This is a genomic window from Streptomyces sp. NPDC086835 (assembly GCF_044745705.1).
Taxonomy (GTDB): Bacteria; Actinomycetota; Actinomycetes; order Streptomycetales; family Streptomycetaceae; genus Streptomyces.
In genome coordinates this window covers 622,242-678,681 of sequence record NZ_JBIVAU010000003.1, presented here as the reverse complement: position 1 = coordinate 678,681, position 56,440 = coordinate 622,242, and the positions used below count along the sequence as shown (strand labels likewise).

Below are 56,440 nucleotides of genomic sequence, written 5' to 3'. Positions count from 1 at the left end.
AACTCGTCGCCGAAGGCGATGCCGTAGGGCTGGATGTGCCGGCTGCCGCGGACGCGGAAGTAGTAGAAGGAGAGGTAGGTGGGGTGGCCGTCGGCGCTGCGGGCGGCGTACACGTTGGTGCCGCTGGCGGCTTTGACGGCCTCCCACGTCCAGTCCCCCAGCTGCCCGAAGAACAGGGAGCCGGCGCCGCACATGCCCGGGGCCACCGTGACGCGGCGGGTCAGCAGGGACGTGTCGGCGGGCGCCGGCCGGCCGATCAGGTCGGTCGGGCTCACTTGGCGGTCGCCTCCAGGGCTGCGACCTGGCTGCTCACATAGGTGCTGAGCTGGTTGACCGTGGGGTGGGCGTACACCGTGTCGAGCATCTCCTCGAGGCCGTACTTGGTGTTGAGGAGGGAGACCAGCTCCACGCCCAGGACGGAGTCGAGTCCCAGCTCGGCGAAGGTGGCGTCGTCGTCGATCTCCTCGATCTCGCAGTAGAGGATCGCGGCCAGGTGTGTCCGCAGTTCGTCGCGGATCGAGTCGGCACTCACCAGGGTGGTCATTCGCTTCTCTCCTCAGCCTGTTCGACTCGCTCAACTCGCTCGACTCGCCGTGCGAGCAATCGGTGTGACGCTAGGAAGGGCGTCTCGGGGGCCGCTGGAGCGGGCCTGGAGACGCGGGGGCCGGCGGCGTGGGCCGGGTTTCAGGCGACGGCGTGCGGTTCACGGACGGCTGCCGGCAGGAACCCGAGCAGGGTGAGCAGGCTGCGTGCCTCGACGTTGAGGTGGCTGCCGTAGCGCACGAACCCGATGAGCTGACGGACCGTCATCCAGGTGAATCCGGCGGGCGCCTCCAGGGGGAAGTCGTCGTCGACCTCGACCAGCAGGTAGCGGCTCTGGGCGTGGTAGAAGCGGCCGCCCTCCTCCGACTGCACGGCGTCGAACCGGATCTGGTCCCGTCCGGCGGCGAGCACGGTGTCCAGGTACGGGGGGCGGCCGGCCGGGTCGGGGCCGCCGGTGTGGTCGGCGAGGTAGTCGGCGGGCTGGCACTGGACGGTGGGCGCCATCTCGATGCGGTCCAGCGCCCCGGTCTCGATGCGGGCCTGCACCAGCAGGTGCAGCACCCCTTCGACGCGTTTGGCCAGGAAGGCGATGACTCCCTGGCTGCGGGGCGCGAACATGGGCTGCGACCAGCCGGTCACCTCACGGTTGGAGGCCTCGACGCCCACGCCGAGGACGGTGAAGTGCCGGCCCTCTGTGTGGGCGACGATGCCGTCGCGCCGTGACCAGCCCGCGAGGCCGGCCAGCGGGACGAGGCGGCGGCTCAGGGTGCAGCGTCCCTTGGCCTCGGTGAACCAGCTCAGCAGTTCGACGGTGTTGTGCAGCGAGCGGCCGTCCTGCTGCCACGACCGCAGCAGGGCGCCGTCGAAGGTGTCGTCGCCGGGGTGGGTGGCGCGGCCCGCGGCGGGGCGGCGCAGGGCGACGGCGCCGGACAGGACGGTGCGGGTGTCCATGTTCACCAGGTCGTCGGTCTGCAGGAGTTCGGCGATCTGGTCGAAGCTGAGCCAGCAGAAGTCGTCCAGGACGGGGATGTCCGCGTCGGTGCGCACGATCATGTTGCGGTTGCGTTTGGCGAGGAACCAGGACGCCTGCTCCGACTGGAGGGCGTCGAAGAGGACCTCGCCGCCACGCGGGGCGACGAAGTGCTCGAGATACGGCACGGGCCTCCCGCCGTGCACCCGCATGTAGTTGCTCTTCGTGGCCTGGACGGTCGGCGACAGCTGGACGAGATTCACATTTCCCGGTTCCATCTTCGCCTGGAGAAGGCAGTGCGGAACTCCGTCGAACTCCTTCACCAGAATTCCGAGAATTCCATGTTCGGGCTGCACGATGATCGGCTGCTGCCAGGCTTCCACGGCCCGCCCCGAGTCGGTGACCTCCAAGCCCTGGACGGAGAAGAACCGCCCGCTGCGGTGCACCAGGTTCCCGGAGTCCGCCTCCATCGACCAGCCGTCGAGGCGGTCGAGGGGAACCTGGGCGACCTTGTAGGCGTTCGCGGCGCACCGCTGCTCGAACCAGCGGTGGAATTCTGTTGTGTCGGAAAACATTTGGGGGCCTCCCGTGGGGTCTCTTCCGGAAATGCGCCGGAGGGTCGGCGAGCGCGGCCGATTCGCAAGAGAAGTTCGAGCCGGGTGCGAGTCGGTGAATTGAGAATGTCGAGTCTCGAAGTGAATACGTGGCACAAGGAGTTGATCCGGTGACAACCGAAGCCGAAGAGACCGTGACCGTGCGCGGGGAATGCGCGCCCGGTTTCGAGGAAGTGGCGCGTGCTTTCGCGCACAACTTCCGCGACGGCACACAGACCGGGGCGGGGGTGAGCGTGTATCTGCGCGGCCGTGAAGTGGTGAGCCTGTGGGGCGGGTTCGCCGACGCGGCCACCGGCCGGCCCTGGGAGCGTGACACCCTGGCCGTGCTCGCCTCCCCCACCAAGTCCGTGGCGGCCGGCGCGCTGTTCGTGCTGATCGAGCGCGGCGTCCTTCAGCTGGACGCCCCGATCGCCCGCTACTGGCCCGAGTTCGCGGCGGCCGGCAAGGAGGCGGTCACCCTGCGGATGCTGCTGTCCCAGCGCACCGGTGTGGTGGCCCTGGACGGTGACCCGATCACGTACGAGAAGCTGCGCACCGGCCGGCCGGTCGTCGAGGCGCTCGCCGCGGCCCGGCCCGAGTGGGCGCCGGGCACCGCGCACGGCTATCACGCCATGACCTTCGGCCACATGGTCAGCGAAGTGGTGCGGCGGGTCACCGGCTCGACGGTGGGCCGGTTCTTCGCCGAGGAGATCGCCGGGCCGCTGGGGCTCGAGTGCTTCATCGGCCTGCCCGAGGACCGGCTGCCGCGGCTGGCGGTGATGGTGCCGTCCAAGGCCGAGGTCCTGATGGACGGCGGCGCGGCCGGCCAGGTGACCGAGCTGCTCGCGGCGCTCGGCGACCCGTCGTCGCTGACGTTCCGGGCGACGATCGGCAGCATGTCCTTCGACGCCGACACCGCCGACGACGCCAAGCGGGTACGGCTGGAGAACGCCTCCTACGACGGGGTGGCCGACGCCGGGTCGCTGGCCCGCTACTTCGCCGCGCTGATCGGCGAGGTGGACGGGGTGCGCCTGGCCGGGCCGGCGCTGGTCGACCAGATCCGCCGGGTGCACTCCACCGGCCGGTGCCGCACCATGCTGATGGACACCAGCTGGGGCCTGGGCATGATGCTGCCCGACGGGCCGCTCTACCCGGCGTCGGCCGGACCGCTGGGCTCCTTCGGACTGGCCGGCGCGACCGGCTCGTTCGCCTGCGCCGTCCCCGGGCAGCAGCTCGCCTTCGCCTATGTGCCAGGCGGCGGGTCGCACGTCGTCGACCGGCTCGACCCGCGGGCCAGGCGCATCGCGGAGGCCGTGCACCGCAGCGCCGCCGCCGCGGGCTGAGCGGGGGTCAGCGGGCCGGGGCCCGGTCCACGGCGTGGGCACCGGCGCTCTCCAGGATCTGAAGGCTGCTGCGGCGCAGCTGCTCTTCGGCGGTGGCGCGGGCCCGCGCCGGGCCCCCGCCCAGGGCGGCGGCGTCCGGGTCGAGGGCCGCGTCGTGACGGACCAGGACGCGGGTGCGGGCGCCGTCGGCGGTGACGCTCCAGGTGGCGGTGTGCGCGCGCAGCGGCGCGGGCGGCGCCGGGTCGCCGAGGACCAGGCGCCGCCCGGGCAGGCGGACACGCGGGCCCGCACCGCGCTCCAGCAGGTCGTGGACGGTGTCGGCGGGCAGGTCGAGGAGGATCTCCTGGGACAGGGAGAACAGCAGGTCGTCGAGGCCTTCCGGCCGTTCTGCCCAGTAGCGCACGGCGGCGACCTCGTCCGCGTTGTGGCGTTCGAGGGCCTGGGCGAGGAACGTCGCGGTCGTCTCGTCGTCGGTGGTGAGGGTGTAGGCGTTGGTGAGCGTGATGCGGGTGCCGCCGGCGTCCGGTTCGAAGTGCCAGGTGCCTTCGGCGGCGGACAGCGGGGCGCTCGGCTGCTCCTGGCGGAAGGTGACCCGCAGCGCCTGCTCGTCGGCGTGGCGCGAGGAGGTCCAGGAGCGCACGTCGTCACCGGAGGCCACCCACATCCGGAAGCGGTCGCCGCCGTCGGGGCCGGGGCCCAGCTGTTCGACGTGCAGGCAGGGCGCGAACAGCAGGGGCCAGCGGTCGGTGCCGGCGATCAGCCGGTAGGCCCGCAGGGCGGGGGCCGGGGTCGTGGCGACGTACTCGGCCGAGCGGCCGGCGGCGGTCATCCAGGTCTCCAGACGGTGGGCGGGCTCGTGTCACCGGCAATCTCGCCGAGCCGTCTCGATCCCTCCTCGACCCGGGATCGAGCCGCCGTGCGGAGGGTGAACTCCTCATAGGACGACTGGAGTCGCTGTCATGCGTGTTCTGTTCACCGTGTTCCCGGCCACGGCCCATGTGCATCCGATCGTTCCGCTCGCCTGGGCGCTGCAGAACGCGGGCCACGAGGTGCGGGTGGCCATCCACCCCGACACCGTGCATCTGGTCACCGAGGCCGGGCTGCCCGCGGTGCCGCTCGGCTCGCGGGAGGTCCTCGCCGACGCGGTGAAGTGGAACGACAACTTCGAGATGCTCGACAGCCTCAGCGACGCGCTGTCCCTGGACACGGGCGACGCCCCGCAGTGGGAGCGTCAGTGGCAGGGGCTGACGGGCATGCTGCGGATGTTCACGCCGATGGTGGACGACCTGGTGGCCTTCTGCCGCGGCTGGCGGCCCGACCTGGTGGTGTGGGACCCGTTCTGTGTGGCGGCCGGTGTCGCGGCGAGGGTGACGGGCGCGGCGCACGCGCGTTTCCTGTGGGGCCAGGACAACATCGGCTGGCTGCGCGGCAGGTCCCTCGAGCGGCAGGACGGCGCGTCCGGCGATCCGGTGGACGCGCTGATGGCGCCGATGCTCGAACGCTACGGGCTCCCGTACTCGGAGGACCTGCTGCTCGGCCAGTGGACCATCGACCCGATGCCGCAGGCGCTGCGCCTGCCGCTCCCCCAGCGCTACGAACCGATCCGGCGGGTCCCCTACAACGGCAGCGCGGTGGCGCCGGCATGGGTGCACGAGCGGCCGGAGCGGCCGCGGGTGCTGCTGACGCTGGGCATCGGCGGCCGCGGCCGCCAGCTGTTCAAGGCGGCCGGTGTCTCCTTCCCCGAGGTGGTCGACGCGCTGGCCGGCCTCGACGTCGAGGTGGTCGCCACGCTGCACCGGGCGATGCTGGAGACGGTGACCCGGGTGCCGGACAACGTCCGGCTGACGGAGTACGTGCCGCTGGCGCAGATCCTGCCGAGCTGCTCGGCGATCATCCACCACGGTGGCGGGGGGACGTTCGCGGCGGCCACGGCGGCCGCCGTGCCGCAGCTGATCGTGCCGATGCCGTGCTGGAGCGAGGCGACCACGGCCCGCTTCATGGCCGACCGGGGCGCCGGACTGGTCGTCACCACCGGGGAGTTCGACACGGAGCTGCTGCGCAAGCAGATCACGCGGCTGCTGGACGAGCCGTCGTTCGGTGAGGGCGCGCGGGCGCTGCGCGCGGAGATCAACCAGGCGCCCGGCCCGGCCGAGTTCGTGTCCGTGCTGGAGGCGCTGACCGCAGAGCACCGCCCGTGACGGCGCCGGTGGCGGGTGCGCTGCGGTTCGGGGTCCTCGGGTGCGCGGACATCGCGCGCCGCCGGGTGCTGCCCGCGATGGCGGCCGCGCCGGACATCGAACTCGCCGCGGTCGCCAGCCGCTCGCCCGCGCGGGCCGCCGAGACGGCCCGCGCACACGGGGCGCGTGCGGTGACCGGGTACGAGCGGCTGCTCGCCGATCCGGACGTGGACGCGCTCTACGTCGCGCTGCCGGCGGCGCTGCACGCCCCCTGGGTCGAGGCGGCGCTCGACGCGGGCAAGCATGTCCTGGCCGAGAAGCCGCTGACGACGGACCCGGCCCGCACCCGCGCGCTGCTGGCCGAGGCACGGCGGCGGCGTCTGGTGCTGCGCGAGAACGTGATGTTCGTGCATCACGGGCAGCACCGGGCGGTCCGCAAAATGGTCGCCGACGGTGTGATCGGCGAACTGCGGGCGCTGCACGCCGCGTTCACGATCCCCTCCCCCGCCGACGGGGACATCCGCTTCGACGCGGAGCTGGGCGGCGGCGCGCTGTCGGACGTGGGCCTGTATCCGGTGCGGGCCGCGGTGCACCTGCTCGGCCCCGGTCTGCGGGTGGCGGGCGCGGTGCTGTCGGACGCCGCGGGCCGCGGTGTGGAGACCTCGGGCGCCGCGCTGCTGCGCCGCGCCGACGGGGTGAGCGCGCAGCTGACGTTCGGGATGGACCACGCCTACCGCTCGCGCTACGAACTGTGGGGCGGTGAGGGCCGCATCACGGTGGACCGCGCGTTCACCCCACCGGCCGGTCACCGCCCCCGCATCGAGGTGGAGGACGCGTCCGGGGCCCGTACGGTCGAGCTTCCGGCCGAGGACCAGGTGGCGGCCACGCTGGCCGCGTTCACCGCGGCGGTCCGCGGCACCGACGCCGCGCCCGTCGGCGAGGAACTGCGGGACCTGCTGGCGCAGGCGGACCTGCTGGCCGCGATCCGCCGCGCGGCGGCGGCCTGACACCCTGCCATCCCTGCGGGCGGCGGTGCGGGGTTGGGCGGACATGCAGTTCAACGCGGCCTGCCCACGCTGTCGCCCCCGGTGTGAGGGGCCTGCTCACGTTCGCCCGTGGCGGCTTCGGCCAGCAGACGGGCGGTCGCCGCGCCGGCCCGCAGGGCGTGAGCGTGCGTGGCGGGCACGCAGTGGCCCGCTGCGGCGTCGTAGGCGCACATGATCACGCCGGCGTGGTCGGTGGCGGGCTCAGTCAGCCGGACCGGCCGGTTGCGCCGCCGCGACGCGGCCCGCGCACCCGGTCGGCCGGGGTGGGCAGCAGGCCGCGGTCAGGCGCGGGTGAGGGTCTCCAGCGCGGTGAGGGTCTCGGCCGGGCCGGGCAGGGCGGCGAGTTCGGCGGCGAGGGTTTCGGCGCGCCGGGCGTAGGTGGGGGTGGACAGCATGTCGCGGCAGGCGGCGGCGACGGTCTCGGGGCCGTCCTCGCCCGGTGGCAGGACGCGGGCCGTGCCGTAGGCGGCCAGGCGCTGGTTGGGGGCGAGGACCTTCGGCATGGTGGGGACGACGAGCTGCGGCACGGCGGCGTGCACGGCCGTCAACGCGCTCTGGCCGCCGCCGGAGTGCACGAGCAGGTCGCAGGTGTGCAGGACCGTGTCCAGCGGCAGCCAGCCGGCCCGCAGGCCGGGGTGCCGCTCGCGCAGGGCGGCCGCGACGTCCTCGGGGGCGGCGGCCACGACTTCCACGTCCGGTCCGGCGACGTGGGAGACGAGGGCGTCGAGGTGGTCGAACTCGTAGTCCTTGCTGACCCGGCTGCCCGCCGTCACGCACACCCTGCGCCGCTTCGAAGGGGTGTACATCCAGCGTTCCAGCGGCTGCTGGCGGCCGCAGGGCACGAACCGCATGGTCCGGCCGGCGGGTGCGCCGGGGTCCGCGACGCTGGGCGGGCAGATGTCGATCCACAGGTCGGGCGCGGGCAGGCACTCAAGGCCCAGGGCCCGTAGTTCGGGGGCCAGTTCGTCCTCGGCGCCCCGGTCCATCGCGGCGGGCTCGCCCATGTCCCAGGCGTGCCGCACGTACGGGATCTTCAGCTCGGCGGCCAGCAGCGCGGCGCCGAAGGCGAGGGTGCCGCCGACGACGACGTCCGGGCGCCAGTCGCGGCCCGTCTCCCGCAGCGCGGGCATGGCGGCGGCGGCCAGCCGGCCGAAGCCCCGGCCGCCGAAGTGCATCCTCTCCCCCGCGTCCTCGGGCAGCGTCAGTGCGGTGCCGTCGCGGTCGGCCAGCATGAAGTCGCGCATCGTCCGTTCGGTGACGGGCGCGGCGGGCAGTCCGGCTGAGGTGATGACGCCGCTCATGTCGGCGGTGGCCGCCATGAGGACCTGGTGGCCGGCGTTCCGGGCGGCGGTGGCCAGCGGCACGAGGGCGAACACGGTGGCCGGGCTGCCGCCGGCGAGGAAGAGGATCCGCATCGCTCAGGCCGGGGGTGCGCCGCGGTGGGCGGGGGCGAAGGCCAGTGCGTCGAGCGCGGCGACGACGGCGGCCTCCTCGTGGTCGAAGTGGTGCTCCAGCTCGCCCGTCAGGCGTTCCAGTTCGTGTCGCAGGCCCTGCGGGTCGCCCGGTTCGAGGCGGGTGACGAGGTCGGCGATGTCGCCGCGCAGCTGGGAGACGACCTTGTGCTCCTCACGGAGCTTGGCCAGGGTCGGCGCGAGGCCGGGGAACTTCGACTCCAGGACGGGGAAGGCGCCTTGGTCCTCGCCGCCGTGGTGGACCTCCAGGGCCTTGCAGAAGCTCAGGCAGTTGTCGCGCAGCTGCTGGAGCAGGGTGCTGTCGCCGACGTCGACGGTGTCGGTGCGTCCGGCGGCGAAGTCGGCGACCTGGCGGCGCAGTTCGGCGATCTCGCCGCGCAGCCAGCCGTGTATCTCGGTCAGCTCCTGGCCCAGGCCACGGGCGCGCCGCCCGTCGTCGTAGGTCTCGGTCTCGAGGACGACGACGGGGATGATCCGTTCGGTGTTCTTCTGGTAGTCGGCGTAGCCGGGGGCGATCTCGCAGGCCTTCGCGAAGACCTGTTCCCGTTCCTCGCCCTCCAGCACGGTGGCCCTGGCCTGGTACTTCTCGGTGCCGACCTCGACGGTCAGGAGGGGGTTGGCGCGCAGGTTGTGGTACCAGGCGGGGTTCTTGGGGCCGCCGCCCGCGGAGGCGATGACGACGCCTTTGCCGTCGATCTCCATGTAGCCGACGGGGCTGGTGGTCGCGCGGCCGCTCTTGGCGCCGGCGGTGGTCAGCAGCGCCAGGGTGCCGCCGGCGAACGGCCCGCCGACCTTGCCGCCGTTCGCCCGGAACTCCTCGACGACCGGCCGGTTCCAGTCCGCGACAAAGGGCTGCAGCTCGTCTGCCATGGAAACGCGTTCTCCTCGGTTGTTGCGTCAGTGTTCGAACCGGCGGGGCACCGGTTCGACGATCACCGGCCGGTCACCGGCCGGTCAAGGATGGCCGCCGGTTCCTCGACCGGTGCTCGAGCGCTGCTCGAGCGGCTGCCACCAGGCACGGTTGTCGCGGTACCACTGCACGGTTTCGGCGAGCCCGGCGGCGAAGTCGGTGCGCGGCTCGTAGCCGAGTTCGCGGGTGATCTTGCGGCAGTCGACCGAGTAGCGCCGGTCGTGGCCCTTGCGGTCGGTGACGTGGTCGACGCTGGACCAGTCGGCGCCGCACGCGTCCAGGAGCAGTGCGGTGAGTTCCTTGTTGGACAGTTCGGTGCCGCCGCCGATGTTGTAGACCTCGCCGGGCCGGCCCTTGGTGCGGACGAGTTCGATGCCCTGGACATGGTCGTCGACGTGCAGCCAGTCGCGGACGTTGCCACCGTCGCCGTACAGCGGCACGCGGCGGCCGGTGAGGAGGCGGGTGATGAACAGCGGGACGACCTTCTCCGGGTACTGGTGGGGCCCGTAGTTGTTGGAGCAGCGGGTGATGCGCACGTCCAGGCCGTGGGTGCGGTGGTGGGCCAGGGCGATGAGGTCGCTCGCGGCCTTGGCCGCGGAGTAGGGCGAGTTGGGGGCGAGGGGGTCGGTCTCCGGCCAGGATCCGATGTCGATCGAGCCGTACACCTCGTCGGTGGAGATGTGCACGAAGGTGGTGGGGCCGTGGCGCAGGGCCGCGTCGAGCAGGGTCTGGGTGCCGGCGACGTTGGTGCGGACGAAGTCGGCCGCGCCGGCGATGGAGCGGTCGACGTGGGACTCGGCGGCGAAGTGGACGACCTGGTCGTGGCGGGACATCAGTCGGTCGACGAGGCCGGCGTCGCAGATGTCGCCGTGGACGAAGGTGAACCGGGGGTTGTCGCGGACGGCGTCGAGGTTGGCCGGGTTGCCCGCGTAGGTGAGCGCGTCGAGGACGGTGACCGTCACGTCCTGGTCGCCGTGGGGGCCCAGGAGGGTGCGTACGTAGTGGGAGCCGATGAAGCCCGCTCCGCCGGTCACCAGGATTCTGGTCGTCATGAGGAGATCTGCACCTTGCTGTGGTCGCCGAGGATGAGCCGGTTGGTGGCCGGGATCCGCGGGGCGGGGGTGACGGTCACGCTGCGTCCGATGAGGGAGGCCTGCACGCGGGGCACGCCTTCGAGGCGGGAGTCGCGCAGCACGATGGAGAATTCGATCTCGCTGTCCTCGATGCGGCAGTTCTCCGCGATCGAGGTGTAGGGGCCGACGTAGGAGCCGCTGATGACGGTGCCGGTGCCGATGACGGCGGGGCCGACGATGCGTGAGCCGTGGACCTCGGCGCCGGCCTCGATACGGACCCGGCCGATGAGTTCGCTGGCGGCGTCGACGGTGCCGGCGGTGTGCGGTTCGATGCCCTCCAGGACGGACCGGTTCACCTCGAGCATGTCGGCGACGTTGCCGGTGTCCTTCCAGTAGCCGCTGATCGTCGTGGAACGCACGTCGCGGCCGTCGTCGATGAGCCGCTGGATGGCGTGGGTGATCTCCAGTTCGCCGCGCTCGGACGGTTCGATGGCGCGGACCGCCTCGTGCACGGCGGGGGTGAACAGGTAGATGCCGACGAGCGCGAGGTCGCTCTTGGGTTTGGCGGGTTTCTCCTCCAGGCCCACGACCCGTCCCTGGTCGTCGAGTTCGGCGACGCCGAACGCGGACGGGTCGGGCACCCGGGTCAGCAGGATCTGCGCGTCGGGGCGTTCGGCGCGAAAGCCGGTGACGAGGTCGGCGATGCCGCCGACGACGAAGTTGTCGCCGAGGTACATGACGAAGTCGTCCTCGCCGAGGAACTCGCGGGCGATCAGGACCGCGTGGGCCAGCCCGAGGGGTGCTTCCTGCCGCAGGTAGGTCACCTCCAGGCCGAATCGCGCACCGTCGCCGACGGCCTCGCGGATCTCGTCGGCGGTGTCGCCGACGACGATGCCGACCTCGGTGATGCCCGCTTCCGCGACGGCTTCCAGGACGTAGTAGAGGACGGGCTTGTTGGCCACCGGGACCAGTTGCTTGGGCGCGGTGTGGGTGAAGGGCCGCAGGCGCGTGCCTGAACCTCCGGACAGGACGAGAGCCTTCATGGCCCGGACGCTATGGGGCCGCGCTCAAATCCGGCTGGGGACCGGATCGGGCGCAGGCGGACCTGCCGTCCAGCACGTGTCCATGATCGGGCCTCGTCCGCCGTGTCGGTGGCACAGTCGCACCCCGACGGATGACCGAAAACCAGGGTCGGCCGGAACGGCCGGACGACCGGAATCGGACGGGAGACATTCGCCATGCACACCACACTGTCCCGGCGTCGCCTGCTGGGGCTGGGCGCCGCCCTGGGCGCCGGCGCCGCGCTCGCCGGCCCGGCCTCCGCGAGCGCGTGGGCCGCAGCACCGCCCGGGGCGGGGACCGGGCCGCGGGGCACGCGGGCCTGGCCGGTCAGGATCGAGCTGCCGACCGGGTTCCACCCGGGCGGTGTCGCCGCCGGCCGGCTGCCCTACGCGTACTACGGGTCCCTGTTCGGCGGGGAGATCTACCGGGCCGATCTGGCCACCGGCCGGGGCGAGGTGATCTCCCCCGACCTGGGCGAGGGCAACAGTGCGGCGGGCATCGCGTTCGACTGCCGCGGGCGGCTGTTCATCAGCGGCGCCTACAGCGGCCTGGCGCGGGTGATGGACGTGGCCACCGGCCAGGACCTCGCCACGTACCGGCTGGGTGGTGAGGGCACGGTCGTCGCCGATGTGGCGGTGCTGGCGGACGCCGCCTATGTCACCGACGCCTTCCGCCCGGTGCTGTACCGGATCCCTCTCGGGCCGCGCGGTGAACTGCCGCCGGCGCGGCAGGTGGAGAGTGTGCCGCTGTCGGGTGACTGGGTGCAGGGCGGTGCGGGCGAGGTGACGGCGCTGGGGATCTCGCCGACGCCGGACGGCCGGGCGCTGATCGTGGTGCACCTGCTCGCCGGGGGCTCTTTGATGCGGGTGGATCCGGCCACCGGCATCGCCCGGCGGATCCCGCTCGGCGGCGCCGCGCTGCCGTCCGGCAACGGCATCCGGCTCGACGGCACCACCGCGTACGTCGCCCAGCGCGACGCGGTCGATGTCCTGCGGCTGGACGCGGCCGGCACCCGTGCCGTGCCGGTCACCCGGATCACCGACCCCGACTTCGACGGGCCGTCGGCCGTCGCCGTCCACGGCGAGAGGCTCTACGTGTCGAACTTCGGCCCGACGACGCCGACCCATCAGACCCCGTACCACTCGACCGCCGTGCCCCTGGTACGGCGCACCCACCGCAGCGCACACACACAGGAGGAGACGGCATGAGCGAGACCACCAAGGGCCAGGGCGGGACACAGGAGCAGCGGGTCGCGCTGGTGACGGGCGGCACCAGCGGCATCGGCCTGGAGATCGTGCGGCGGCTGGCGTCGGCCGGGACGCCGGTGCATCTGTGCGGCCGTTCGCCGGAGACGGTGAGCAGCACGGTCAAGGAGCTCGTGGAGGAAGGGCTCGCGGTCACCGGGTCGGTGTGCGACGTGCGGGAGCAGGAGCAGATCACCGAGCTGGTGCGCACGGTCGTCGAGCAGCACGGTCCGATACGGATCCTGGTCAACAACGCCGGCCGCAGCGGCGGCGGTCCGACCGCGACGATCACCGACGAGCTGTGGACCGACGTCATCGCCACCAATCTGACCAGCGTCTTCCGGGTCACCAAGGAGGTGCTGACGGCGGGCGGTATGCAGGAGGCGGGCCGCGGCCGGATCATCAACATCGCCTCGACGGGCGGCAAGCAGGGCGTGGTCCTGGCCGCCCCGTACTCGGCCTCCAAGCACGGGGTGGTGGGCTTCAGCAAGGCGCTCGGCCTGGAGCTGGCCCGTACCGGTATCACGGTCAACGCGGTCTGCCCCGGTTTCGTCGAGACGCCGATGGCGGAAAAGGTCCGCGCCGGTTACGCGGGCGCATGGGGGGTCACCGAGCAGGAGGCGTACGAGCGCATCACCACCCGGGTGCCCAACGGCCGTTACGTGCAGGTGCGGGAGGTCGCGGCGATGGTCGAGTACCTGGTCGGCGAGGACGCGGCGGCCGTGACCGCGCAGGCGCTCAATGTCTGCGGCGGCCTGGGCAACTACTGACCGGCCCGTCCTCGAGAGCAGGGAGCACCTGATATGAGCACTCAGCGACGCGTCGCCCTGGTGACGGGTTCGTCGACGGGCATCGGCGAGACGGTGGCCCGCAGGCTGGCCGCCGAGAACATCAGCGTCGTCGTCAACTCGGCGCGTTCGGTGGAGGCGGGCGAGAAGGTGGCCGCGTCGCTGCCCGACGCCCTGTACGTCCAGGCGGACGTCTCCGACGAGGATCAGGCCCGCCGGCTGGTGGCCCGTGCCGTCGAGCACTACGGGCGCCTGGACATCCTGGTCAACAACGCCGGTGTGACGCGGGCGGTTCCGCACGCGGACCTGGAGGCGGCGGGCCCGGCGGTGTGGCGGGAGATCTTCGACCTGAACGTCTTCGGCACCTGGCAGACGACGGTGGCCGCGATGCCGGCGCTGCGTGAGAGCGGCGAGGGCGTCGTCGTCAACGTCTCCTCGGTGGCCGGCAGCCGGCCGACGGGCAGTTCGATCCCGTACGCGGTGAGCAAGGCGGCCGTGGAGCACATGACCCGTCTCCTCGCGGTGGCGATGGGCCCCCAGGTGCGGGTCAACGCGGTCGCGCCGGGTCTGGTGGAGACGGGCTGGACCGAGGGCAGCGACTTCTTCGCGGCCATCGCCGAGCAGGTCGCCGCGGTCGCCCCGCTGCGGCGGGTCGGCAGGCCGGAGGACGTCTCGGAAGCGGTCCTGTCGCTGATCCGCGCCACGTACACGACGGGCCAGGTCCTGATGGTCGACGGCGGCGGCACCCTGGTCCGCTGACCCGCCCGGCCCGGCCCCGGCCCCTGCCCCGGTTCCCGTGGGGGCGGGGGCCGGGGCTTAGTCGGCGCGCTGCCGTGGCCGGGAACGGGGCACCCCGTCCCTGGCCGGGCTCCGGCCGGTGGGCGGCCGGCGAGCGTTCCCGGGCCGGCCTGGTGCGATTGCCGCCGGGCGGTCGGGCGGGGCTTCAGGTGCGCAGGCCGGCCTTCTCCAAGGCCTCGGCCGCGGCCGCCAGGGTGTGCTTGCGTGCTTCGAGGGGCGTGTCGTTCGCGGAGACGAGGACGCTCAGGGTGGTGACGCCGGCCTGGGCCCAGGCGTGCATGCGGTCCGCGATGCGGCCGACGGGGCCGAGCAGGGCGGTCGCGTCGATGAAGTCCAGCGGGATCGCGGCGGCGGCGCCGGGGCGGTCGCCGGCGGCCAGGCGGTCCTGGAAGGCGTCGATGCCGGCGTCGAAGCCCATGCCGCGGGCGAGGCGGCAGTAGAAGTTGTCGGCGCCGCCGATGGCGAGCAGCCCGGTGTAGTGCATGCGCAGGGGCGCTGCGGCCTGTGCGAGGTCGTCGGCGACGGACACGGCCGTGTAGGGGATGACCTCGAAGCCGTCGAGGGTCCGTCCGGCGCGTTCGCGGCCGGCGGCGAGCCGGGTGACGGAGTCGGCGACGAGCTGCGGGGTGGTGAAGCCGCTGACCCAGCCGTCGGCGATCTCCCCCGCCAGGCGCAGGCTCTGCGGGCCGACCGCGCCGAGGTAGACGGGGATGGGGGTGTCGGGTCGTTCGGTGAGGATGGTCAGCGGCGCTCCGCCGAGGCCGTGGGCGGGCAGTTTGAAGTGGGTGCCGTCGTAGCGGACGGGGCCGCCGGCCAGGGCGCGGCGGACGATGTCGACGTATTCGCGGGTGCGGCCCAGGGGGTGGGCGAAGTCGACTCCGTACCAGCCGTCGGAGACGTGCGGGTTGGACACGCCGAGGCCGAGGCGGAAGCGGCCGCCGCTCAGGGCGTGGAGGGTGGCGGCGGACAGGGCCGCGGCGCCCGGCGGGCGGGCGGGGATCTGCATGATGCCGGAGGCGAGCGCGATGCGGCTGGTCAGGCCGGCGGCCAGGCCCAGGACGCTGACGGCATCGGATCTGAGGCCTTCGGAGGCGAACGCGATGTCGTAGTCGAGGCGTTCGGCCTCGCGGGCCAGTTCGCCGGCCCCCTGGTAGGGGAGGTTCACTGCCAGGCGCATGAGCGGTGTCCTTCTGGTGGGCGGGGGGGGCGGTCAGGCCGGCTGGGGGGCCAGGGCCGTGGTGGTGTGGAGCAGTTCGCGGGCGCGGTCGGTGTGGAGCCGGTCGTCGTCCAGGGCGCGGGGCCGGGTGGGCAGCAGCGCGGCGGCGGCATGGCGGCCGATTTTCACGGAGCGGTGGCGGCAGGCGATCGTGGTGAGGCCCTTGCCCGGTCCGGTCTCCAGCAGCAGGTGGCGGCCGGTGGACAGGAGTTTGTCGAGGGTGGGCCAGAAGTGCACGGGGGCGACCGGGTGGCTCGCCCACAGGGCCGGGTCGGCGACGGTGTCCGCCTCCAGCCGGGTGCGGGTGAACGCCGACCACAGCGGGAAGAGCGGCGGGTGGGCGGTGATCTTCCGGTACAGCGTCAGGTCGCTGAACAGCGGTGCGAGGACCGGGCTGTGGAAGGGGTGGTGGGCGGCGACCGGCAGGGTGGTGATGCCCGCGGTGCGCAGGTCGGCCGCGATGGCCCGCAGGGGGGCGGTCAGGCCGGCGAGGACGGTCTGCCGGGGGGCGTTGCGTGCGCCGATCGCGATGTGCGGGTGGCGGGCGAGGAAGGGGCGCAGGTCGTCGGGGGTGCCGGCGACGGTCAGCATGCCGCCCGGTTCGGTGGGGGCGATGCGGGTGACCCGGTCGTGCATGACGGCCACCGCGTCCTCGATGGTGAACACGCCGGCCAGGGTGGCCGCGGCGAGTTCGCCGACGCTGTGGCCGAGCAGCGCGGCCGGGCGTACGCCCCAGGAGAGCACCATGTGGCCCAGCGCGTAGTCGAGGGTGAACAGCAGCGGCTGGGCGCGGCGTACGTCGTCGATGCCGATGGCGGGGTGCTCGGCGAGCCAGTCGTCGCGCAGTGTGTCGCCGTCGGGGAACAGGGCCAGGCACCGGTCGACGGCGTCGGTGAACACCGGGTCGCTGTCGTAGAGTCCGGCGGCCATGCGCGGGTACTGCGCGCCCTGGCCGGGCAGCAGCAGCACCACGTCGCGGGGCGCCTCGAGGAAGGTGTCCATGCGCGGCCCTTCTGCGGTGTCCGGGTGGTCGGCGTCAACCTGCCGTGCGCGCGTGGAGGTTCGCTCGAGGACCGGTCCAATCCCGGCCGGGCCGGGGCCCTGTCCCAGTGCGGCTCGAGGGGGGGTCCATCGTGCGGGGCGAGGCTCGGCCGGTGCCGGGTGCCCGGCGAGGTGCCCGAGAAGGGATGCGACGGTGCGGTGGGACGACGTCTATCTGCGCGCCTGCGCCACACGGCTGCCGGCGGTGATGCCCGCCGAGGAGGCGGTCGCCCGCGGCCTGGTCGACGCGGTGTCCGTGCGGCGGATGCAGAGCACGGGTGTGACGGTGGGCGAGCAGAGCCCGCCGGACATGGCGGTCGCCGCGGCCCGTACGGCTCTGGGGCGTTCGGGTGTGGTGCCCGACGACATCGGGCTGCTGTTGCACGCGTCGCTCTATCACCAGGGCTACGACATGTGGGCGCCGGCGTCGTACGTCCAGCAGCTGGGGGTGGGCAACCGCTGCCCGGCGATGGAGGTGCGCCAGACGTCGAACGGCGGCATGGCGGCGCTGGAGCTGGCGGCCGCGCATCTGACGGCCACGGGGGCGCCCGCCGCGATGATCACGACGGCGGACCGGTTCTGCGCGCCGGGCATCGACCGCTGGCGCACCGATCCGGGCACGGTCCTGGCGGACGGGGCGACGGCGACGGTCGTGGCCCGCGGGCGGGGTTTCGCGCGTCTGGTGTCGCTGGTGCTGGTGTCGGAGCCGTCTCTCGAGGAGATGCACCGGGGCGAGGACCCGCCGGGCGACGCGCCGCTGGCGGTGCGCTCTCCTGTCGACTTCGAGGCGACCACGCGGGTGTATCTGCGCACCGCGGAGGGTCAGCGGTCGGTCGCGCGGATGGCGAACGCGCAGACGGAGACGATCGAGCGGGCCCTTGAGGAGGCCAAGTCGCAGCAGGCGGACATCGACTGGTTCGTGCTGCCGCACCTGGGCCGGCGCCGGCTGGATGTGAACTTCTTCCGCCGCTACGGCATCGACCCCGACCGCACGCTGTGGTCCTGGAGCCGCGGGATCGGGCACCTGGGTGCCGGTGACCAGTTCGCCGGTCTGACGCATCTGGTGGAGAGCGGGCTGGCGCGGGCGGGGACACGGGCCCTGCTGCTGGGTGTGGGCGGCGGCTTCACCTGGTCGGCGGCGGTCGTGGAGTTCACCGATGTGCCCGTCTGGCCGGCGTCCGCCGCCGCTCAAGCAGACCTGTAGCGCCTCGCCGCACAGTCCGGAAGGTATGCCGCCGCCCCGCCAACCGGGGCCGGCTCACGAGAGGGAGAAGATTTTCATGACCATCGATGATCTCCGCAGGATCCTCGTCGAGTGCGCCGGTGAGGACGAGACCGGGAGCCTGGACGGGGACATCCTGGACACCCCGTTCGCCGACCTCGGTTACGACTCGCTGGCGCTGATGGAGACCGCGGGCCGGATCAAGCAGGAGTTCGGTGTGGTGATCGCCGACGAGGACATCGCGACCGTGGAGACGCCGCGGGTCCTGCTCGACACCGTGGCGGAGCTTTCGCGTTCCGTCGCCGCCGCATGAGCGGGCGGCGCCGGACGGTCATCACGGGGATCGGGGTCCTGGCCCCCGGCGGCGACGGCACCAAGGCGTTCTGGGACCTGATGACGTCGGGACGCACCGCGACCCGCCGCATCGCCGCCTTCGACCCGTCCGAGTTCCGTTCCCAGGTCGCCGGCGAGGTCGACTTCGACGCGGCGGCGCACGGGCTGAGCCACCGTGAGACCCGCCGTCTCGACCGTGCCTCGCAGTTCGCGCTGGTGACCGCGCGCGAAGCGCTCGCCGACAGCGGCCTGGACCTCGATGCCGTCGACCCGGCGCGGACCGGGGTGAGCGTCGGTACGGCGATCGGCGCGGCCACCAGCCTGGAGCGGGAGTATCTGGTGCTCTCCGACACCGGCAGGAACTGGCTGGTCGACCACGCGTACGCGTCCCCTCATCTGTTCGACTACTTCACGCCGGCGACGATCGCCACCGAGGTCGGCTGGGACGTGCGCGCGGAAGGGCCGGTCAACACCGTGTCCACGGGCTGCACGTCGGGCATCGACGCCGTGGGCAACGCCCACCAGCTGATCAGCGAGGGCAGCGCGGACGTCGTGTTCGCGGGGGCGACGGAGGCGGCGATCACGCCGCTGGCGGTCGCCTGCTTCGACGCGATCAAGGCGACGACGCCCCGCAACGACGACGCGGCCACCGCGGCACGCCCGTTCGACGCGACCCGTAACGGGTTCGTCATCGCCGAGGGGGCGGCCATGTTCGTCCTCGAGGAGTTCGAGCACGCCCGGCGGCGCGGAGCGAGGATCTACGGCGAGATCGCCGGCTACGCCAACCGCTGCAACGGCTACCACATGACGGGGCTGAGCCCCAAGGGCCGGGAGATGGCCGAGGCGATCGGTGCGGCGATGGACGAGGGCCGCGTCGAGCGGGACGGCCTGGACTACATCAACGCGCACGGCTCGGGCACCCGGCAGAACGACCTGCACGAGACGGGCGCGTTCAAGCGGGCGCTGGGCGAGCACGCGTACACGACGCCGGTCAGCTCGATCAAGTCGATGATCGGGCACTCGCTCGGTGCCATCGGCTCGATCGAGATCGCCGCCTGTGCGCTGGCCATCGAGCACGGTGTCATCCCGCCGACGGCCAATCTGCACGAGAAGGACCCCGCGTGCGACCTCGACTACGTGCCGCTGACGGCGCGGGAGGCCAGGGTCGACACGGCGCTGACCGTCGGCAGCGGCTTCGGCGGGTTCCAGAGCGCGATGGTTGTCCGCAGGCTGCAAGGAGCGACGCGATGACAGTGGTGTTCACCGGGGTCGGCGTCATGGCCCCCAACGGGCAGTCCACCGAGGAGTTCTGGACCGCGACGCTGGAGCAGCGCAGCGGTATCGGCCCGCTCGAGCGGTTCGACGCCCGCGGCTACCCGTCCCGGCTCGCCGGGCAGATCCGCGACTTCAAGGCCGCGCAGGCGCTGCCGGGCCGGCTGCTGCCGCAGACCGACCGGGTGACCCGGCTGGCTCTGGTGGCGGCGCAGGCGGCGATCGAGGACTCGGGCATCGACCTGGAGTCCGTCCCGGACCTGGACATGGGGGTGATCTCCTCCAACGCCCACGGCGGTTTCGAGTTCACCCACCGTGAGATCCAGAAGCTGTGGACCAAGGGGCCGGAGAGCGTCAGCGTGTACGAGTCGTTCGCCTGGTTCTGCGCGGCGAACACCGGCCAGATCTCGATCCGCCACGGCATGCGCGGCTCCGGCAGTGTGCTGGTGGCCGACCAGTCGGGCGGCCTCGACGCGCTCGCGCTGGCGCGGCGCACCATACGCCGCGGCACGCCGCTGACGATCGCGGGCGGGGTGGAGTCCTCCTACGACCCGTGGGGCTGGGTGTCGCACCTGGCCACCGGGCGGATCAGCGAGGTCGACGACCCGCAGCGTGCCTTCTTGCCCTTCGACACGGCGGCCAGCGGCTACGTGCCGGGCGAGGGCGGCGCGTACCTGATCCTTCAGGACGCGCAGGCGGCCCGGGAACGGGAGGGCGCCACCGTCTACGGCGAACTCGCCGGCCACGCGGCCACGTTCGACCCGCGGCCCGGCTCCGGCAGGCCGCCGGCGCTGGCCGCCGCGATCCGCGGCGCCCTGAAGGACGCGCGGATCACGCCCGAAGAGGTGGACGTGGTGTTCGCGGACGCGAGCGGCGTGCCGGAGCTGGACCGTATCGAGGCCGACGCGCTGGCCGGCGTCTTCGGCCCGCGGGGGGTGCCGGTGAGCGTGCCCAAGGCGCTGACGGGGCGGCTGTACGCGGGCGGTGCGCCGCTGGACGTGGTCGCCGCGCTGCTGTCGCTTCGCGACCAGATCATCCCGGCCACCGCGCATGTCGCCGATGTGCCGGACGACTACCGGCTGGACCTGGTGACGGGCCGGCCGCGGCGGGCCGAGCTGCGCACCGCGCTCGTCGTCGCCCGGGGCAACGGCGGCTACAACTCGGCGATGGTGGTGCGCTCATGAGGATCCTGTTCGCCGCGGCGCCCGGCTACGGGCTGATGCTGCCGCTGGTGCCGCTGGTGTGGGCGGCGCGGGCCGCCGGGCACGAGATCCTGGTGGCCACCACCGCCTACATGACGAAGGTGGGCGCGGAGTCGGGCCTGCCGATCGCGAACGTGTTCCCGCAGCGGGACGTGGGCGCGGACCTGATGCTCGCCGCCGCCGGCAAGGCCCCCGGGCCCGGCTCCGCCGACTTCGAGGACCCGGACCTGCCCGTGGGCTACTGGGAACTGGCCGGGCAGCTCAAGCCGTTCGAGCTGTTCACGCTCGCCTCCACCGGCGGCACGATCACCGCGGGCCGCGACTTCGGCGCAGAGCTGATCGTCTACACCTCCGACCACCAGGCCGGCCGGATGGCGGCCGTGGCGCTGGGCATCCCGGCGCTGGAGGTCGGCAACCGGGTCTCGTGGTCGATGCGCGATCCGGAGGTGACCGGCACCTCCGGTCACAACGACCGCAGCGGCATCGTCGCCGACGACTCCCCCGTGGTGGCCGCGCTGCGCGCCGAGCTCGGCATCGGAGACCGTGAGCCGCAGCTGATCGCCCGGATCGACCCGCGGGCGCCGAGCATGGGCGGTCTGGCGAAGGACGAGCCGGACGCCCGCGACGGCACCCCGTGGTGGCCGATGCGCTACGTGCCGTTCAACGGCGGTGTGGAGCTGCCGGCGTGGGCGCTGGTCCGCCCCGAGCGGCCGCGGATCTGTCTGACGCTGGGCACGGTCACCCCGCTCCTGTCGGACGGCGGCGCGCTGGCGTCGCTGCTGCACGGGCTGGGCGAGCTGGACGTGGAGGTGATCCTCGCCGACCACTCGACGGACCTGTCCAAGCTCGGCGAGCTGCCCGGCAACGTGCGGGTGGCGGGCTTCCTGCCGCTGTCGACGTTCCTTTCCACCTGCTCGCTGGTGGTGCACCACGGCGGCTCGGGCACGATGGCGACCGCTCTGCACTACGCGGTGCCGCAGCTGGTCCTGCCGGGCGGCTCCGACAATCCGCTGGTGGCCCGCCGGGTGGTGGACCGCAAGGTCGGTCTGATGCTCGATCCGGCAGAGGCGGACGGGCCGCGGCTGCGCGCCCTGGTCCAGCAGCTGCTCACCGAACCGGCGTTCGCCGGCGCGGCCGCCGAAGTGAGCGCGGAGATGGCCGCCCAGCCCAGTCCCGCGCAGGTACTGGACCGCGCCGTGCGGTCCGTGACGACGCGCAACCCATGACGTCTTGACCCCAGGAGATTCCCGTGACCAGCTCCACCGTGGCGACCGCCCCGTCCACCGACCGCGACATCAGCGCCCTCTACGCACAGGTGCAGCAGTTCTACGCCGGCCAGGTGCGCCACCTGGACACCATGCGGGCCGAGGAGTTCGCCGCGTCGTTCACCGGCGACGGTGTCTTCGACCACCGGCCCGGCGCCGACCCGCTGGTGGGCCGTACCGCGATCGCCGCGGCGATCCGCGAGTACCAGAACACCCGGCACGCCGCCGACCCGGTGCAGCGCCGCCACTGGTTCAACATGCTCCAGGTCTTCCCCCAGGACGACGGCACGCTGCGCACCGAGTACTACGCGGTGGTGCTGCAGACCCGGCCCGGCGTCTTTGAGCCGATGGTCGGCCCGAGCTGCTTCGTCACCGATGTCCTCGCCTACGAGGACGGTGAGCTGCGCACCAAGTTCCGCAAGGTCAGCCCGGACTACGTGGTCTGACACCGCCGGGCACACGCAGACACGTCAAGGGGGCGGCCCGCCGGCGGGCCGCCCCTTTGACGTGTCGTTGGTGCTCAGGCCAGGCAGCAGGGCAGCCGGCCGTGGTACTCGATCATCTCTCCGAGCGCCGTCTGCATGACGGGCATGGGCAGCCGGTCCGCTGCGGGGGTGCCGTCCAGTTCGGCGTAGGCGCGGTGCAGGTTGGGCACCAGGCGCTCGCTGTCCAGGAGTTGTCCGTAGGGGCCGAGGGCGGCGCCGCGGGCGGTCTCGACGGGGGTCCTGCCCGCCCGGTGGCCCTCGCGGGCCAGCTGCTGCACCAGCTGCAGATAGCCCTCCGTCTGCTCGAACACCTCGGGCCCGGCCACCGGTCCGTGGCCGGGGACGATCGTGGTGGCGCCGAAGGCCCGCAGCCGCTCCAGGGCCGCCAGTGAGCCGGCGATCGAGCCCATCAGGCAGAACGGTGTCACCCCGTTCATGATCAGGTCGCCGGTGAACAGCACCTTCTGCTCGGGCAGCCACACGACGGTGTCGTTGGAGGTGTGCGCGGGACCGATGTGCTCCAGTTCGGCGCGCACGGAGCCGATGTGCAGGGTGAGGCGGTCGGTGAAGGTGAGGGTGGGCGGCGCGAGTTCGATGTGCCCCCAGTCGACGTCGGGCCACAGGCCGGTCAGGTGCAGCCCGGCGGCGATCATCTCGCTGCGGGTGCGTTCGTGGCCGATGACGAGCGCCTCGGGGAACAGGTGGTTGCCGAAGGCGTGGTCGCCGTGGAAGTGGGTGTTGACGACCGTGCGCGGGGCGCTCGCCCCGTTCAGGGCGAGGGCGGTGGTGCGCAGGTGCCGGGCGCGGGAGTCGGTCGCGGCGGTGTCGACGAGGGCGCTCTCGCCGCCGGAGACGATGATGCCCGCGTTGTTCAGGCACCAGCCGCCGGGCGGCTGGAGGTAGGCGTGGACGCCTGGTGCGACCTCCGTCGCCCGTCCGGGGGGCGCGGGGGCTTGGACAGGGACGGTGGTGCTGGACGGCACGGCCTCTCCTCACGGCGGACGTCGGGAACAGGCCGAGTGTGGTGCGGTCCGCTTGTGGCGCCCTGGACTCTCCAGACGCATTTGAGCAGGTTGCGACCGGTCCCCTGGAGCGTTGCGAGGTGACGGCCCGCTGCGGGGGCCGCGCAGCGCAAGGGAAGGGAGAGCCGATATGACCGACGAGTTCCGGCGCGGGTCCGGTGTGGCGGAGGCCGCGCCCGCCGTGGCAGCGCTCGCCGCCGAACGGGCCGAGCAGGCGGAGCAGGCGCGCCGTGTCGACGCGGATGTGCTGCGCGCCCTGGTCGGGGCGGGTTTCGCCCGGCACTTCGTGCCCGCCGCGCACGGCGGGGCGGCGGCGACGTTCACCGAGCTGGCCACGGGCATCACCACGCTGGGCGCGCGCTGTCCGGCGACCGCGTGGAGCGCCTCGATCGTGGCGAGCCTGTCGCGGATGGCCGCCTACCTTCCCGAGGCCGGCCGCAAGGAGGTCTGGCGGGAGGGCCCCGACACGGTGATCGTCGGCTCCGTCTCCCCGGTGGGCCGGGCCCACGCGGTGGACGGCGGCTGGCAGGTCAGCGGCACCTGGCCGTACGTCAGCGTCGTCGACCACTCCGACTGGGCGCTGGTGACGGCCCCGGCCGCGGCGGGCGGGGGCCGGCCCCGGCCACGGCTGTTCGCACTCCCCCGCGACGCGTTCCGCACCGCGGACACCTGGTCGGACGTGGGGATGCGCGCGAGCGGCAGCAACACGCTGATCGCCGAGGACGTGTTCGTCGCCGACGAGCTGAGCTTCGCCGCGGAGGACCTGCTGGCCGGGCGGGCACCCGAGGGTGTGGACGGCTGCCACGCGGTGCCGCTGCCGGCCGTCAACGGACTGTTCTTCGGCCTGCCGATGCTCGGTGCCGCCGAAGGCGCCCTCGAGCTGTGGTCGGCGGCCGCGGCGCCCAAGCTGCGCTCCGCCTCCTACACCCCCGGCCCCGGCCCGGGGCGCGGCTTCTACGAGGAGACGCTGGCCCGCTGCTCGGGCGAACTGGACGCGGCCCGCCTGCTGCTGGAACGGGTCGCCCGCGTCGCCGACCGGGACACGGCGCCCACGCCGCTGGAGACGACCCGCGCGCAGCGCGACTGCGCCCTGGCCGCCGAGATGCTGGTACGGGTCGTGGACCGGCTCTTCGCGGCCTCCGGGACCAGCGGGCACAGCGTGAGCAGCCCGCTGCAGCGGCTGTGGCGCGATGTGCACTCGGCGGCCGGGCACGTGGTGCTCCAGCTGGGCCCGGCGGCGGCCGCCTACGCGGGCCGCGTGGCGGGTGAGCGGTGAGGGCCGGTGGCCGGTGGCCGCTGCGGGTGGTGCGGCGGTGTCTGCGGCCGGTGTGGCAGGGCCTGGTGGCCTGCGGCGGGGTGTATCTGGCGGGTGAGAGCGCGCGGGCGGCGGCCGGGCGGCCGCCGCTGCTGCTCGGGCCGCCTGCGGGGCATCCGGAGCGGCTGCGGCCGGATGTGCCGCTGACGGCCTTGGAGCGGGCGCTGCTGCGGGATTGGCAGCGGGTCGGCTGACCGGCCGGCTGCCCGTCCGGGCACGGCGGGAAGAAGGGGGCCCGGCGGACGTCGCTGTCCGCCGGGCCCCCTTTTTCTTTGCGCCGTGTGCCGTGGTGTGCCGCTCGTCTACCAGCGCAGCAGGAGCTGCTGCGGGCCGCGGACCAGGGAGCCCTGGCGCCAGGGGACCTGCGCGGCGGGGACCGCCAGGCGCAGTGCGGGGAAGGCCCGCAGCAGCGAGGCGAGGGCCAGGCGCAGTTCCAGGCGGGCCAGTTGGGCGCCGGTGCAGTGGTGCGGGCCGTGTCCGAAGGCGACGTGCGGGTTGGGGCTGCGTTCCAGGTCGAGCACGTCGGCGTCGGCGAAGACGCTCTCGTCACGGTTGGCGGAGATCATCGCCGCGATGACCGAGGCGCCCTCGGGAAGGACGGTGCCGCCGATCTCGATGTCCTCGGTGGCAAGTCGGGGCAGCACGTCCCCGCCGCCGAGGGCGATGTAGCGCAGCAGTTCCTCGACGGCGGTGTCCAGGTGCTCGGGGTGGCGGGCAAGCCAGGCCCATCGGTCGTGCTCGAGCAGCGTGTACACGAAGTTGGAGATCTCGGCGGCGGTGGTCTCGTAGCCGGCGAGCAGGAGCGTGCCTGCCAGGCTGATGAGTTCGGCCTCGGAGAGCCGGTCCTCGTCCTCGTCGCGGGCGGCGATCATCTGGGACATCAGATCGTCGCCGGGACGCTCCCGCAGCCGGGCGATGTGCCCGGACAGGTAGGTGCCGAAGGCCTCGCCGACCTGCTGCATCTCCTGCGGGTCGACCGCGCCGTTGCTGAAGGCGACTTCGGCGACCCGCTGGAAGTAGTGCCGGTCGCCGGGCGGGACGCCGAGCAGTTCACAGATGACGGTCATCGGCAGCGGCATGGAGAAGTGGGCGACCAGGTCGACCGGTTCGCCGCCGGCGGCGAGGGCGCGCAGGCCGTCGATCAGATCGTCGACGTTCCGCTGGATGCGGGGCCGCCGGCGCTGGATGCTGCGTTCGGTGAACGCGGCGGCGACCAGGCGGCGCAGCCGGGTGTGTTCCGGTGGGTCCATCGCCAGCAGATGTCCGGGGGCGGTGACCTCCCGGACCGTGCGGGGCACGTCCTTGCCGACGGTGGCGGCCCGGGAGAGCCGCCGGTCGGCGAGGACCTGTTTCACGTCGGCGTAGCGGCTGACGAGGTAGCCCTCGCCGCCGTAGGGGAGGCGGACCCGCTGGACGGGGCACCGGGCCCGCAGGGCGGTGAACTCCTGCGGGACCGCCAGCGGCGCGCCGGGCTCGGTGTCGAAGGGGAACGCCGGCGCCTGCCCGGCGGCCGCCGGGCAGGTGTCCGCCTGTCCGGGGGCCGCCGGTGCTGTGTGGCCGGTGTCCGCCGGTGCGGGGGCGGCCGGTTCGGGGGCGGTGGTGGTCACGCCGGTTCCTTGGCGGGAGCCGCGGCCGAGGCGGTGGCGGTGGCCGAGGCGCCGGCGGTGGCGGGCCTGGGGGTCACCGTCACGGTGGGGATGCGGCTGCTGCCCGGCCTGCCCAGGCGCAGCATCAGCGGCCGTTCGACGTAGCGGCACAGGAGCAGACCGAGTGCCTGGGTGACGACCAGGGTGGCCAGCACGATGCCCCAGCCGGCCCAGAGTCCGAACTTGGCGGTGGGGCCGACGACTTCGCGTGCGACGGCGAGGACGGGCCAGTGCACCAGGTAGGTGGCGTACGAGGCGTCGCCGAGGGCGACCCAGCTCTTGCGGGCCATGAACGAGGAGCGGCCGTCGATGTCGCGCAGGGCGATGAGCGGGATGAACAGGCAGACGGTGATGGACATGATGCCGCTGCTGGCGTAGGTGGCGGGCAGGGCTCCGTCGACGGCGAGCCAGACCAGGTAGGTGGCGACGGCGGTGGCGAGGAAGATCCAGCGGCCGCGGATCCGGGGCCACCGGCCGGTCTGCACGATGCGGGCGAGGACGACGCCGAGCAGGAACTCCGGCAGGCGGCTGAGGGGCAGGAAGTAGACCATCCACGCCTGGTCGAAGGAGAGCGGCGCCCAGAACGGCCAGACGGGCCCGCCGACCATGGAGTTGATGACGGCGGGGATGGCGATGACGAGGCCGACCAGCACGGCGAACGCGACCCACAGGCGGTTGGCCGGGATCTTCAACAGCGGCCGGATGAACAGCGGCAGGGCGAGATAGAAGGCGATCTCGCAGGAGACCGACCAGTTGATGCCGTAGACGCTCATCAGGTAGGCGGGGTCGGGGATCCAGGCCTGCACCAGGAAGAGGTTGGCGACGGCCGGGCCGACGTCGGTGGGGCCGATCATGGCGAGGGGGCCGACGACGGCGAGCAGGATCAGGGTCAGCGCCCAGATCACGACGTGGCCGGGGAAGATCTTCGCGGCGCGGGCGCGCCAGTACCGGCCGAGTCCGTTGCGCCAGGACTCGCCCCAGGTCAGTACGAAGCCGGAGAGGATGAAGAACGACGCCAGGGCGGTGGTGCCGTAGGGCCAGATGTGGCCGAGGTTGTTGACGTACTCGCTTTCGAAGAAGCGGGCGGCGGCGAGGGTGTGGGTCCAGAACACCGCGTTGAAGAGGATGAAGCGGTAGCCGGTGAGCGAGGGGAGTTTCGCTATGCCGGCGGACGATGTCGATGTGGGCGAGGAGGGGACGGACATCCCGGTCGCTCCCGTCGTGTGTGGTGGTTTCGGGGACTGGGTGGAGCGGGTGGTGCTCAGGCGGGGCGGACGGACAGGGCGTGGCGGAAGACGCCGCGCGGGTCCCACTTCGCCTTGATGCGCTGCAGGCGCGGGTAGTTGTCCTTGTAGTAGAGGTGGTGCCAGGGCACCCCGGAGGTGTTCCAGCGGGGGTCGGCCAGGTCGATGTCCGGGTAGTTGATGTAGGCGCCGTCGCTGCCGCGGCCCGGGACGGGCACCCCTCCGGTGGCGGCGAACACGTCCCGGTAGGTGCGGCGCAGCCAGTCGATGTTGACGGTGTCGGCCTGGGGGTCCTGCCAGGTGTTCATGAAGATCACGTTGAGGACGGAGTCGCGGTGCGCGCTGGCCGTGGCGCCGGCGGGCAGGGCGTTGGTGCGGCCGCCGTAGGACTGGAGGGACACGGAGGCGCTGTCGTTGCGGTGGTCGGTCGCGTTCAGGTGCGTGAAGAGGGCGTCGGTCTGGGCGCGGGTGAACGCGCGGCGCAGATAGGCCGACTTGATCTTGTGGCGGCCCTTGTCGGTGTCCTGTGACTCGGCGAGCGCGACGGTCGCGGTCAGCCACGGCTCGCTCGCGGTGTCGGTGATGTACGGGGTGACGCCGACGCCGTCGGTCAGCGCGCCCACGTAGCGGTCCAGCAGTTCGCGGGCGCCCGGGAGGGTGCCGTCGAGGTGGGTGAAGGCGATGGCGCTCTGCCCGGGGTCGTTGTCCTTCAGCCGGCCGGGCAGCACGAGTCCGCTGTAGAGACCGCTGTACGGGGAGGCGGGGTCGCTGTTGTCCTCGTGCCAGCGGCCGTGGTTGTGCAGCAGGCGGCCGAAGGCGGCCTGGTCCATGCCGTCGCGGGGGTAGATCACCGCGTTGGAGACGATGGTGGCGGGCGGGCGGGGCAGCAGGTGTGCGGGGTCGTCGCCGTGGGCGTTCGGGGAGCGGAACCAGTAGCGGGTGACGATGCCGAAGTTGCCGCCGCCGCCTCCGGTGTGGGCCCACCACAGGTCGCGGTGCGGGTCGCCGCTTTCGCGGGTGGCGACGACGGCGCGGGCCCGGCCGAAGGCGTCGACGACGACGACCTCGAGCGCGTACAGGTGGTCACTGGCGAGGCCGAAGGAGCGGCTGAGGGCGCCGTATCCGCCGCCGGTGATGTGGCCGCCGAAGCCGACGGTGGCGCTGGCGCCGCCGGGCAGGGTGACGCCCCAGCCGTAGTAGAGGCTCTTGTACACGTCGATGAGCTGGGCGCCTGCTTCGACCATGTAGGCGCGCCGCCTCGGGTCGTAGGTGACGGCGTTCATGGCGGCGAGGTCGATGACGAGCTGGACGGCCGGGTCGCCGACGACGTTCTCGTAGCAGTGGCCGCCGCTGCGTACGGCGATGCGCCGGCGGCGCTGCACCGCCTGGCCGACGGCGTGGACGACGTCGGCGGTGGTGGTGGGGAGGCAGAAGGCGTCCGGGTGGGCGGTGAAGCGTTTGTTGCTGCCGCGTACCGACAGGGCCGCGTAGCGCGGGTCGTCGGGGGTGACCTGGACCGCGGGGGCGGGGGCGGGGGCCGGGTCGGTGGTGGCGCGGGCGGCGGGTGCGAGGCCGGCGGTGGTGAGGCCGGCGGCGGCGCCCGCCGTGAGCGCCTGGGTGACGAAACGCCGACGGCTCGGAGCAGTCATGTTGACCGTGCACCTTTCTGGGTGGGTCGGGGGGCGGCGGTGAACAGGTCGGTCCGCACCTGGACGGGTACGGGGCCGAAAGCGATACGGGAGGTGAGGTGCGCGCCGAGGGGGGTGCGGGAGACCAGGGCGGCGGCGCGGGAGCGCAGGTAGGTGGCGGCGGGTCCGGCGTTGCCGAGGAACGCTTTGGCCTGCAGGCGCTGGACGCGGGTGACCCTGGCGGCGGCGGGTGCCCGCAGCCGTTGGAAGGGGGCGAGCCGTTCGCGGGTGCACGCGCCCGCGGCGAGCGCGTCGAGGAGGACCGGGTGCAAGGTGGCGGCGTCCTGGAGGGCGAGGTTGATGCCCTGGGCGCCGAGCGGGCCGTGGGTGTGGGCGGCGTCGCCGGCGAGGACGAGGCCGTCGCGTACCCATTCCTCGGCGTCGGCGGCGAACACGTCCAGCAGGGCCAGGTCGGACAGGCCGGTGAGGTGTTCGTGCAGGAGGTCGGCCAGTTCGGGGACGGCGGCGGCCAGTTCGTCCCTGATGGGGGCGATGCCGCGGGCCGTGGCCGCCTGCCAGCCGCCGTGCGGCAGGACCCAGCCGACGCGGAGCCGGTCGGGGTGGGTGTCGTGGACGAGTACGGCGGTGCCTGCGGCGCGGTGGATGCGGACCCGGCCGGTGGCGCGGCCGGGCGCGGGCAGGGTGAACCAGACGATGTCCTGGTCGAACGCCTCGGTGCGGCCGGCGCCGATGCCGGCCAGGGTGCGGGTCTTGGAGAAGCGTCCGTCGGTGGCGACGACCACCCGGGCGGGCACGGTGGTGCGCGCTCCGGCGGGGCCGGTGAACACCGCTCCGGTGCAGCGGTCGCGGTCGCCGCGCAGGGCGCTGATGCGGTGGCCGGGCAGGTGGGTGAAGCCGGGCAGCCGGTGGCAGGCGGTGAGGAGTTCTTCGAGCAGGTGGCGTTGGGGCAGGGCCAGGAGGCGGCCGTAGGGGGGATCGAGGCGCCGGTAGTCGATGTCGAGCAGGACGCGGCCGCGTTCGAGGACCTGGAAGCCGTCGAGGGTGCGGGCGCCGCGCCGCGTCGCGCTGTCCAGCACGTCGAGCTGGTCGAGGATGCGCTGGCCGCCGGGCTGCAGGATCTCGCCGTGGAAGTCGCGCCGGTAGGTGGTCGACTTCTCGGCGAGGGTGACCTGCACCCCGGAGCGCAGCAGCATCAGGCTCAGGGCGAGCCCGGCCGGGCCGGCGCCGACGACGAGGACGTCGGCGGGCTCGGGGGTCGGCCCGGTCGCCCTGTCCGGCCCGGCCGGTGTCACACCGCGGTCCGCGCGGACAGGGCCCGGTTGATCAGGGCCAGGTAGTCGCGGGGGGTCTCCGCCTCGTCGAGGCCCTCCTCGTCGAGGGTGACGTCGTAGTCGCGTTCGATGCGGCCGGTGGTCTGCAGCAGGGCCAGTGAGTCGTAGCCGAGGGCGAGGAAGGGGACGTCGAGGACGTCGCCGTCGAGGTCGACGCCTTCCTCGACGCCGGCGCACTCGCGCAGCAGGGCCTTCAGGTCGTCCAGTTCCAGGTGGTCCATGGCGTCTGTCTCCTCTTCCACGTGTGTCACTGCGGTCCGGGGCCCTGGCTGAGTACGGCCGCGGAGTTGAATCCGCCCCGGCCGCGGGCGAGGACCAGCGCGTTGCGCAGCCTCATGCCGTGGCGGGGGGCGGTGACCAGGTCGATCGGGCAGTCGTCGGCCGGGTGCCGGGTGCCGGTGGTCGGCGGGATGACCTGGTCGCGCAGGCTGAGCAGGGCGGCGGCCACGTCCAGGGGGGCGCCGCCGGCCAGCAGCCGGCCGGTCATCGTCTTGGGGGCGGTGACCGGTACGCCGTGCGGGCCGAACAGGGCGCTCAGGGCGGCGGCTTCGGCCCGGTCGGCGTCACGGGTGCCCGCGGCGTCGGCGAAGACGACGTCGATCTCGTCGGGGCGCAGGCCCGCGTCGGCGAGGGCGAGGCGGGCGGCGTCGGCCAGGCGGGGGGTGCCGGGGCCGTCGAAGGTGGCGGCGTATCCGGCGAAGGTGCCGTAGGTGCGGGCGCCGCGGGCGCGGGCGGCCGTGCCGTTCTCGAGGACGAACAGGGCGCCGCCCTCGCCGACGATGTGGCCGGAGGCCGCCGCGTCGAAGGGCAGGTAGGCGCGGGCCGGGTCGGTGACGGTGCTCATGGAGCCGTCGGCCAGGTGGGCGGCCCAGCCCCAGGGGCACAGTGCGGAGTCGACACCGCCGCTGATCATGAGCCGGCTGCCCTTGCGGATCCGGCGGCGGGCCTGGGCGAGGGCGTCGAGGCCGCCGGCCTGTTCGGTGACGACGACGCCGCTGGCGCCGCGCAGGCCGTGCCGGATGGAGATCTGGCCGGTGTTGACGGCGTAGAACCAGGCGAAGGACTGGTAGGCGCTGACGTGCTGGCCGCCTTTGCTCCACAGGGCCTGCAGTTCGCGCTGGCCGAACTCGAAGCCGCCGGCGGAGCTGGCGGTGACCACGCCGGCGCTGTAGTCCGGCAGGGCGGCCACGTCCTGGCCCCAGTCGTCCAGGGCTTCCTTGGCGGCGGCCAGCGACAGGCGGGTGACGCGGTCGGTCTGCGGCAGCAGCCGGCTGGGCAGGTGGTCGGCGTCGACGAAGCCGTCGATCTCGCCGGCGAGGCGGACCGGGTAGCGGGTGGCGTCGAAGCGGGTGAGGGGGCGGATGCCGCTCTCGCCGGCGAGGACGGCCTGCCACCAGGCCTCGGTGCCCAGTCCGTTGGGTGCGGCGACGCCGATGCCGGTGACGACGGTGGCGGTGGTGCGCGGGGCGGTGGCCTGCGCGGACCGCACGGTGTGCTCGGTGGCCCGGTGTTCGGCCAGGGCCGTGGTCATGCTGCCTCCTGCAGTTGCGGCCTGGTCAGGACGATGGCGCTCTGGAAGCCGCCGAAGCCGCTGCCGACGCTGAGGACCGTGTCGGTGCGCTGTTCGCGGGCGGTGAGGGGGGTGTAGTCGAGGTCGCAGGCCGGGTCCGGTTCGTGCAGGTTCGCCGTCGGGGGGACGGTGTTGTGCTCGATGGCCAGGGCGCTGGCGGCGACCTCGAGCGACCCGATCGCGCCGAGGGAGTGTCCGATCATCGATTTGATGGAGCTGACCGGGACGGTGCGGGCGTGGTGGCCGAGGCTGCGTTTGAAGGCGGCGGTCTCGTGCCGGTCGTTCTGCTTGGTGCCCGAGCCGTGGGCGTTGATGTAGTCGACGGCGGTGGGGTCGAGGCGTGCCTCGTCGAGGGCGGCGGTGATCGCCTCGGCCATCTCGGCGCCGTCGGCCTTCAGGCCGGTCATGTGGTAGGCGTTGCTGCGGCCGGCGAACCCGGAGATCTCCGCGTACACGTGGGCGCCGCGGCGGCGGGCGTGTTCGAACTCCTCCAGCACCAGGACGGCCGAGCCTTCGCCGAGGACGAACCCGTTGCGGGTGCGGTCGAAGGGGCGGGAGGCGGTGGCCGCGTCGTCGTTGCGGGGACTGGTGGCCTTGATGGCGTCGAAGCAGGCGACGGTGATCGGCGAGATGGGTGCTTCGGTGGCGCCGGTGACCATGACGTCGGCGCTGCCCTCGCGGATCAGGTCGACGGCGTGGCCGATGGAGTCCAGGCCGGAGGTGCAGCCGGTGGAGATGAGGGAGACGGGGCCCTGGGCGCCGGTGGCGCGGGCCACTTCGGCGGCCAGCGAGCTGGGCACGAAGTAGTCGAAGAGGTGGGCGACGGCCCGTGTGTGGTCGACCTCCCAGGCCGAGCCGTGTTCGCTGACGACCGCGTACTCCTCGTCGAGTCCGGTGGTGCAGCCGACGGCGCTGCCGAGGGTGACGCCGGTGCGCAGCGGGTCGGGCAGGTCGGCGCTCAGGCCGCTGTCGGCGAGCGCCTCGCGGGCGCTGACGAGGGCGAACTGGGCGGCCCGGTCCAGGCGGGCGGCCTCGCCGGGGCCGAAGCCGTGCGCGGCGGCGTCGAAGTCGGCCTCGGCCGCGATACGGGAGCGGTAGGCGGATGCGTCGAACAGGGTGATGCCGCGGGTGGCGGTGCGTCCCGCGGTGAGCGTGTCCCAGAAGTTCCGGGTGCCCACGCCGCCGGGGGCGACGACGCCTATGCCGGTGATGACGACCCGTCTCATCGCCTGGTCCCTCACAGTTGTCCTCCAGATAGGGGCGCGGTGCGCCGCGCCACACGGCAGGCCCGCCCGATGAGCCGGGGGATCTCCCGGCCGCGTACGAAGAAGTGGTCGCCCGGGACGGTGCGCCGCACCAGCGGGCCGGTGGTCCAGCGCCGCCAGCCGTCCATCGTCTGCGCGTCCACCACACGGTCGTCCCGGCCGTCGACGGCCAGGACCGGCACCGGCAGGGGGCCTCCGGTGGCGGGGTCGTTGGCGGCGGCGCGCAGGTCGGCGCCGAGCCGCAGGTCGTCCCGCAGGACGGGCAGCACCGTGCGGTGCCACACGCTGTCGGGGTCGGCGAGCAGGCCGGTGGGCGCGGAGCCCAGGTCGCCGAGGAAGGAGAGGAGCTGCTCGTCGCTCAACTCGCCGCTGTGGTGGGCCAGGGCCGCGTCCGGCGGCGGGCAGGCGCCGACCGCGAGGAGCACGGGAGGCGGCAGGCCCTTGTCGGTCAGGGCCCGGGCGAGGGTGTAGGCGACCATGCCGCCCAGGCTGTGCCCGTACAGGATGTAGGGGCTGCTGTGCGCAGCGTCGGCCAGGACGCCGAGCAGGTCCTCGAGCAGCGCGGTGCGTGTGGTCGGGCGGCGCTCGTGGCGCCGGGAGTCACGGCCGGGCAGCAGCACGGGGCGGATGTCGATGTCCGGGCCCGAGAGGGTCGGCCAGCGGGCGAAGCCGGTGACCCCGGCGCCGGCGTGCGCGAAGCAGTACAGCCGCAGGGGTGGGCGGCCCGCCGGGGCGGGGCCGCCTCCCGCGGCTGCTGTGTGCACGGATCCGTTCATGGGCACCGACCTTCGCGGACGGGCCTGGAGAACGGCTCGAATCAGCCAACCACCGCCCCCGCGCCGGTGGTTCAGGCCGCGTACAGGTTGAAGGTGGAGGTGCGCCGGGGGGTGGAGGACACGTCGAGCTGCGGGTCGACGGCGAGCATCGCCTGGTGCAGGCGCTGCAGCTGCGGCGAGGGCTCCACGCCGAGCTCGTCGATCAGCCGCCGGCGCAGCCGGTGGAAGACGTCGAGCGCGGTGGCCTGGCGGCCGGAGCGGTAGAGCGCCACCATCGCCTGCGAGTGCAGGCCCTCGTGCTGGGGGTGACGGGCGATCAGGTCGGTGAGTTCGGCGATCACTTCGACGTGGCGGCCCAGGCGCAGATCGGCGTCGATCCGGCGCTCGCGGGTCACGAGTCTGCTCTCCTCCAGCCGCATGACCTCTATTTCGAGGATCGGGCCGACGCGTACGTCGACCAGTGCGGTGCCCTGCCACAGATCCAGCGCCTGCCGGTAGGTGCGGGCGGCGCGTTCGTCCTCGCCGTCGTCGAAGGCCTGCTGGCCCTCGGCGACCAGGCGCTCGTACTCGTGGACGTCGACTGCCTCGGGCGGGATCTGCAGCAGGTAGCCGCCGTGCCGGGTGGCCAGCACGTCCTTCGCGGTGCCCGGGACGTCGGGTCCCATGGCGGTGCCCAGCCGGCGGCGCAGCTGGAGAATGTACGTCTGGAGTGTGGTGAGTGCGCTCAGCGGCAGTTCGGTGCCCCAGATCTCCTCCATGAGTGTGGGCACGGGCATGACCCGGCCCGGGTAGAGGGCGAGCAGCGCCAGGATCTGCCGCGGTTTGCCCGCCGTAGGAACGATCGACATCCCGTTGACGTGGCCACTCAGCGGACCCAGAACCTGAATCTTCATGGTTTCCTCCGTACCTCGACGGCCTGCGCTCGGCTTCCGAGCCGGTTTACGAATCGGTATCCGAGGCGCGGTCGATATTGCGCCACTGGGGGCCCGCTGTCCTTTCTTCACTATCCATGGACGAGATGCACCGTAGCTTCTTTCGACCGGGCTGCCTGAGTAATCTCCAGCGGCTGTCGAGCAGTTCTGTGCCGGGGGGTGTCTGACGCGGTACTGACACATGGCTGACCACCTGAATGAGCAATAGCCGAAGCGTCTTCCTTACTGCCGGGCGGCGCTGTTACTTTCGGCGGCATGGAGACGTATTCGGAGTGTGAGGTGCCGCCGGGAGCGGATCCGCTGACCCGGCAGCTGCTGCGGCAGATGGTCGCCGGCTGTCTGCGGCTGGAGCCGGCGGAACTGCCGGGCGACGACGAGGACCTGGTCGACCACGGGCTGGACTCGATCAGCACCATGCGGCTCATCTCCGCCTGGCACCGGCGCGGCATCGAGGTCGGCTTTCCCGAGTTGATGGCCCGTCCGACGCTGGGGCACTGGTGGCAGCTGCTTTCCCAGGAGCGTTCGCCGCGCACGCCCTGAAAACAACTCAAGGCCTCTCATACGGCGGCTGGAGTCCCGCTCGCGCGCCCCGCACAGTCCGCCCGCACCGTCTAAGGTCCGATAGTCGAAGAGATGTACCAGGCTTTTTCGTGAAGCCGGAATCGGATCACCGGACGGAGCCCCCATGGAATTCGGCGTCAACTTCTTCCCGGTCGTCGACCCGGTCAAGAAGAGTGCGAGCACCTATTACGACGAAAGTCTTCAGCTGGTCGAGCTGGCCGAGGCGCTGGACTTCGAGCACGTCCAGACGGTCGAGCACTACGGCTCCCCCTACGGCGGCTACAGCCCCGACCCGGTGGTGTTCCTGACGGCCGCCGCCGCGCGCACCAGCCGCATACGGCTGGTGACCGGCGCGGTGATCGCCTCGTTCGCGCATCCGGTGCAGTTGGCGGCGCGTCTGGCGCTGCTGGACAACCTGTGCCACGGGCGGCTGGACGTGGGCTTCGGACGCGGTTTTTTGCCCGACGAGTTCGAGCTGTTCAACGTGCCCATGGAGGAGAGCCGGACCCGTTTCACGGAGGTCGTCGAGGCGTGTGTGGCGCTGTGGAGCGGCCAGGAGGTCCGCTTCGAGGGCGAGGTGCACCGTTTCGGGCCGGTCACCGGATATCCCCGTCCCTATCAGCGGCCGCACCCGCCGGTGTTCGTGGCGTCCGCGACCAGCGCCGCCTCGTGCGCGCTCGCCGGTGAACGGGGCCACCATCTGCAGGTCGTGCCGTCGGTCACCAGCCAGGAGCAGCTGACGCAGATGACGGCCGCCTACCGGGCGGCGCGGCAGGCCGCGGGCCATGAGGGCCCGGGCCGTATCCAGATCAAGTACACCTGCTACCTCGGTGAGGACCGGGCCGCGGTGCTCGCGGACGCGGCCGCGTGCGAGCGCAACTACGTGGAGCAGATGGCGGCGGCGGTCGCGTCCTGGGCGGGCGCGCGTTCGGAGCAGTACCCCGGCTACGAGCAGTTCGCCGACAAGGCCCGCTCCTACGACTTCGATACGGCGCTGGCGGCGAACAAGGTGCTGGCCGGCACGCCGGACGACGTGCGCGGCCAGGTCGCGACGATCCGCGACTGGTACGGCGACGACATCTGCCTGAGCCTGCAGTTCAACCCGGGGCCGCTGCCTTATGAGCGGGCCGAGCGGGCCATGGAACTGTTCGCCCGGCATGTCGCCCCCGCCTTCACCGGCGACGTCGCGGCCGTGGCCGCCGCGTGAACGCGGCCGGATCCGAGGGAGCACCCATGTACGGCACCGGTGACGGGCTGCGGCTGTTCGTCTTCCATCACGCGGGCGGGTCGCATCTGCTCTACCGCGACTGGCCGCGGCTGCTGCCCGCCTCGTGGGACGTGCGGCTGCTGGACGCGCCCGGCCGCGGGCGGCTCACCGGCGAGCCGCAGATCGACGACGCCAGGGCGCTGGCCGCGTTCTTCCGGCGCCGTCTCGCGGCCGACCTGAGCGGCCCGTTCGCGTTCTTCGGACACAGCATGGGCGCCCTGATCGCCTACGAGCTGACCCAGCAGCTGGCCGCGGAAGGCCACCGGCTGCCGGTGTGGCTGGGGCTGTCCGCGCGCGGCGCGCCGCGGCCGCAGGGCGAGGGAACCCGCCGCCACGCGCTGCCCGACGAGGAACTGCGGCTGCATCTGGCCGCGATGGGCGGCACACCGCTGGAGGTCCTGAAGGACCCGGACCTGTGGGAGATGTTCGCGCCGGCGCTGCGCAACGACCTGAAGCTGGTGGAGAACTGGCGTCCGCTGCCCGGCGCGCCGGACCTGCGGATGCCGCTGAACGTGTACGGCGGTCACGGCGACGTCGTCGTCGCCCCGGAGCGGCTGGCCGGCTGGGAGCAGCACGCGCGGCGCTTCATGGGGCTGCGGATGTTCGACGGCGGGCACTTCTACTTCCAGGCCGATCCCCTCCCGTTGCTGGAGCACGTCGCCCGTGACGCGACGGCCGCGCTCGCCGCGGCCCGGGCGGTGGGGCCGGCGTGAGCGGCACGGAGGCGGACGCGGACGTCGTGGTCGTCGGGCTCGGCGCGTGGGGCGCGTGCGCCCTGTGGCAGCTGGCCGGGCGCGGGGTGCGGGTGATCGGCGTCGAACAGTACGGCCTGGCCAACGCCTACGGCTCCTCGCACGGGGAGAGCCGGATGTTCCGCACCGCGTGCCTGGAGCATCCCGGGCTGGTGCCGCTCGCCCGACGGTCCCGGCAGCTGTGGCAGGAACTGGAGCGGGAGACCGGGACGCATCTGCTCGATCCGACCGGGGCGATGCTGATCGGCCCGCCCGACGGGCGGATCGTGGGCGGCGCGCTGCGCGCCGCGCGGGAACACGCACTGGACATCGAGGTCCTCGACCAGCGGGCGCTGCACCGCCGGGCGCCCGCCCATCAGGCGCTGGCGCCCGGCGACGTCGGCGTCGTCGAACCGGCGGGCGGGCTGACGCTGCCCGAGATGACGATCCGGGCGGCGGTCGGCGCGGCGAAAGCCGCGGGCGCCGGCGTGCTGACCGACACCCGGGTCACGGCCCTGGAGTTCACCGCCGCGGGTGTCGAGGTGCACACGGCCGCCGGTGGTGTGCTGCGGGCCGGGCAGGCGGTGGTGACCGCCGGGCCGTGGCTTGCCCGGCTGGTGCCGTCGCTGCCGCTGGAGGTGGTGCGGATGCCGACGACGTGGTTCACCCCCGCCGAGGCCGGCGAACGGTTCACGCTGCGCCGGCTGCCGGTGTTCATGCGTGAACTCGCGGGCGGTGACGTCATCTGGGGGCACGGGGTGCTGCCCGGAGGCACCGAGCTCAAGCTGGGCCTGGAGGACGGCGGCCGGCACTTCGCCACCGTCGACCCCGACACGGTGGACCGCTCCGTGTCACCCGCCGACTGGAGCGTGCTGGCCGGGCATCTGGCGAGCGCGGTGCCGGGGGCCGGCACGGCGCCCTCGAGGGCGGTGGCGAACATCTACGCCCGCACGCCCGACGGGCAGTTCGTCATCGGCCGGCCCCGGCGCGATCCGCGCCTGCTGGTCGCGGGCGGCTGCAGCAGCCACGGCTTCAAGCACTCCACGGGCATCGGCGAGGCGGTGGCCGACCTGGCGCTGGGCAAAGAGCCGGCCGTGCCGCTGGGCTTCACCGACCCCGACCGCTTCTAAAGGGACGTGCGAGGAAGAAATGAAGTTCCGCATTCTCGGTCCGGTGGAAGTCCACGACGAGCGAACCGGTGTGAGGATCCTTCCCACGGGTGCCAAGCAACGCGCCCTGCTGGGTGCGCTCGTGGTCAAGTCGGGGCAGATCGTGTCCGTGCACCGGCTGATCGACGAACTGTGGGGCGAGCAGCCGCCGGCGAACGCGACCAACGCCCTGCAGGCGCATGTGGCGCGGCTGCGGCGGCTGCTGCCGGTGCCGGAGCCGGGCTCCGGCGAGCAGCACCACGAGTGGATCGTGACCCGCTCCCTCGGCTACGTCCTGCGGCTGGGCCGCGCCGGCACCGACGCCGACCGCTTCCACCGGCTGGCCGCCCAGGGCCGGGCCGCCGCCGCCACCGACCCCGAGCAGGCCGCCGAACTGCTGCGCCAGGCACTGGCGCTGTGGCGGGGCCCCGCGCTGGAGGGCAGCGTGCTGGGCGACATCTGCGCGGCCGAGGCGGCCCAGCTGGAGGAGAACCGGCTGACCGCCCTGGAGGCCCTGTACGACGCGTGCCTGCGGGCGGCCCGTCACGGTGAGATCACCGGCGAGCTCGAGGAACTGACGACCGATCACCCGATGCGGGAACGTTTCTACGACCTGCTGATGCTCGCTCTCTACCGGTGCGGGCGGCAGGCCGAGGCACTGAGCGTGTACGACCGGGCCCGCAGACGCCTGGTGCACGAACTGGGCGTCGAGCCGGGCCCCGCGCTACGGGGCCGGATGGAGGCGATCCTCCAGCACGACCCGCGACTGGCCGCGCCGGGCCCGGCCGGGCAGCTCGCCCGCGTCCACCCCATGCCCCTGCCACCGGAGCCCGCGCCCGCCCCTGCGGGGCCGGCGGGCGGCCCGGACGCCACGGTGCTGAACCTGACCGGGGAGATCGCCCGGCTCCGCAGCCGCATCGAGCACCTCTCCCTCGAACAGGAGGCCCTGATGCGCCGCTTCGACCAACTGGTCGCCAACCCGGCGTCGGGCCACTGACGCCGGTCACAGCCCCCGGGCAGCCGGCCCGGGGGCTGTGCCGCGCTGCGGCAGGGCCCCGTCGCACCGACCCGGACAGCGTGCGCCCTGCCCGGGTCGGTCAGACCGAGGCCCGTGGCATCGGGTTTCGCGAGCGCGAGCACTGCGCCCGGCGGGTCGGCGGCGGCTTGTAGCAGCAGACCGGCGCCCTCCGGCAGACGGCAGTCCCTACCGGGCCCGCCCCCGGCAGATGCCCGATCGCCGGCCGGTCCCGGCGGACCGGGGCAGCACAGCCAGAGGCAGTCCGGACCGGCGGACCGGGCGGTGCGGGGGGACCGGGTCCGACAGTCCACAACGGCAGACCGGCATCCGGCACCCGGCACCCCGCACCCGGCACCGAATCAACGGCCCCTCAGCAGACGGCAGCTCCCATCGTGCCCGCCCCACGGCAGATGCCCGATCGCCGCCGGGGCGCAGCACGCGGCCACAGCGCCGGGCACCGCCCGGTTGCGGCGGGTCGGCGGGGGCTAGGCGAGGGCCGGGGTGGTGGGGGTCGGGGTGTGGAAGTCGCGGCGGTACCACAGCAGTGGGGGCTTCGCCGGGTCGCCGGTGCGGATCTCCGTCGGGGTGCCGAGCACCAGGTCGTGGTCGCCGGCGCGTATCACGTCCGTGGTGCGGCAGCGCAGGACGACCTTGGCGTCCGGCAGGTAGGGCACCCCCGTACCGTCCCAGGCTGCGAACTCGCCGCCCGCGAACCGGTCGGCGCCGTGCGTCGCGCACCGCTTCGCGACGGCGCGCTGGTCCTCGCCGAGGATGCTGACGCAGAACTCGCCGGCGGCGGCCATCGCCGCGTGGCAGCTGGAGGTGAGCGCGATGCCCACCATCACCAGCGGCGGGTCCAGCGACACGGAGACCACCGAGCCGGCGGTGAAGCCGTGGCGGCGTCCGGCCGCGTCGAGGACGGTGACGACGGTGACGGGCGAGGCCAGCTGCGCCATCGCGTCACGGAAAGTCTGCGGGCCGACCGCGGGCCGTGCCGGGTCGTCGGCTCCTGTCATGGTGCTCCTTTTGTTGGTGGTTGCCGCGCCTCAGCGGGCGGCGCCGGCCAGGGCCGGCAGGGCGCGGTGCCCGGTGGGCAGCTCCGCTTCGCGGGGGGCGGCGCGGCCCCAGGGGAAGCCGTCGTGGATCAGCAGCCGGTCCGGCGGCGGGGAGCCGTCGGCGCCCTTCTCCACGGCGAGCGAAACCAGCACCTGGGGGCGCGGCTCGAGTTCGGTGAACAGCCAGCGGTCGGCTCTGTCGCCCTCGGGCGGGCGGAAGCCCAGCACCCCGCGGTCCTCGGCGAGTTCGAAGGCGAACGAGTCGAACGGCAGGCCAAGCCCCAGGCCACGCGCCTTGGCGTAGGCCTCCTTCAGCGTCCACAGCCGCAGCGTGGCCCGGTCGCGGCGGCTGCCGGGGGCGATCGTGGCGAGGTGGGCGCGTTCCTCGGGGGCGAAGCTCTCCACGATCCAGTCCAGGCCGCGTTCGCCGCCCCGGTCGAGCCGTTCGACGTCGATGCCGACACGGCGGTCGCGGGCGACGGCGACGACGTTGCAGCCGTGGGCGTGCGACAGGTTGAAGTCCAGCTCGGCCTCCGGTCCGTGGGGCCGGCCGTGCGGCGGCGACTGGAGGAAGGGGCGGCCGCGCGAGGACCGCCAGATCGTGGCCTCCGCCTCCGGGATGCCGGTCTGGAGGGACAGCACCCGCCGCACCAGCGCATGGGCGACCAGGTACTGGCGGCGGTCCCGTTCGAAGAGGAACCGGCCGGCGATCTCGCGCTCGTGCTCGTCCAGCCAGTGGCCGGCCAGCAGCGTGCTGGTCGCCTCGTCGAGGGCCTCGTTGAGGCAGAACCAGATCTGGACCGTGCCTCGGCCGGCGCCGGTGGCGCCCGTCGGGGTCATCGGGCCCCCGCGGGCACCCGCTCGCGCCGTATCTGGCGGAGCATGCCCGACAGCACGTTGCCGGTGCCGATCTCGGTGAACTCCGGATCGTCGCCGTAGCCCCCGTCGAGGATCGCCTCGATCGTCTCGTGCCAGCGCACCGGCTGGTGGATCTGCTGGAGCAGCAGTTCGCCGACCCGCTCGTCGGTGTAGGGGCGGGCGGTGGCGTTGGCGATGACGGGGAAGGCGAGCGGTCCGAACACGGTCCGTGCGACGACCGGATACAGCTCCTCGGCCGCGGGGGCCATGTAGCGGGAGTGGAAGGGGCCGCTGACGGCGAGGCGGCGCACCATGCGGGCGCCCGCGTCCTCCAGGATCGGGCCCGCCTCCTCCAGGTCCGCCACCGGGCCGGCGAGGACGATCTGGGCGCCGGTGTTCAGGTTGGCCAGGTCCAGCGAGGCGAACCCGGCGCGCAGCAGCAGGAACCGCAGCTGCGTCTCGGGCAGGCCGACGACCGCGCTCATGCCGCCGCCTTCGATACGGGCCATCGCCGCGGCCCGGGCGGCGACCAGGCGCAGCCCGTCGGCGAAATCGAACGCGCCCGCCGCCTCCAGGGCGTTGTACTCGCCCAGGCTGTGCCCCACGGCCACATCCGGGCGGATGCCGGTGTCCTCGAGCGCCGCGCGGTGGGCGAGGGCGTTGACGGCGAACATCGCCGGCTGGGTGTAGCGGGTGTTGCCGAGCTGCCCCTCGGGGTCCTCCAGGCACAGCCGGCGCAGGCTGTAGCCGAGCACGTCTCCGGCCTGCTGCTCCAGGTCGGGGAAGCGGTCGAACAACTCCCGTCCCATACCGACGCGCTGGGCGCCCTGGCCGGGGAACATCAGGATCCGGGTCAAGGTGATCACTGCCTTCTGGGTAGTGCGGAGTGTCGGGTTCGGGTTCGGGTTCGGGTCAGACGGTGGCGGCCGCGGGGAACGCCTCGTCGGCGAGGGCCCCGAGGTCGGCCGCGGTGAACAGGGTCTCCAGGGCGACCTCGCGCCCGCCGTCGGCGGTGATCCGCGCGGCGATCCGCAGCAGCTGCCTGCTGGTCGCGCCGAGCGCGAACAGGTCCTGTGCCGGGTCGAGTTGTGCGGCGTCCACGCCGGTCTCCGCGGCGACGACGCGGGCGAGCCGCGCGAACGCGGAGTCCGCGTCGGACGCGGAGGCATCCCGGGCCGCGGCCGGGGCTGCGGCCACCGGGGCCCGGGCCGGCGCCGGGGCCGGCTCGGCGGCGAGGCCGGCCAGGGCGGGGGCGTCGATCCCCCACAGGGCGCCCATCCGCTCGGACAGCGCGGGCCCGCCCACGGGGGGCGTCCGCGGCGCCGGCGAGGCGACCGCGGCGGGCGCGGGCGGCGGCGCGTCGGCGCTGTTCTCCGCCGCCGGGCCCTCCGCGGGCGGGGTGGGGAGGGGGAAGGTCACGCGGGTCAGGGGGGTCGCGGGGAGGGACGCCTTGGGGGTGGTGAGGGTGGGCCAGGTCACCGGTTCGCCGGTGAGCCATGCCGTGAGCGCCGCGGTCTCCTCCCCCGCCGCGGCGGCGCGGTGTTCGACGGCGCCGGCCCCTTCGGCGCGGATGCGGCGGGCGAGGTCGCGCAGCGCGGCCGGGGCCTGGGCGCGGTCGGTGACGAGGCCGGCGCGGGCGGGCCGGTCGGTGCGGCCCTCGCGCAGGGCGCGGGCCGCGGCGGCGGTGGTCAGGGCGGGGTCGTTGTCGAAGGCGGTGGCGAGACGGTCGGCGAGGTCGGCCAGGTTGCCGGGGGTGTCGGCGGACAGCGGCAGCGCCAGGGCCGGGTCACTGCCGGTTCCCGCGGGGGCCGCGGCAGGGGTGGGGGGTTCCTCGACGACGAGGCTGCCGTAGGAGCCGCCGCCGGCGAAGCCGTTGACGAGCGCCCGGCGCGGGGCGCCTTGGGCGGTGCGCCAGCGGTCGGCGCCCGGTGCGGCCAGGGCCACCGCGCCCGGCGTGCGGGCGAGGGCGGGGTTGACGGCGGACGTCAGCCGGGTCGGGTACACGTGGGGGCGGCGGAACTGAGCGATGAGCTTGCCGAGTTGCGCGAACACGGACGCGGCCTCCAGGTGCCCGGTGTTGGGCTTGACCGTGCCGACCGGCACGGGCGCGGGGTCCGGGCCGGGTGCGGCGAGGAGCCGCTGGAGGGCGGTGAACTCGAGCGCGTCGGCGAGGGCGGCGCCGGCGGCGGCGGCCTCCACGTAGCCGATGTCGGCGGGCCGGAGGCCGGCGTCGTCGAGCGCGGCGCGCATGGTCTCCTCCTGCCGCTCGGGATCAGGGATGCCGAACTGCCGTGTCGTGCCGGAGTGCTGGAGGGCGCCGCCGCGCAGGACGGCGTGCACCGGGTCGCCGTCGGCCAGGGCGCGCTCGAGCGGTTTGAGGAGTACGGCGCCGACGCCTTCGCCGACCTGCCAGCCGCCTGTCCGGTCGGTGAAGGCGCACGAGTCGGCGTCCTTCGCGAGCAGGCCCATCTCGGACAGGACGTCGAGGTGGTCGGGGTGGAGGACCAGGTTGGACGCGGCGGCGAGCGCGGCGTCGCAGCGGCCGCTCGCCACGGCGCGGAACGCGGCCTCGACGGCGGCGAGTCCGGACACGCACCCGGTGTCGAGGACCACGCTCGGTCCGGTCAGGCCGAAGGCGTGGGAGGTGCGGTGGGCGAGCCCGCCGCGGGTGGCGTGGGTGCTGCCGGGGCGCTGGGCGGCGCGGGCGGCGACCCCGTACAGGGCGTGGTCGTGCCACATGGTGCCGACGAAGACGCCGACCTGTCCGGCGGCCGCCAGTCGGCCGGGGGTGAGCGCGGCGTCCTCGAGGCAGCGGCGGGCCACCGACAGCAGCAGTCGTTCCTGCGGGTCGATCGCGGCGCCCTCGGCGGCGCTGATGCCGAACTCCTCGGCCTCCGCGGACAGGACGTCGTCCAGGTAGCCGCCGACATGGGCTCCGGCGTGCCGGGCGTGCGGGTGCAGCGGCGCCCACCGGTCGTGGGGGGCCGGCCCGGTGGCGGTGGCGCCGGCGGCCAGGAGGGTGTCGAGTTCGTCCAGGGTGCGGGCGCCGGGCAGGTCGGCGGCGAAGCCGACGACGGCGACGGCGCGCTGTCCGCCCTCCCGGCCGGCCGCCGGGTCCGTGACGGGGGCGGTCTCCGCGGCGGGGGCCGTGGCGCGTTGCCCGGCGGGCGCGAGGGCGGCGCGGGCGGCGCGGCTGTGCGCGGTGAGGGCCCCGCCCCACAGGGACAGCAGCAGTTCCTGGTCGGCGTCGAGGGCGAAGTCGCCGCGGACGGCGTCGAAGTCCATCTCCCCCACCGCGCACAGGCCAAGTCCCCGTTCCGGGGCGCCGGTCAGCAGCAGCTGGGCGATGTGTCCGGCCTCGATGGTGGAGAAGCGGGCGGCGTTGCGTTCGCCGTAGGCGGGGGCGATGGCGGCCGGGGTGGAGACGAGGAAGACGCCGAACGCCGACCCCTCCACGAGGGCGCGGTTGTGCAGGACGTGGAGGTCGGTTCCGTAGCGGGCGCCGGGCGCGACGGCGATCAGGGCCCGTTCCGCGGGGTGCAGGTAGTACAGGCCCGGTTCGGCCGCCTCGACGGCGCCGGGGGCGATGTACACGTACACCTGGACGGGGTAGAACCCGCCGCCCGAGGGGTAGCGGCGTTTGGCGCGGCCCTCGAGTTCGCCCCAGGTCACGGTGGACAGCAGGGACAGCAGGTCGTGGGCGGGCAGCGGACCGTCGGCGAACTCGCGGAAGGAGGAGGCGTCGAACAGGGCGCGGGCCTCCGCGGGCCCGGCGTCCGGCACCGGCAGCCTGCGCATCATCTCAGGCAGCCGGCGCTCGGCGACGCGGGCGTCCTTGAACGCGGCCTTGGCCTTCGGGTCGAGAGCGATCCGCACATCGGCCGCCCGGCCGGCCGGGACGGCAAGGGCGGGCGCCGCGGGAGCGGCCGGGGTGGCGCAGGCGGCGATGCTGCGCGGGGTGGGGCTTTGGATCAGCACCTCGACGGGCACCTGCGCACCGCCCGCCAGGGTCTCGATCTCCTGGGCGAGGCGGATCATGGTGAAGGAGGTCGCGCCGAGGTCGAACAGGTCGGCGTCCGGGCCGACATGGTCCACGCCCAGGATGTCGGCGGCCGTGCGGGCGACCGTCTCGGCGGTGACCGGCCCGCCGGCCGCCCCGTCCTGTGCTGGAGCGGCGGCGGAAACGGGGGCGGGGGTCGTGAGGGCGGTCAGGGCGTTGAGTGTCGGCTTGCTGATGAGCGCCTCGACGGGCAGCGCGGTGCCGGTGAGCCGTTCGATCTCCTGGGCGATGCGGATCATCGTGAAGGAGGTCGCGCCGAGGTCGAACAGGTCGGCGTCGCCGTCGAGTTCCCCGACGCCCAGGATCTCGGCGACGGCGCGGCGCACCTCCGTGTCCACGTCCGGGAGCGCCGCCGGGACCGGCGTCGTCACGGCTTCGGCGGTGGCTGTGGTTCCGCCGGCGGCCGCGGCCGCGGTTGGGGTGTCGAAGAGGCGGACGGCGGCCTGCCGGTCCAGTTTGCCGTTGGTCGTCAGCGGCAGTCGGGCCACGAAGCGGTAGCGGCTCGGCACCAGGTAGGCGGGCAGCGTCTCGCCCAGCGCCCGGCGCAGGGCGGAGACGTCCGGTGGGCCGTCCGGGCCGGCCGCCACGCACACGGCGGCCAGGGCCTGTTCGCCGGAGCTCTCGTCGTGGACCGGAAGGACGCGGGCCTCCGCGACGGCGGGCACGTCGGTGAGCGCCGCCTCGATCTCCTCCGGTTCGATGCGCAGCCCGCGCAGCTTGAACTGGTTGTCGATCCGGCCGAGGTAGCGGATCTGCCCGTCCTCGCCGAGCAGTCCGAGGTCGCCGGTGCGGTACAGGCGTGGCGAGGGGTCGTCGTCGGGGAAGGGCGAGGCGATGAACCGCTCGGCGTTCAGTTCTGGCCGCCGGTGGTAGCCGAGGGCGACCTGCCGGCCGCCGATGACGATCTCCCCCGGGGTGCCGGCAGGCACCGGGCGCAGGTCCTCGTCGAGGAGGTGGATACGGGTGTGGGCGACGGGCCGCCCGATCGGGACGGTCGGCTCGTCCCAGTCGGGCCGGCAGGCCCAGTGGGTGACGTCGATGGCCGCCTCGGTGGGCCCGTACAGGTTGTGCAGTTCGGTGCCGGCGCCCAGCACTTCGTAGAAGTGCCGCATGGTGGCGACGGGCAGTGCCTCGCCGCTGGCGAACACGTAGCGCAGGGTGGTGCACCGGGCGGCGGCCGGGTGACGCAGGAACATGCCGAGGACGGACGGGACGAAGTGGGTGACGGTGACCTGTTCGTCGTGCAGCAGCCGGGCCAGGTAGGCGGGGTCGGCGTGGCCGCCGGGGCGGGCGACGACGATGGAGGCGCCGGCGATCAGCGGCCAGAAGAACTCCCAGACCGAGACGTCGAATCCGTAGGGGGTCTTCTGGGCGACGCGGTCGGCGGGCCCGAGGGGGAAGCGTTCCTGCATCCACAGCAGGCGGTTGGCCACGCCCTGCTGGGAGTTGCGGCAACCCTTGGGCTTTCCGGTGGTCCCGGAGGTGTAGATGGTGTAGACGGGGTCGTCGCCGCCGACGGTGACGGCGGGCGCGGTGGTGGGCCGGTCGTCCAGGGCGGCCCGGTCGGCCGCCCGGTCGGGGCAGACGACGAGCGCGCCCGCCGCGGTGGGGACCGCGGCGTGCGCCTGGTCGGCGACGACGACGCGGGCGCCGCTGTCGGCGAGGAGGTAGCGGACGCGCTCGGGCGGGTTGGCCGGGTCGACGGGCACGTAGACGGCGCCGGCCCGTACGACGGCGACGAGCGCGGTGACCAGGTCGGGCGAGCGGTCCATGTGCACGGCGACGTGGTCGCCGGGGCGCACGCCGAGGGCGTGCAGGTGGTGGGCCAGGCGGGCGGTGCGCTCGGCCAGTTGCCGGTAGGTGAGCGTGCGGCCCTCGTACCGTACGGCGACACGGTCGGCCCGGCCGGCGAGGGCGGACTCGAGAAGGCCGGCGAGGGTCAGGGGGGTGCGGTCGTCGACGGGGCCGACGACGCGCGGGCCGGCGTCGGCGTATGCGTCGGCGTCGGGGTCGGCGTCGGCGTCGGCGTCGGCGTCGGCGTCGGCGTCGGGGTCGACGTATGCGTCGGCGACGGCGTACAGGTCCCCGGCGCCGGCCACGGACCCGGCCGGCGCGGCGGCGGCCGCGGCGGTCGGGGCGGTCGGGGCGGTCGGGGCGGTCGGGGCGGTCGGGGCGGTCGGGGCGGTCGGGGTGGTCGGGGCGGCGGTGGTGAACTGCCGTACGCGGTGGGCGTAGCGGTCGAACATGGCGTCCAGCACGGCGGGTTCCAGGGTGCCGTCGGCGGCGTCCCACTGGCCGGCCAGTTCGTCGCCGACGAGGAGCGGCACATGGTCGAGGGCGACCTGCGCGGTCTGCGACTGGCTGGTGCGCAGGGTGACACCGGTGGGGTGCAGTGCCGGGTCGATCTCGGGGACGCGGGTGAAGACGACGGGCAGCCGCAGGGCGCCGCCGGAGCGGAACACGCGGGTGCGCAGTTCGCCCAGGCCGGGCCGGACGTCGGAGCGTTCGAGGTCGGCGCGGACGCGGGCCCACAGTTCGCGGGCGCGGTCGGCGAAGTCGTCGGGCAGGGTGTCGTCGACGGTGACCCAGGCGAGCTGGGTGAAGTCGGCGACCATGGCGTCGGCGCCCGGCAGTGAGGCGGGCCGGTCCCAGGAGACGACGGTGACGGTGAAGGGCCCGGCGTCGGCGAAGTGGGCGCGCAGTTCGTCGGTGTAGGCGGTGAGCAGCACCATGTCGGCGGGGACGCCGATGGCGGCGGCGCGTTCGCTCAGGGTGCGCCAGGAGCCGAGCGGGGCCCTGCGGTGGGCGCGGGTGGCGCCGGGCGCGGGGTCGGGCAGGGGCGGGCCGGGCGGCAGGGCGGCGAACTTCTCGCGCCAGGCGGCGCGGGCGGCCAGGTCCTCGGGGCTGCCCGGCCGTTCGGCGAGGGCCCGCAGATGAGGGACGGGGTCGGCGGGGCCGGTGAGGACCGACTCGTCGCCGTCGTGGAGGGCGAACAGCTGCCCGAACAGCAGGGCGAAGCTGCGGGCGTCGGCGATCAGGGCGTCGAGCAGGACGTGCAGCACGGTGGTGCCGTCGGGCAGGGCGCTGGCCTCCAGGGCGTACATGGGGCGGCTGCCGAGCGGGAAGGCGCCGGAGCGCAGCCGTTCCCCGGTGGCGGCGAGCGCGGCTTCGGTGTCGGCCGATCCGGTCAGGTCGTGGCGGGTGATGCGGTACACGTCGTCGGGGTCGTGCGGGGCGACGGTGAGGGTGCCGTCCTCGTGGACGGCGGCGCGCAGCATGGGGTGGTGGGCCACGAGCCTGTTCCAGGCCCGCTCCAGCCGGTCCGTGTCGTGCCGTTCGAGGAGGAATTCCTGGTAGACGCGGGTCTGTGCGCCGCCGTCGAGGCCGCCGATCCGGCCGACGAGGTAGGCGGACTGGACGTCGGTGAGGGGCACCGGCCGGCCGTCGTCGCCGTGCCCGGCCACGGCCGGGGCGGGCGTCGTGGTGAGGGCGGTGGGGGTGGTGAGGGCGGAGGTGCCTTCGTCCGCGAGGCGTTCCAGGAGGCCGCGCAGGGTCTCGAACGCGGCCCGGGTGCGGGCAGTGTCGAGGGCGGTGGGGGCGAAGTCCCAGGAGAGCAGCAGGGCGCCGTCGCGTTCTTGGACGCAGCTTTCCAGCTGCACGCCGGAGGTGAGGGTCGCGGAGGCGTCCTGGTCGATCCGGGTGGCCCAGTGGGCCGGGTCGCCGGGCTCCGCGAGGGTGCTGAGGCTGCCGAGCAGGCTGGTGAAGACCATCGGGACGGCAAGGCCACGGCGGTCCGGCTCGGTCCTCGCGCGCTCGCGCAGGGCGCGGATGCCGCTGACCGCCGCGTGTTCCAGGTCCTGCCACAGCCGGCCGCGTACGAGATCGACCCGCTCCTCGAGCGTTCCGGCCGGTGGGGGTGCCACGAACACGGACGTGGACAGGAACGGGCCCACCACGCGTGCCACGTCCCGGTGCACGGGGCGGCGGTTGTAGGTGGTGAGCACGACCGGCAGCGGGCCGGGCGCATCGCCCTGCACGGCGGCCGTGCACAGTGCCAGCAGCAGGGCGGTGGGGGTGGCCCGTATCTGCTGGGCCGCCTCCTTCACCCGCTGCCAGCGCTGCGGTTCCAGGCGCAGCGTGAGCCTGCTGTGCGCGGGCGCCTGCGGGTCGGCGGCGCCGGCCAGCGGCAGGGGGCGGCCGAAGTCGACGCCTGCGAGCTGTTCGCGCCAGTACTCCAGCGAGGCGGCCGGCACGGGGCGGCCGTGGGCGGCGGTGACGTAGTCGCGGAAGGAGATCCCGGGCGGCGTGGGGGCGGCGGCTCCCGTGTAGCGGGCGTACCACTGCTGAAGGAGCAGCGAGACGCTGGGCCCGTCGGCGATCAGCTCGTCCACGGTGAACAGCACCCGGGCGCGGTGGCCGGGCAGGTGCGCGACGCGGAGCGCGAACAGCGGCCAGGTGTGGGCGTCGAAGCCCTCGCGGGCCCGGTGGCGCAGCCGTTCGAGGGCGGCGGCCGCCTCTGCGGGGGCGGCGTCGGTCAGGTCGGTGCGCTCGATGCGGTAGGCGGGCACGTGCGCGAGGACCTGCTGGCGGCCGTCGGGCAGGATCCGGGCGCGCAGCATGTCGGTCGCGGCCACGAGGTCGTTCCAGGCGGCTTCCATGCGGTCGGTGTCGAGGTGTTCGGCCTCGAACTCCAGATGGATCTGGGTGCCCGCGCCGGTGCCGCCGCCCAGGGTGCGTCCCGCGAGGAAGGATTCCTGGACTTCTGTGAGCGCGAACGGCTCGTACCGGGTGTCGGGGTCGTTCTGCGGCATGGCGGGGCTCCGGTTCCCTCTGCGGTCAGGCCTGGTCGGGGGCGTGAAGGGCGGACAGGTGGGCGAGGAGTTCGTCGACGCTGAACTCACTGAGCAGCTGGAGCGGGAGTGTGTGGCCGAACCGCTCGGTGATCTCGAAGCGGAGGTTCATCAGGCCCAGGGAGTCCACGCCGAGTTCGACGAGGGTGCGGGCGGGGTCGATGGGACCCTCCGCCCCCGGGCCGGCGGCGAGTTCGCCGACGAGCGCGGCGACGGCCGCCAGGCGTGGGTCGCCGGGCACGGCGGCGGCCGCGGCGGCGGGACGCCCTGCGCCGGCCGGCGCGGGCGGGCCGGCCAGGGCCGGGGCGGGCGCGGGCGCGGCGGGGGCCGTCGGGGTCATGTCCAGGGCGGGCGCGGGCGCGGCGGGGGCCGTCGGGGCCCGCTCCGGGGCGGGCGCGGGAACGGCCGGGGCCGGCGGGGTCGTCTCCGGCGCGGGCGCGGTGGTGCCGGATGGGGGCAGCCAGCGGCGGGTGCGCAAGAACGCGGACGGCGGCAGGGGCACCACGCCCGTCTTGGTGTCGCGGTCGGGGGTCTCGAGGTCGATCTCCCAGCCGGTCACCCACAGTTCGGCCAGCTGCTCCAGGCGTCCGGCCCGCCACAGGGTGGCGACGAGCTCGTCGGTCTCCGGCGCCTGAGCGGCCCGGTCGCGGGCGACGGTGCCGGTGCGGACGGTCCCCGTGCCGGGGGCGCCGTCCGCGAACCGGGTGAGCGCGGCGGCGAGTTCGGCGGTGCCGGTGGCGACGATCGCGAGCCGGTGTTCGCGGGCGGCGCGGCCGGTGCGCAGGGTGCGGGCGATCGCGGCCAGGCTCGTGGAGCCCGCAGGGCCGGCCAGGTGACCGGCCAGGCGCCGGGCCGTGGCGGTCAGATGTTCGCTGCTGGGGGCGGACAGGAGCACCAGCTGCGGTGCGCCGTCGTCGTCGGCGGGCGGGGCGGGGGGCTCGTACTCCTCGACGATCACGTGCGCGTTGACGCCGCCCGCGCCGAAGGAGCTGATGCCCGCCCGCCGGGGCAGCTCGCGGCCGGCCGCGTCGCGCAGCCGGGGCCAGGGGCCCGCCTCGTGCTGGAGCGTGAAGCGGGTGTTCTCCAGGCGCAGTTGGGGGTTGACGGGCTGGGCGTGCAGGGTGGGGGCGAGGGTCTTGTGCCGTAGCTGGAGCAGCACCTTGGTCAGGGCGGTGATCCCGGCGGCCGACTCGCCGTGTCCGACGGCGGACTTGACCGAGCCGAGCGAGCACGGCACACCGGCCGCGGCGCCCTGGCCGTAGGTGTCCGTCAGGGCGGTGAGTTCGACGGGGTCGCCGAGTTCGGTGCCGGTGCCGTGGGCCTCGATCACGTTCACGGTCGCCGGGTCGGTGCCCGAGCGCCGCAGCGCCTCGCGCAGCACGCGGGCCTGGGCGCGCGGGCTGGGCGCGGTGAAACCGTTGGTGCGGCCGCCGTGCGCGACGGCGGTGCCGCGGACGAGGGCGTACACGGTGTCACCGTCGGCCAGTGCCCTTGAGAGTCGCTTGAGGACGACGGCGCCGGCGCCCTCGCCTGGCCCGAATCCGGCGCCGCCGGCGCCGAAGCTGCGGCACAGGCCGTCCTCGGCGAGGAACCCGGAGCGGGCCAGCATCCGGAAGCGGGAGGGGTGCAGGTAGAGGTTGACGCCGCCGACCAGCGCGGCCTCGCACTCGCCCTGCCGCAGCGCCTCGGCGGCCTGGTGCAGGGCGACGAGGGAGGAGGAGCAGGCGGTGTCGACGGGCTGGCTGGGGCCGCGCAGGTCCAGGAGGTAGGACAGCCGGTTGGGCAGCGACCAGTAGTGCCCGGAGGGCATGTCGCGCTCGCCGACCGCCCAGCGTTCGGCGCCCAGCAGCGGATAGTCGGCGCTGGTGATCCCGGCGAAGACGCCGACGCTGCGCGGTTCGCCGTCCGGCGCGGTGAGTGCCTCGAGCCTGGCGCCGGTGAGGCCGGCGTCCTCCATCGCCTCCCAGGCGACCTCGAGGAAGAGCCGCTCCTGCGGGTCGGTGAACGCGGCCTCGTGGGCGGACAGGCCGAAGAACGCCGCGTCGAAGGCGTCGACACGGTCGAGGAAGTGGCCCTTGGCGTGGACGCCGCCGCTGTCGGCCCACCGGTCGGTGGGCAGGTCGCCGACGGTGTCCTTGCCGACGAGGAGGTTCTCCCAGAACGCGTCCAGGCCGTCCGCGCCGGGGTAGCGGCCGGCGAGGCCGACGACGGCGAACGCCTCCTGTGCCGCCGCCTCCCGGGCGGGCCCGTCTCCCGGTCCGCGGGCCGGTTCCCGACCGGGCCCGACCGCCGAGGCGGCCGAGGCGGCGGGGGCCGGGGCGAGCGCGGCGGCAGGGGTGGGGGTGGGCGGTTGTGCGGGCAGGCTGCGGGCGAGGTGGCCGGCCAGCTCGTGCACGTCGCGCACGCCGAACAGCGCGTCCGGCCCGATCGGTGCGATGCGGGCGCTGAGCTTGGAGGCGAGGGTGCGGATCATCACCGAGTCCAGGCCCAGCGCTTCCAGGGAGGTCCGCGGCCCGATCGTCCCCGGTGCGTGGCCCAGGGTCTCGGCGACGGTACGGGTGACCAGATCGACCAGGTCCCGGTCCGGCGCGGCCCCTCCCCCGGGCGCGGCCACCGGTTCCACCACGGCCACCGGTTCGAGGGCGACCGCGGGTGCGGGTTCGGTCACCGTCACGGCAGCGGGTTCGGGGGCGGCTTCGGGTGGGGTGGGCAGCAGGTGGAGTTCTCCGAGGTGGCGGTGCCAGGCGTCGGCCCTGCCGTGGAAGAGGGAGACGACCTGGGGGCCCTGCGGGGAGAGCAGCCGTTCGAGGGCGCGGGCGCCGAGGGCGGCCGGCAGCGGCACCATGCCGACGTGTTCCTCGACCACTTGGCGTACCGGTTCGGGGATCGTCATGCCGGGCACGTCCCACAGCGGCCACTGCACGGACAGGGTGCGCCCGTGGCGCTGTCCGGCCGCGACGAGGGCGGCGCGGTGTTCGGCGAAGGCGTCCAGGCGGCCGTTGGCGTAGGCGTAGTCGCTCTGGCCGATGTTGCCGCTGACGGCGGCCACCGAGGAGAACAGGACGAACACGTCCAGCTCCAGGGCGGCGGTGGCCTCGTCGAGGGCGGCGGTGCCGGTGGTCTTGGGGGCCAGGACGGCGGCCACGTCGTCGGTGCTCTTGCGCAGCAGGTAGGCGTCGCGTACGACGCCGGCGGCGTGGAAGACGCCGGTCAGCGTGCCCTCGTGGGCGAGGATGTCGCTCACCAGGGCGGCCGCGCCGCCGGGTGCGGTGATGTCGGCCTGCACATAGCGCAGGGGGCCGCCCGGAGCGGGGCGGTGTGCCGGGTCGAGGTCCGCGAGGGGGGTGCGGCCGCACACGACGACGCGGGTGCCGGGGTGGGCGGTGAGCCGGGCGGCGAGGTCGCGTCCGATGCCGCCGGCGCCGCCGGTGATCAGGTGGACGGCGCCGGGGCGGGGGGTGAAGCCGTCGCGGGGCAGGGTGGCCGGGTGCAGGACGCGGCGTGCCCTGCGGTGGGTGCGCAGGTCGGCGAGGTGGCCGAACTGCGGCTCGGGGCAGGCGAGTTCGGCGCGGATCTGGGGTGCGGCGGCGGGGCCGTCGTCCGCGACGAGCAGGGCGCGGCCGCTCAGGCGTGGGTTCTCCTGGCGCAGGCTCTGGACAAGGGCGCGGGCCGCGTCGGCGCGCTGTGCGTCGGCGGTGACGGCGAGGAGGGTGATGCGTTGGGTGCGGAAGGCGGCCAGCATCTTGCGTACGGCGTCGAAGGCGGCCGTCTCGTCGCCGGTGAGCCGCAGCACGAGGGCGACGGTGTCGGGTGCGGTGTCCTGCGGGTCGGGGAGGGTGTCCAGGCTGTTCGCGCCGAGCGCGGCGGCGAGGTCGCCGGCCGGGTCGTGGGCGAACAGCGGCAGGGCGGGGGGCTGCCGGTCGGGCAGCGGGGTGTCCTGCCAGCCGGGCGTGTAGAGCACCAGGTCGTCCAGGAGCCGCTCGTCGAGGGTCTGCGCGGCGGGCGCCGGGGCGGGGACGGCGTAGTGGCGGTCGGGGGCGAAGGCGTATCCGGGGGCGGGGATGCGGCGGTGGTCGGCGGGCGGGCAGATGCGGGACCAGTCGACGTGGTGGCCGGCCACGTAGCGGCGGGCGTTGTCGTGGCGGGCGTCGTCGCCGTGGTGGCCGGGGCCGGTTGCGGGGTCGACGCGGCGGGGGTCGGGTTCGCCGGCGGCGAGCTTGTCGAGGGAGTCGAGGAGTTCGGCGCGGTCGGCGACCAGCAGCGCCACCCGGTGGGGGTGGTGGTCGCGGGCGCAGGCGAGGGTGTGGGCGAGATCGGTGAGGGCGGCGTCGGCGCCGGCGGGTGAGCGCAGCCAGCGGGCGAGTTCGGCGGCGCGGTCGGCCGGGGCGGTGGGCCGGCGGCCGGACAGGGGCACGGTCACGGGCCGGTCGGCCGGGGCGGGGGTGGGGCGGTGGGGGGCCTGTTCGACGACGACGTAGGCGTTGGTGCCGCTGAAGCCGAAGGAGCTGACGGAGGCGCGGCGGGGCCGTCCGCCGGGTACGGCGGGCAGGGTGCGGCGTTCGGTGGCGACGGTGAAGGGCCCTTCGCCGAAGGGGATCGCCGGGTTGAGGGTGTGGGGGGTGCAGTGCAGGGAGGGCGGGATGTCGCCGGTGCGTACGACGCCGATGGCCTTGAGGAGGCCGGCGAGGCCGGCCGCGGCGGAGGTGTGGCCGACGTTGCCCTTGACGGAGCCGATCGGGACGCTGCCCGCGGGGCGGGCGGCGGGGGCGAACACCTTGTTGAGGGCGGTGACTTCGATGGGATCGCCGAGCGGGGTGCCGGTGCCGTGGGCCTCGACGTAGTCGATGCCGGACGCGTCGAGGCCGAACCGGCCGAGGGTGTCGCCGATGAGACGGGCCTGGGAGGCGGCGCTGGGGGCGGTGATGCCGTTGGTGCGGCCGTCCTGGTTGAGTCCGCTGGCGCGGACGACGGCGTGGACGGGGTCGCCGTCGGCCAGTGCCCGTGACAGGGGTTTGAGGACGACGACGGCGCAGCCCTCGCCGGGGACGATGCCGTCGGCCGAGGCGTCGAAGGGCCGGCAGCGGCCGGTGGGCGAGAGCATCCCGGCGCGGCTCATGAACACGTGCGGCAGTTCGGTGAGGTAGAGGGTGACGCCGCCGACGAGCATCATGTCCGCGTCGCCGAGCCACAGCGCCTGGCAGGCCTGGTGGAGGGCGACGAGCGAGGACGAGCAGGCCGTGTCGACGGTGACGGCGGGGCCTTTGAGGTCGAGGTGGTAGGCGATGCGGGCGGCGAGGAGGGAGTTGGAGTTGCCCTGCATGACCTGGGCGAGGCGGGCGTGCTCGCTTGTCCGTTCGATGAGGTCCTGGTAGTCGTTCATCATGACGCCGGCGTGCACGCCGCAGCGGGTGCCGGCGAGGTCGGCGGTGCGCTGCCCGGCGTGTTCGAGGGCGCGCCAGGCTTCCTGGAGGAAGAGGCGGGCCTGCGGGTCGGTGAGTTCGGCCTCGCGGGGCGGCATCTTGAAGAACGCGGCGTCGAACCGGTCGGCGCCGTCGACGAACGCCCCCCATTTGGACACCGACTTGCCCTCGGTCTCGGGGCGCGGGTCGTAGTGCTCCTCGATCCGCCACCGCTCGGCAGGCACCTCGGTGACGAGGTCGTCGCCGGCGAGCAGCCGCTGCCAGAACGTGTCGGCGTCCGCGGCCCCGGGGAAGCGGGCGCTGTACCCGATGACGGCGACGGGCTCCAGCACCCGTCCGCCACTCGGGTCCCGGCCCGTCCCGGCCTCGCCCCCTGCCGCGGGCGCGGGCCGCGACCGGGTCCCGGCCGCCGCGGTCGCCGGGCCGTCCCCGGGTCCCCGCTCCCCCGCTGCCGCCCGCAACAACGTGGCGGCACGGTCACGGTCCACAACACCGGCCGCTCCGAGCCCGGGATGTGACGACACATCGGCCACGCCGGGCGCCGCAGACGCGGAACGAGACAGCACATCGGCCGCAGGCGCCGGGCCGCCCGTACCGGGACGCCCCTCCCCCGCCGCCGCCCGCAACAACGCGGCAGCACGGTCACGGTCCACGGCGCCGGCCGCCC

The 56,440-nt window shown here is 74.1% G+C and carries 44 protein-coding genes (1 of these 44 running past the window's edge); 19 read left to right on the top strand and 25 right to left on the bottom strand.

What is annotated here, in order from left to right; translation table 11 throughout:
* The 3 genes from ACIPJI_RS14460 to ACIPJI_RS14450 form a co-directional block, all read right to left on the bottom strand.
* Positions 1-275 carry the 5' end (the start) of an LnmK family bifunctional acyltransferase/decarboxylase gene (locus ACIPJI_RS14460; RefSeq protein ID WP_356622788.1) on the bottom strand. Its footprint begins 673 nt before the window's first position, so only the first 275 of its 948 coding nucleotides appear in the window; the start codon lies at positions 273-275; its stop codon lies beyond the left edge, outside the window.
* Positions 272-544 carry an acyl carrier protein gene (locus ACIPJI_RS14455; RefSeq protein WP_356622789.1) on the bottom strand — a complete coding sequence of 91 codons (273 nt, stop codon included), beginning with the start codon at positions 542-544 and terminating at the stop codon, positions 272-274. Before ACIPJI_RS14455 ends, ACIPJI_RS14460 begins: the two co-directional genes overlap by 4 nt.
* A gap of 140 nt (positions 545-684) precedes the next feature.
* A complete protein-coding gene (locus ACIPJI_RS14450) occupies positions 685-2,088 on the bottom strand; it encodes an NDP-hexose 2,3-dehydratase family protein (protein ID WP_402246459.1) in 1,404 nt (467 codons plus the stop codon).
* A 149-nt stretch (positions 2,089-2,237) separates the two neighbouring features.
* On the opposite strand from ACIPJI_RS14450, the gene ACIPJI_RS14445 reads away from it, so the two are divergent.
* Positions 2,238-3,449 carry a serine hydrolase domain-containing protein gene (locus tag ACIPJI_RS14445; RefSeq protein ID WP_402246457.1) on the top strand — a complete coding sequence of 404 codons (1,212 nt, stop codon included), beginning with the start codon at positions 2,238-2,240 and terminating at the stop codon, positions 3,447-3,449.
* 7 nt (positions 3,450-3,456) lie between these two features.
* Here the strand turns inward: ACIPJI_RS14445 and ACIPJI_RS14440 are convergent, their stop codons facing one another.
* Entirely contained in the window at positions 3,457-4,278 is an 822-nt protein-coding gene (locus ACIPJI_RS14440) for an aromatase/cyclase (RefSeq protein WP_402246455.1), read from the bottom strand.
* Positions 4,279-4,408: 130 nt separating this feature from the next.
* Here ACIPJI_RS14440 and ACIPJI_RS14435 point away from each other — a divergent pair, with 130 nt between their 5' ends.
* A complete protein-coding gene (locus tag ACIPJI_RS14435; protein ID WP_402246453.1) occupies positions 4,409-5,647 on the top strand; it encodes an activator-dependent family glycosyltransferase in 1,239 nt (412 codons plus the stop codon).
* Positions 5,644-6,633 (top strand): Gfo/Idh/MocA family protein, encoded by a 990-nt coding sequence (locus ACIPJI_RS14430; protein WP_402246451.1) that lies wholly within the window; start codon positions 5,644-5,646, stop codon positions 6,631-6,633. Before ACIPJI_RS14435 ends, ACIPJI_RS14430 begins: the two co-directional genes overlap by 4 nt.
* Before the next feature lie 320 nt (positions 6,634-6,953).
* Here the strand turns inward: ACIPJI_RS14430 and ACIPJI_RS14425 are convergent, their stop codons facing one another.
* The 4 genes from ACIPJI_RS14425 to ACIPJI_RS14410 all read right to left on the bottom strand — a co-directional run bounded on the left by ACIPJI_RS14425 (position 6,954) and on the right by ACIPJI_RS14410 (position 11,170).
* A complete protein-coding gene (locus tag ACIPJI_RS14425; RefSeq protein WP_402246449.1) occupies positions 6,954-8,087 on the bottom strand; it encodes a glycosyltransferase in 1,134 nt (377 codons plus the stop codon).
* Positions 8,088-8,090: 3 nt separating this feature from the next.
* Positions 8,091-9,014, bottom strand: a complete 924-nt coding sequence (locus tag ACIPJI_RS14420; protein ID WP_402246447.1) for a nitroreductase/quinone reductase family protein — start codon at positions 9,012-9,014, stop codon at positions 8,091-8,093.
* An 84-nt stretch (positions 9,015-9,098) separates the two neighbouring features.
* A complete protein-coding gene (gene rfbB, locus ACIPJI_RS14415; protein WP_356622797.1) occupies positions 9,099-10,106 on the bottom strand; it encodes a dTDP-glucose 4,6-dehydratase in 1,008 nt (335 codons plus the stop codon).
* Positions 10,103-11,170, bottom strand: coding sequence for a glucose-1-phosphate thymidylyltransferase (locus ACIPJI_RS14410; RefSeq protein ID WP_402246445.1), 1,068 nt, complete (start codon positions 11,168-11,170; stop codon positions 10,103-10,105). The genes rfbB and ACIPJI_RS14410 overlap by 4 nt, the downstream gene beginning before the upstream one ends.
* Before the next feature lie 195 nt (positions 11,171-11,365).
* On the opposite strand from ACIPJI_RS14410, the gene ACIPJI_RS14405 reads away from it, so the two are divergent.
* The 3 genes from ACIPJI_RS14405 to ACIPJI_RS14395 are packed head-to-tail and all read left to right on the top strand — an operon-like array spanning position 11,366 to position 13,980.
* On the top strand, positions 11,366-12,397 hold the full coding sequence (locus ACIPJI_RS14405) for a superoxide dismutase (RefSeq protein ID WP_402246443.1): 1,032 nt from the start codon (positions 11,366-11,368) through the stop codon (positions 12,395-12,397).
* On the top strand, positions 12,394-13,203 hold the full coding sequence (locus ACIPJI_RS14400; protein ID WP_356622800.1) for an SDR family NAD(P)-dependent oxidoreductase: 810 nt from the start codon (positions 12,394-12,396) through the stop codon (positions 13,201-13,203). Before ACIPJI_RS14405 ends, ACIPJI_RS14400 begins: the two co-directional genes overlap by 4 nt.
* Before the next feature lie 33 nt (positions 13,204-13,236).
* Positions 13,237-13,980: an SDR family oxidoreductase gene (locus ACIPJI_RS14395; RefSeq protein ID WP_356622801.1), complete on the top strand. Its 744-nt coding sequence runs from the start codon at positions 13,237-13,239 to the stop codon at positions 13,978-13,980.
* A gap of 184 nt (positions 13,981-14,164) precedes the next feature.
* On the opposite strand, the gene ACIPJI_RS14390 is transcribed toward ACIPJI_RS14395, so the two are convergent.
* Both ACIPJI_RS14390 and ACIPJI_RS14385 read right to left on the bottom strand, forming a co-directional pair.
* A complete protein-coding gene (locus tag ACIPJI_RS14390; protein ID WP_402246440.1) occupies positions 14,165-15,196 on the bottom strand; it encodes an LLM class flavin-dependent oxidoreductase in 1,032 nt (343 codons plus the stop codon).
* 33 nt (positions 15,197-15,229) lie between these two features.
* Entirely contained in the window at positions 15,230-16,237 is a 1,008-nt protein-coding gene (locus tag ACIPJI_RS14385; RefSeq protein ID WP_402246438.1) for an acyltransferase domain-containing protein, read from the bottom strand.
* A gap of 193 nt (positions 16,238-16,430) precedes the next feature.
* On the opposite strand from ACIPJI_RS14385, the gene ACIPJI_RS14380 reads away from it, so the two are divergent.
* The 6 genes from ACIPJI_RS14380 to ACIPJI_RS14355 all read left to right on the top strand — a co-directional run bounded on the left by ACIPJI_RS14380 (position 16,431) and on the right by ACIPJI_RS14355 (position 22,016).
* The gene (locus ACIPJI_RS14380) at positions 16,431-17,480 is read left to right on the top strand and encodes a ketoacyl-ACP synthase III family protein (RefSeq protein WP_402246436.1); all 1,050 of its coding nucleotides are present in this window, start codon (positions 16,431-16,433) and stop codon (positions 17,478-17,480) included.
* A 76-nt stretch (positions 17,481-17,556) separates the two neighbouring features.
* The gene (locus ACIPJI_RS14375) at positions 17,557-17,811 is read left to right on the top strand and encodes an acyl carrier protein (protein ID WP_005321667.1); all 255 of its coding nucleotides are present in this window, start codon (positions 17,557-17,559) and stop codon (positions 17,809-17,811) included.
* Positions 17,808-19,082, top strand: a complete 1,275-nt coding sequence (locus ACIPJI_RS14370; RefSeq protein WP_402246434.1) for a beta-ketoacyl-[acyl-carrier-protein] synthase family protein — start codon at positions 17,808-17,810, stop codon at positions 19,080-19,082. The genes ACIPJI_RS14375 and ACIPJI_RS14370 overlap by 4 nt, the downstream gene beginning before the upstream one ends.
* A complete protein-coding gene (locus ACIPJI_RS14365) occupies positions 19,079-20,287 on the top strand; it encodes a ketosynthase chain-length factor (protein ID WP_402246433.1) in 1,209 nt (402 codons plus the stop codon). The genes ACIPJI_RS14370 and ACIPJI_RS14365 overlap by 4 nt, the downstream gene beginning before the upstream one ends.
* Positions 20,284-21,531 carry a glycosyltransferase gene (locus ACIPJI_RS14360; RefSeq protein WP_402246431.1) on the top strand — a complete coding sequence of 416 codons (1,248 nt, stop codon included), beginning with the start codon at positions 20,284-20,286 and terminating at the stop codon, positions 21,529-21,531. Before ACIPJI_RS14365 ends, ACIPJI_RS14360 begins: the two co-directional genes overlap by 4 nt.
* A gap of 23 nt (positions 21,532-21,554) precedes the next feature.
* Positions 21,555-22,016, top strand: a complete 462-nt coding sequence (locus ACIPJI_RS14355; RefSeq protein WP_356622808.1) for a nuclear transport factor 2 family protein — start codon at positions 21,555-21,557, stop codon at positions 22,014-22,016.
* A 74-nt stretch (positions 22,017-22,090) separates the two neighbouring features.
* On the opposite strand, the gene ACIPJI_RS14350 is transcribed toward ACIPJI_RS14355, so the two are convergent.
* Positions 22,091-23,038 (bottom strand): MBL fold metallo-hydrolase, encoded by a 948-nt coding sequence (locus ACIPJI_RS14350; RefSeq protein WP_402246429.1) that lies wholly within the window; start codon positions 23,036-23,038, stop codon positions 22,091-22,093.
* Between the two features lie 169 nt (positions 23,039-23,207).
* Between ACIPJI_RS14350 and ACIPJI_RS14345 the strand changes: the two genes are divergently transcribed.
* Both ACIPJI_RS14345 and ACIPJI_RS14340 read left to right on the top strand, forming a co-directional pair.
* Positions 23,208-24,353 (top strand): acyl-CoA dehydrogenase family protein, encoded by a 1,146-nt coding sequence (locus tag ACIPJI_RS14345; RefSeq protein ID WP_356622810.1) that lies wholly within the window; start codon positions 23,208-23,210, stop codon positions 24,351-24,353.
* The gene (locus ACIPJI_RS14340) at positions 24,350-24,586 is read left to right on the top strand and encodes a DUF6059 family protein (RefSeq protein ID WP_356622811.1); all 237 of its coding nucleotides are present in this window, start codon (positions 24,350-24,352) and stop codon (positions 24,584-24,586) included. The genes ACIPJI_RS14345 and ACIPJI_RS14340 overlap by 4 nt, the downstream gene beginning before the upstream one ends.
* Before the next feature lie 108 nt (positions 24,587-24,694).
* Here ACIPJI_RS14340 and ACIPJI_RS14335 read toward each other — a convergent pair whose 3' ends face one another.
* The 9 genes from ACIPJI_RS14335 to ACIPJI_RS14295 form a co-directional block, all read right to left on the bottom strand.
* Entirely contained in the window at positions 24,695-25,999 is a 1,305-nt protein-coding gene (locus ACIPJI_RS14335) for a cytochrome P450 (RefSeq protein WP_402246427.1), read from the bottom strand.
* Positions 25,996-27,243, bottom strand: coding sequence for an acyltransferase family protein (locus ACIPJI_RS14330; RefSeq protein ID WP_402246426.1), 1,248 nt, complete (start codon positions 27,241-27,243; stop codon positions 25,996-25,998). Before ACIPJI_RS14330 ends, ACIPJI_RS14335 begins: the two co-directional genes overlap by 4 nt.
* 56 nt (positions 27,244-27,299) lie before the next feature.
* Positions 27,300-28,931, bottom strand: coding sequence for an FAD-binding oxidoreductase (locus tag ACIPJI_RS14325; RefSeq protein WP_402246424.1), 1,632 nt, complete (start codon positions 28,929-28,931; stop codon positions 27,300-27,302).
* Positions 28,928-30,223: an FAD-dependent monooxygenase gene (locus ACIPJI_RS14320; protein ID WP_402246422.1), complete on the bottom strand. Its 1,296-nt coding sequence runs from the start codon at positions 30,221-30,223 to the stop codon at positions 28,928-28,930. Before ACIPJI_RS14320 ends, ACIPJI_RS14325 begins: the two co-directional genes overlap by 4 nt.
* Positions 30,220-30,483 carry an acyl carrier protein gene (locus ACIPJI_RS14315; RefSeq protein WP_307711199.1) on the bottom strand — a complete coding sequence of 88 codons (264 nt, stop codon included), beginning with the start codon at positions 30,481-30,483 and terminating at the stop codon, positions 30,220-30,222. Before ACIPJI_RS14315 ends, ACIPJI_RS14320 begins: the two co-directional genes overlap by 4 nt.
* Before the next feature lie 26 nt (positions 30,484-30,509).
* The gene (locus ACIPJI_RS14310; RefSeq protein ID WP_402246420.1) at positions 30,510-31,793 is read right to left on the bottom strand and encodes a ketosynthase chain-length factor; all 1,284 of its coding nucleotides are present in this window, start codon (positions 31,791-31,793) and stop codon (positions 30,510-30,512) included.
* Complete coding sequence (locus ACIPJI_RS14305) at positions 31,790-33,058, bottom strand: beta-ketoacyl-[acyl-carrier-protein] synthase family protein (protein ID WP_402246419.1); 1,269 nt, start codon at positions 33,056-33,058, stop codon at positions 31,790-31,792. Before ACIPJI_RS14305 ends, ACIPJI_RS14310 begins: the two co-directional genes overlap by 4 nt.
* 11 nt (positions 33,059-33,069) lie before the next feature.
* The gene (locus ACIPJI_RS14300; protein WP_402246417.1) at positions 33,070-33,873 is read right to left on the bottom strand and encodes a thioesterase II family protein; all 804 of its coding nucleotides are present in this window, start codon (positions 33,871-33,873) and stop codon (positions 33,070-33,072) included.
* Between the two features lie 71 nt (positions 33,874-33,944).
* Positions 33,945-34,766: an AfsR/SARP family transcriptional regulator gene (locus ACIPJI_RS14295; RefSeq protein WP_005321629.1), complete on the bottom strand. Its 822-nt coding sequence runs from the start codon at positions 34,764-34,766 to the stop codon at positions 33,945-33,947.
* Positions 34,767-35,060: 294 nt separating this feature from the next.
* Between ACIPJI_RS14295 and ACIPJI_RS14290 the strand changes: the two genes are divergently transcribed.
* The 5 genes from ACIPJI_RS14290 to ACIPJI_RS14270 all read left to right on the top strand — a co-directional run bounded on the left by ACIPJI_RS14290 (position 35,061) and on the right by ACIPJI_RS14270 (position 39,509).
* Complete coding sequence (locus tag ACIPJI_RS14290; RefSeq protein ID WP_307711008.1) at positions 35,061-35,345, top strand: phosphopantetheine-binding protein; 285 nt, start codon at positions 35,061-35,063, stop codon at positions 35,343-35,345.
* A gap of 145 nt (positions 35,346-35,490) precedes the next feature.
* Positions 35,491-36,573, top strand: a complete 1,083-nt coding sequence (locus ACIPJI_RS14285; RefSeq protein WP_307711007.1) for an LLM class flavin-dependent oxidoreductase — start codon at positions 35,491-35,493, stop codon at positions 36,571-36,573.
* Positions 36,574-36,599: 26 nt separating this feature from the next.
* Positions 36,600-37,346 carry a thioesterase II family protein gene (locus ACIPJI_RS14280; protein WP_307711006.1) on the top strand — a complete coding sequence of 249 codons (747 nt, stop codon included), beginning with the start codon at positions 36,600-36,602 and terminating at the stop codon, positions 37,344-37,346.
* The gene (solA, locus tag ACIPJI_RS14275; RefSeq protein WP_402246414.1) at positions 37,343-38,494 is read left to right on the top strand and encodes an N-methyl-L-tryptophan oxidase; all 1,152 of its coding nucleotides are present in this window, start codon (positions 37,343-37,345) and stop codon (positions 38,492-38,494) included. The genes ACIPJI_RS14280 and solA overlap by 4 nt, the downstream gene beginning before the upstream one ends.
* Before the next feature lie 19 nt (positions 38,495-38,513).
* A complete protein-coding gene (locus tag ACIPJI_RS14270; RefSeq protein WP_356622821.1) occupies positions 38,514-39,509 on the top strand; it encodes an AfsR/SARP family transcriptional regulator in 996 nt (331 codons plus the stop codon).
* Positions 39,510-40,015: 506 nt separating this feature from the next.
* Here the strand turns inward: ACIPJI_RS14270 and snaC are convergent.
* The 5 genes from snaC to ACIPJI_RS14245 are packed head-to-tail and all read right to left on the bottom strand — an operon-like array spanning position 40,016 to position 56,261.
* Positions 40,016-40,546 carry an NADH:riboflavin 5'-phosphate oxidoreductase SnaC gene (snaC, locus tag ACIPJI_RS14265; RefSeq protein ID WP_307711002.1) on the bottom strand — a complete coding sequence of 177 codons (531 nt, stop codon included), beginning with the start codon at positions 40,544-40,546 and terminating at the stop codon, positions 40,016-40,018.
* Positions 40,547-40,576: 30 nt separating this feature from the next.
* Complete coding sequence (locus ACIPJI_RS14260; protein WP_402246412.1) at positions 40,577-41,425, bottom strand: 4'-phosphopantetheinyl transferase family protein; 849 nt, start codon at positions 41,423-41,425, stop codon at positions 40,577-40,579.
* Positions 41,422-42,309 (bottom strand): ACP S-malonyltransferase, encoded by an 888-nt coding sequence (gene fabD / locus ACIPJI_RS14255; RefSeq protein WP_356622825.1) that lies wholly within the window; start codon positions 42,307-42,309, stop codon positions 41,422-41,424. Before fabD ends, ACIPJI_RS14260 begins: the two co-directional genes overlap by 4 nt.
* Before the next feature lie 46 nt (positions 42,310-42,355).
* Positions 42,356-50,314: an amino acid adenylation domain-containing protein gene (locus tag ACIPJI_RS14250; RefSeq protein WP_402246410.1), complete on the bottom strand. Its 7,959-nt coding sequence runs from the start codon at positions 50,312-50,314 to the stop codon at positions 42,356-42,358.
* 25 nt (positions 50,315-50,339) lie between these two features.
* On the bottom strand, positions 50,340-56,261 hold the full coding sequence (locus tag ACIPJI_RS14245; protein WP_402246408.1) for an SDR family NAD(P)-dependent oxidoreductase: 5,922 nt from the start codon (positions 56,259-56,261) through the stop codon (positions 50,340-50,342).
* Positions 56,262-56,440 lie beyond the last annotated feature (179 nt).

Excerpts from the sequence above, each read along its gene's own strand:
- ACIPJI_RS14290 (WP_307711008.1), top strand. The coding sequence starts at position 35,061 with ATGGAGACGTATTCGGAGTGTGAGGTGCCGCCGGGAGCGGATCCGCTG.
- ACIPJI_RS14450 (WP_402246459.1), bottom strand. The coding sequence starts at position 2,088 with ATGTTTTCCGACACAACAGAATTCCACCGCTGGTTCGAGCAGCGGTGC.
- ACIPJI_RS14435 (WP_402246453.1), top strand. The coding sequence starts at position 4,409 with ATGCGTGTTCTGTTCACCGTGTTCCCGGCCACGGCCCATGTGCATCCG.
- ACIPJI_RS14410 (WP_402246445.1), bottom strand. The coding sequence starts at position 11,170 with ATGAAGGCTCTCGTCCTGTCCGGAGGTTCAGGCACGCGCCTGCGGCCC.
- ACIPJI_RS14405 (WP_402246443.1), top strand. The coding sequence starts at position 11,366 with ATGCACACCACACTGTCCCGGCGTCGCCTGCTGGGGCTGGGCGCCGCC.
- ACIPJI_RS14310 (WP_402246420.1), bottom strand. The coding sequence starts at position 31,793 with ATGACCACGGCCCTGGCCGAACACCGGGCCACCGAGCACACCGTGCGG.
- ACIPJI_RS14250 (WP_402246410.1), bottom strand. The coding sequence starts at position 50,314 with ATGCCGCAGAACGACCCCGACACCCGGTACGAGCCGTTCGCGCTCACA.
- ACIPJI_RS14385 (WP_402246438.1), bottom strand. The coding sequence starts at position 16,237 with ATGGACACCTTCCTCGAGGCGCCCCGCGACGTGGTGCTGCTGCTGCCC.
- ACIPJI_RS14455 (WP_356622789.1), bottom strand. The coding sequence starts at position 544 with ATGACCACCCTGGTGAGTGCCGACTCGATCCGCGACGAACTGCGGACA.
- ACIPJI_RS14325 (WP_402246424.1), bottom strand. The coding sequence starts at position 28,931 with ATGACTGCTCCGAGCCGTCGGCGTTTCGTCACCCAGGCGCTCACGGCG.
- ACIPJI_RS14365 (WP_402246433.1), top strand. The coding sequence starts at position 19,079 with ATGACAGTGGTGTTCACCGGGGTCGGCGTCATGGCCCCCAACGGGCAG.
- rfbB (WP_356622797.1), bottom strand. The coding sequence starts at position 10,106 with ATGACGACCAGAATCCTGGTGACCGGCGGAGCGGGCTTCATCGGCTCC.
- ACIPJI_RS14425 (WP_402246449.1), bottom strand. The coding sequence starts at position 8,087 with ATGCGGATCCTCTTCCTCGCCGGCGGCAGCCCGGCCACCGTGTTCGCC.
- ACIPJI_RS14285 (WP_307711007.1), top strand. The coding sequence starts at position 35,491 with ATGGAATTCGGCGTCAACTTCTTCCCGGTCGTCGACCCGGTCAAGAAG.
- ACIPJI_RS14260 (WP_402246412.1), bottom strand. The coding sequence starts at position 41,425 with ATGACCCCGACGGGCGCCACCGGCGCCGGCCGAGGCACGGTCCAGATC.
- ACIPJI_RS14330 (WP_402246426.1), bottom strand. The coding sequence starts at position 27,243 with ATGTCCGTCCCCTCCTCGCCCACATCGACATCGTCCGCCGGCATAGCG.
- ACIPJI_RS14440 (WP_402246455.1), bottom strand. The coding sequence starts at position 4,278 with ATGACCGCCGCCGGCCGCTCGGCCGAGTACGTCGCCACGACCCCGGCC.
- ACIPJI_RS14360 (WP_402246431.1), top strand. The coding sequence starts at position 20,284 with ATGAGGATCCTGTTCGCCGCGGCGCCCGGCTACGGGCTGATGCTGCCG.
- ACIPJI_RS14375 (WP_005321667.1), top strand. The coding sequence starts at position 17,557 with ATGACCATCGATGATCTCCGCAGGATCCTCGTCGAGTGCGCCGGTGAG.
- snaC (WP_307711002.1), bottom strand. The coding sequence starts at position 40,546 with ATGACAGGAGCCGACGACCCGGCACGGCCCGCGGTCGGCCCGCAGACT.
- ACIPJI_RS14370 (WP_402246434.1), top strand. The coding sequence starts at position 17,808 with ATGAGCGGGCGGCGCCGGACGGTCATCACGGGGATCGGGGTCCTGGCC.
- ACIPJI_RS14280 (WP_307711006.1), top strand. The coding sequence starts at position 36,600 with ATGTACGGCACCGGTGACGGGCTGCGGCTGTTCGTCTTCCATCACGCG.
- ACIPJI_RS14400 (WP_356622800.1), top strand. The coding sequence starts at position 12,394 with ATGAGCGAGACCACCAAGGGCCAGGGCGGGACACAGGAGCAGCGGGTC.
- ACIPJI_RS14395 (WP_356622801.1), top strand. The coding sequence starts at position 13,237 with ATGAGCACTCAGCGACGCGTCGCCCTGGTGACGGGTTCGTCGACGGGC.
- ACIPJI_RS14390 (WP_402246440.1), bottom strand. The coding sequence starts at position 15,196 with ATGCGCCTGGCAGTGAACCTCCCCTACCAGGGGGCCGGCGAACTGGCC.
- ACIPJI_RS14270 (WP_356622821.1), top strand. The coding sequence starts at position 38,514 with ATGAAGTTCCGCATTCTCGGTCCGGTGGAAGTCCACGACGAGCGAACC.
- ACIPJI_RS14300 (WP_402246417.1), bottom strand. The coding sequence starts at position 33,873 with ATGAACGGATCCGTGCACACAGCAGCCGCGGGAGGCGGCCCCGCCCCG.
- ACIPJI_RS14295 (WP_005321629.1), bottom strand. The coding sequence starts at position 34,766 with ATGAAGATTCAGGTTCTGGGTCCGCTGAGTGGCCACGTCAACGGGATG.
- ACIPJI_RS14305 (WP_402246419.1), bottom strand. The coding sequence starts at position 33,058 with ATGAGACGGGTCGTCATCACCGGCATAGGCGTCGTCGCCCCCGGCGGC.
- ACIPJI_RS14345 (WP_356622810.1), top strand. The coding sequence starts at position 23,208 with ATGACCGACGAGTTCCGGCGCGGGTCCGGTGTGGCGGAGGCCGCGCCC.
- ACIPJI_RS14315 (WP_307711199.1), bottom strand. The coding sequence starts at position 30,483 with ATGGACCACCTGGAACTGGACGACCTGAAGGCCCTGCTGCGCGAGTGC.
- ACIPJI_RS14420 (WP_402246447.1), bottom strand. The coding sequence starts at position 9,014 with ATGGCAGACGAGCTGCAGCCCTTTGTCGCGGACTGGAACCGGCCGGTC.